Source organism: Amycolatopsis sp. NPDC104775, assembly GCF_055583325.1.
Genome location: NZ_JBVJOE010000010.1, coordinates 254,941 through 311,546, shown reverse-complemented (window position 1 = coordinate 311,546; position 56,606 = coordinate 254,941). Strand labels below are relative to the sequence as shown.

The 56,606-nt window shown below is 68.6% G+C and carries 52 protein-coding genes, 2 tRNA genes and 1 pseudogene (2 of these 55 only partly in view); 38 read left to right on the top strand and 17 right to left on the bottom strand.

Annotation, left to right across the window (positions count from 1 at the left end; translation table 11 throughout):
* The 11 genes in view from ACZ63D_RS35705 to ACZ63D_RS35655 are tightly spaced (at most 11 nt apart) and all read left to right on the top strand, a layout consistent with a single transcriptional unit that may run on beyond the window.
* Positions 1-298 carry the 3' portion of a hypothetical protein gene (locus ACZ63D_RS35705; RefSeq protein WP_465358737.1) on the top strand. It extends 359 nt beyond the left edge of the window, so only the last 298 of its 657 coding nucleotides appear in the window; its start codon lies beyond the left edge, outside the window; it ends in the stop codon at positions 296-298.
* A gap of 10 nt (positions 299-308) precedes the next feature.
* Positions 309-623 (top strand): LysM domain-containing protein, encoded by a 315-nt coding sequence (locus ACZ63D_RS35700; RefSeq protein ID WP_465358736.1) that lies wholly within the window; start codon positions 309-311, stop codon positions 621-623.
* The gene (locus ACZ63D_RS35695; RefSeq protein ID WP_465358735.1) at positions 616-1,737 is read left to right on the top strand and encodes a hypothetical protein; all 1,122 of its coding nucleotides are present in this window, start codon (positions 616-618) and stop codon (positions 1,735-1,737) included. Before ACZ63D_RS35700 ends, ACZ63D_RS35695 begins: the two co-directional genes overlap by 8 nt.
* On the top strand, positions 1,734-2,267 hold the full coding sequence (locus ACZ63D_RS35690; protein WP_465358734.1) for a phage baseplate assembly protein V: 534 nt from the start codon (positions 1,734-1,736) through the stop codon (positions 2,265-2,267). Before ACZ63D_RS35695 ends, ACZ63D_RS35690 begins: the two co-directional genes overlap by 4 nt.
* An 11-nt stretch (positions 2,268-2,278) precedes the next feature.
* Positions 2,279-2,605 carry a hypothetical protein gene (locus ACZ63D_RS35685; RefSeq protein ID WP_465358733.1) on the top strand — a complete coding sequence of 109 codons (327 nt, stop codon included), beginning with the start codon at positions 2,279-2,281 and terminating at the stop codon, positions 2,603-2,605.
* Between the two features lie 5 nt (positions 2,606-2,610).
* Entirely contained in the window at positions 2,611-2,970 is a 360-nt protein-coding gene (locus tag ACZ63D_RS35680) for a GPW/gp25 family protein (RefSeq protein ID WP_465358732.1), read from the top strand.
* Complete coding sequence (locus ACZ63D_RS35675; protein ID WP_465358731.1) at positions 2,967-5,717, top strand: putative baseplate assembly protein; 2,751 nt, start codon at positions 2,967-2,969, stop codon at positions 5,715-5,717. Before ACZ63D_RS35680 ends, ACZ63D_RS35675 begins: the two co-directional genes overlap by 4 nt.
* Positions 5,714-8,953: a putative baseplate assembly protein gene (locus tag ACZ63D_RS35670; protein WP_465358730.1), complete on the top strand. Its 3,240-nt coding sequence runs from the start codon at positions 5,714-5,716 to the stop codon at positions 8,951-8,953. Before ACZ63D_RS35675 ends, ACZ63D_RS35670 begins: the two co-directional genes overlap by 4 nt.
* Entirely contained in the window at positions 8,950-11,076 is a 2,127-nt protein-coding gene (locus ACZ63D_RS35665; RefSeq protein ID WP_465358729.1) for a hypothetical protein, read from the top strand. Before ACZ63D_RS35670 ends, ACZ63D_RS35665 begins: the two co-directional genes overlap by 4 nt.
* Positions 11,077-11,085: 9 nt before the next feature.
* Entirely contained in the window at positions 11,086-13,086 is a 2,001-nt protein-coding gene (locus ACZ63D_RS35660; protein ID WP_465358728.1) for a DUF6519 domain-containing protein, read from the top strand.
* Complete coding sequence (locus ACZ63D_RS35655; protein ID WP_465358727.1) at positions 13,073-13,993, top strand: glycoside hydrolase domain-containing protein; 921 nt, start codon at positions 13,073-13,075, stop codon at positions 13,991-13,993. Before ACZ63D_RS35660 ends, ACZ63D_RS35655 begins: the two co-directional genes overlap by 14 nt.
* Positions 13,994-13,999: 6 nt before the next feature.
* On the opposite strand, the gene ACZ63D_RS35650 is transcribed toward ACZ63D_RS35655, so the two are convergent.
* Positions 14,000-14,851, bottom strand: coding sequence for an oxidoreductase (locus tag ACZ63D_RS35650; protein WP_465358726.1), 852 nt, complete (start codon positions 14,849-14,851; stop codon positions 14,000-14,002).
* Between the two features lie 72 nt (positions 14,852-14,923).
* On the opposite strand from ACZ63D_RS35650, the gene ACZ63D_RS35645 reads away from it, so the two are divergent.
* Together ACZ63D_RS35645 and ACZ63D_RS35640 are read left to right on the top strand one after the other, a co-directional pair.
* On the top strand, positions 14,924-15,526 hold the full coding sequence (locus ACZ63D_RS35645; RefSeq protein WP_465358725.1) for a TetR/AcrR family transcriptional regulator: 603 nt from the start codon (positions 14,924-14,926) through the stop codon (positions 15,524-15,526).
* 171 nt (positions 15,527-15,697) lie between these two features.
* Positions 15,698-16,582, top strand: a complete 885-nt coding sequence (locus ACZ63D_RS35640) for a hypothetical protein (protein WP_465358724.1) — start codon at positions 15,698-15,700, stop codon at positions 16,580-16,582.
* Between the two features lie 52 nt (positions 16,583-16,634).
* Here ACZ63D_RS35640 and ACZ63D_RS35635 read toward each other — a convergent pair whose 3' ends face one another.
* The 6 genes from ACZ63D_RS35635 to ACZ63D_RS35610 all read right to left on the bottom strand — a co-directional run bounded on the left by ACZ63D_RS35635 (position 16,635) and on the right by ACZ63D_RS35610 (position 21,697).
* Positions 16,635-17,480 (bottom strand): carboxymuconolactone decarboxylase family protein, encoded by an 846-nt coding sequence (locus tag ACZ63D_RS35635; protein WP_465358723.1) that lies wholly within the window; start codon positions 17,478-17,480, stop codon positions 16,635-16,637.
* A complete protein-coding gene (locus tag ACZ63D_RS35630) occupies positions 17,480-18,685 on the bottom strand; it encodes an RNA polymerase sigma factor (protein WP_465358722.1) in 1,206 nt (401 codons plus the stop codon). Before ACZ63D_RS35630 ends, ACZ63D_RS35635 begins: the two co-directional genes overlap by 1 nt.
* Positions 18,682-19,044 (bottom strand): YciI family protein, encoded by a 363-nt coding sequence (locus ACZ63D_RS35625; RefSeq protein WP_465358721.1) that lies wholly within the window; start codon positions 19,042-19,044, stop codon positions 18,682-18,684. The genes ACZ63D_RS35630 and ACZ63D_RS35625 overlap by 4 nt, the downstream gene beginning before the upstream one ends.
* 140 nt (positions 19,045-19,184) lie before the next feature.
* Positions 19,185-20,003, bottom strand: coding sequence for a dioxygenase family protein (locus ACZ63D_RS35620; RefSeq protein WP_465358720.1), 819 nt, complete (start codon positions 20,001-20,003; stop codon positions 19,185-19,187).
* Positions 20,004-20,053: 50 nt separating this feature from the next.
* On the bottom strand, positions 20,054-20,989 hold the full coding sequence (locus ACZ63D_RS35615) for a helix-turn-helix transcriptional regulator (RefSeq protein ID WP_465358719.1): 936 nt from the start codon (positions 20,987-20,989) through the stop codon (positions 20,054-20,056).
* A 171-nt stretch (positions 20,990-21,160) separates the two neighbouring features.
* A complete protein-coding gene (locus ACZ63D_RS35610) occupies positions 21,161-21,697 on the bottom strand; it encodes a helix-turn-helix domain-containing protein (RefSeq protein ID WP_465358718.1) in 537 nt (178 codons plus the stop codon).
* A 307-nt stretch (positions 21,698-22,004) separates the two neighbouring features.
* On the opposite strand from ACZ63D_RS35610, the gene ACZ63D_RS35605 reads away from it, so the two are divergent.
* Positions 22,005-23,147, top strand: a complete 1,143-nt coding sequence (locus ACZ63D_RS35605) for a TetR/AcrR family transcriptional regulator (RefSeq protein ID WP_465358717.1) — start codon at positions 22,005-22,007, stop codon at positions 23,145-23,147.
* Here the strand turns inward: ACZ63D_RS35605 and ACZ63D_RS35600 are convergent.
* Together ACZ63D_RS35600 and ACZ63D_RS35595 are read right to left on the bottom strand one after the other, a co-directional pair.
* On the bottom strand, positions 23,144-24,355 hold the full coding sequence (locus ACZ63D_RS35600; RefSeq protein ID WP_465358766.1) for an oxygenase MpaB family protein: 1,212 nt from the start codon (positions 24,353-24,355) through the stop codon (positions 23,144-23,146). The two genes, ACZ63D_RS35605 and ACZ63D_RS35600, sit on opposite strands and share 4 nt — an antisense overlap.
* A gap of 163 nt (positions 24,356-24,518) precedes the next feature.
* Positions 24,519-24,968, bottom strand: coding sequence for an ArsI/CadI family heavy metal resistance metalloenzyme (locus ACZ63D_RS35595; RefSeq protein ID WP_465358716.1), 450 nt, complete (start codon positions 24,966-24,968; stop codon positions 24,519-24,521).
* An 80-nt stretch (positions 24,969-25,048) separates the two neighbouring features.
* Between ACZ63D_RS35595 and ACZ63D_RS35590 the strand changes: the two genes are divergently transcribed.
* The 4 genes and pseudogenes from ACZ63D_RS35590 to ACZ63D_RS35575 form a co-directional block, all read left to right on the top strand.
* On the top strand, positions 25,049-25,411 hold the full coding sequence (locus ACZ63D_RS35590; RefSeq protein WP_465358715.1) for a metalloregulator ArsR/SmtB family transcription factor: 363 nt from the start codon (positions 25,049-25,051) through the stop codon (positions 25,409-25,411).
* Entirely contained in the window at positions 25,408-26,475 is a 1,068-nt protein-coding gene (gene arsB / locus ACZ63D_RS35585) for an ACR3 family arsenite efflux transporter (RefSeq protein WP_465358714.1), read from the top strand. Before ACZ63D_RS35590 ends, arsB begins: the two co-directional genes overlap by 4 nt.
* Entirely contained in the window at positions 26,472-26,870 is a 399-nt protein-coding gene (locus tag ACZ63D_RS35580) for an arsenate reductase ArsC (RefSeq protein WP_465358713.1), read from the top strand. Before arsB ends, ACZ63D_RS35580 begins: the two co-directional genes overlap by 4 nt.
* An 85-nt stretch (positions 26,871-26,955) precedes the next feature.
* Positions 26,956-27,613, top strand: a pseudogene (locus ACZ63D_RS35575) (aminotransferase class I/II-fold pyridoxal phosphate-dependent enzyme); the annotation flags it as partial.
* Between the two features lie 60 nt (positions 27,614-27,673).
* Here ACZ63D_RS35575 and glnA read toward each other — a convergent pair.
* Entirely contained in the window at positions 27,674-29,098 is a 1,425-nt protein-coding gene (glnA, locus tag ACZ63D_RS35570) for a type I glutamate--ammonia ligase (RefSeq protein WP_009073253.1), read from the bottom strand.
* Between the two features lie 172 nt (positions 29,099-29,270).
* Between glnA and ACZ63D_RS35565 the strand changes: the two genes are divergently transcribed.
* Positions 29,271-29,756 (top strand): RDD family protein, encoded by a 486-nt coding sequence (locus ACZ63D_RS35565; RefSeq protein WP_465358712.1) that lies wholly within the window; start codon positions 29,271-29,273, stop codon positions 29,754-29,756.
* 148 nt (positions 29,757-29,904) lie between these two features.
* Here the strand turns inward: ACZ63D_RS35565 and ACZ63D_RS35560 are convergent, their stop codons facing one another.
* Entirely contained in the window at positions 29,905-30,633 is a 729-nt protein-coding gene (locus ACZ63D_RS35560) for a DUF4191 domain-containing protein (RefSeq protein ID WP_465358711.1), read from the bottom strand.
* Positions 30,634-30,697: 64 nt separating this feature from the next.
* On the opposite strand from ACZ63D_RS35560, the gene ACZ63D_RS35555 reads away from it, so the two are divergent.
* The 6 genes from ACZ63D_RS35555 to ACZ63D_RS35530 all read left to right on the top strand — a co-directional run bounded on the left by ACZ63D_RS35555 (position 30,698) and on the right by ACZ63D_RS35530 (position 36,924).
* Positions 30,698-32,797: an ATP-dependent DNA helicase UvrD2 gene (locus ACZ63D_RS35555; RefSeq protein ID WP_465358710.1), complete on the top strand. Its 2,100-nt coding sequence runs from the start codon at positions 30,698-30,700 to the stop codon at positions 32,795-32,797.
* A 208-nt stretch (positions 32,798-33,005) separates the two neighbouring features.
* The gene (locus ACZ63D_RS35550) at positions 33,006-33,284 is read left to right on the top strand and encodes a hypothetical protein (protein WP_465358709.1); all 279 of its coding nucleotides are present in this window, start codon (positions 33,006-33,008) and stop codon (positions 33,282-33,284) included.
* Between the two features lie 153 nt (positions 33,285-33,437).
* Positions 33,438-33,785: a WhiB family transcriptional regulator gene (locus tag ACZ63D_RS35545; RefSeq protein ID WP_067592977.1), complete on the top strand. Its 348-nt coding sequence runs from the start codon at positions 33,438-33,440 to the stop codon at positions 33,783-33,785.
* A 1,064-nt stretch (positions 33,786-34,849) separates the two neighbouring features.
* Complete coding sequence (locus tag ACZ63D_RS35540) at positions 34,850-35,743, top strand: class I SAM-dependent methyltransferase (protein WP_465358708.1); 894 nt, start codon at positions 34,850-34,852, stop codon at positions 35,741-35,743.
* On the top strand, positions 35,740-35,922 hold the full coding sequence (locus ACZ63D_RS35535) for a hypothetical protein (RefSeq protein WP_465358707.1): 183 nt from the start codon (positions 35,740-35,742) through the stop codon (positions 35,920-35,922). The genes ACZ63D_RS35540 and ACZ63D_RS35535 overlap by 4 nt, the downstream gene beginning before the upstream one ends.
* Positions 35,923-36,120: 198 nt before the next feature.
* Complete coding sequence (locus ACZ63D_RS35530) at positions 36,121-36,924, top strand: maleylpyruvate isomerase family mycothiol-dependent enzyme (RefSeq protein WP_465358706.1); 804 nt, start codon at positions 36,121-36,123, stop codon at positions 36,922-36,924.
* Between the two features lie 282 nt (positions 36,925-37,206).
* On the opposite strand, the gene ACZ63D_RS35525 is transcribed toward ACZ63D_RS35530, so the two are convergent.
* The 3 genes from ACZ63D_RS35525 to ACZ63D_RS35515 all read right to left on the bottom strand — a co-directional run bounded on the left by ACZ63D_RS35525 (position 37,207) and on the right by ACZ63D_RS35515 (position 40,726).
* The gene (locus ACZ63D_RS35525) at positions 37,207-38,001 is read right to left on the bottom strand and encodes a hypothetical protein (RefSeq protein WP_465358705.1); all 795 of its coding nucleotides are present in this window, start codon (positions 37,999-38,001) and stop codon (positions 37,207-37,209) included.
* Between the two features lie 234 nt (positions 38,002-38,235).
* Positions 38,236-39,537, bottom strand: a complete 1,302-nt coding sequence (locus tag ACZ63D_RS35520; RefSeq protein ID WP_465358765.1) for an ABC1 kinase family protein — start codon at positions 39,535-39,537, stop codon at positions 38,236-38,238.
* A gap of 103 nt (positions 39,538-39,640) precedes the next feature.
* Positions 39,641-40,726: a ThiF family adenylyltransferase gene (locus ACZ63D_RS35515; RefSeq protein ID WP_465358704.1), complete on the bottom strand. Its 1,086-nt coding sequence runs from the start codon at positions 40,724-40,726 to the stop codon at positions 39,641-39,643.
* Between the two features lie 216 nt (positions 40,727-40,942).
* Between ACZ63D_RS35515 and ACZ63D_RS35510 the strand changes: the two genes are divergently transcribed.
* A complete protein-coding gene (locus ACZ63D_RS35510) occupies positions 40,943-41,452 on the top strand; it encodes a M48 metallopeptidase family protein (RefSeq protein ID WP_465358703.1) in 510 nt (169 codons plus the stop codon).
* A gap of 722 nt (positions 41,453-42,174) precedes the next feature.
* On the opposite strand, the gene ACZ63D_RS35505 is transcribed toward ACZ63D_RS35510, so the two are convergent.
* On the bottom strand, positions 42,175-43,569 hold the full coding sequence (locus ACZ63D_RS35505; RefSeq protein WP_465358702.1) for a zinc-dependent metalloprotease: 1,395 nt from the start codon (positions 43,567-43,569) through the stop codon (positions 42,175-42,177).
* Between the two features lie 191 nt (positions 43,570-43,760).
* On the opposite strand from ACZ63D_RS35505, the gene ACZ63D_RS35500 reads away from it, so the two are divergent.
* Complete coding sequence (locus ACZ63D_RS35500; protein WP_465358764.1) at positions 43,761-44,780, top strand: YlbL family protein; 1,020 nt, start codon at positions 43,761-43,763, stop codon at positions 44,778-44,780.
* Between the two features lie 62 nt (positions 44,781-44,842).
* Here the strand turns inward: ACZ63D_RS35500 and ACZ63D_RS35495 are convergent, their stop codons facing one another.
* Complete coding sequence (locus ACZ63D_RS35495; protein WP_465358701.1) at positions 44,843-45,397, bottom strand: PPA1309 family protein; 555 nt, start codon at positions 45,395-45,397, stop codon at positions 44,843-44,845.
* Positions 45,398-45,546: 149 nt separating this feature from the next.
* On the opposite strand from ACZ63D_RS35495, the gene ACZ63D_RS35490 reads away from it, so the two are divergent.
* The 7 genes from ACZ63D_RS35490 to ftsX all read left to right on the top strand — a co-directional run bounded on the left by ACZ63D_RS35490 (position 45,547) and on the right by ftsX (position 52,882).
* Entirely contained in the window at positions 45,547-48,534 is a 2,988-nt protein-coding gene (locus tag ACZ63D_RS35490) for a UPF0182 family protein (protein WP_465358700.1), read from the top strand.
* Between the two features lie 67 nt (positions 48,535-48,601).
* Positions 48,602-48,675 (top strand) — tRNA-Met (locus tag ACZ63D_RS35485).
* A 501-nt stretch (positions 48,676-49,176) separates the two neighbouring features.
* A tRNA-Met gene (locus ACZ63D_RS35480) sits at positions 49,177-49,250 on the top strand.
* Between the two features lie 240 nt (positions 49,251-49,490).
* Positions 49,491-49,991, top strand: a complete 501-nt coding sequence (locus ACZ63D_RS35475) for a PadR family transcriptional regulator (RefSeq protein ID WP_116206874.1) — start codon at positions 49,491-49,493, stop codon at positions 49,989-49,991.
* A 63-nt stretch (positions 49,992-50,054) separates the two neighbouring features.
* Positions 50,055-51,158, top strand: a complete 1,104-nt coding sequence (prfB, locus tag ACZ63D_RS35470; RefSeq protein ID WP_465358699.1) for a peptide chain release factor 2 — start codon at positions 50,055-50,057, stop codon at positions 51,156-51,158.
* 89 nt (positions 51,159-51,247) lie between these two features.
* A complete protein-coding gene (ftsE, locus tag ACZ63D_RS35465) occupies positions 51,248-51,937 on the top strand; it encodes a cell division ATP-binding protein FtsE (protein WP_009073292.1) in 690 nt (229 codons plus the stop codon).
* 51 nt (positions 51,938-51,988) lie between these two features.
* Positions 51,989-52,882 (top strand): permease-like cell division protein FtsX, encoded by an 894-nt coding sequence (ftsX, locus tag ACZ63D_RS35460; RefSeq protein ID WP_465358698.1) that lies wholly within the window; start codon positions 51,989-51,991, stop codon positions 52,880-52,882.
* A gap of 58 nt (positions 52,883-52,940) precedes the next feature.
* On the opposite strand, the gene ACZ63D_RS35455 is transcribed toward ftsX, so the two are convergent.
* Positions 52,941-53,390 carry a MarR family winged helix-turn-helix transcriptional regulator gene (locus ACZ63D_RS35455; RefSeq protein WP_465358697.1) on the bottom strand — a complete coding sequence of 150 codons (450 nt, stop codon included), beginning with the start codon at positions 53,388-53,390 and terminating at the stop codon, positions 52,941-52,943.
* A 137-nt stretch (positions 53,391-53,527) separates the two neighbouring features.
* On the opposite strand from ACZ63D_RS35455, the gene ACZ63D_RS35450 reads away from it, so the two are divergent.
* The 4 genes in view from ACZ63D_RS35450 to ACZ63D_RS35435 are tightly spaced (at most 53 nt apart) and all read left to right on the top strand, a layout consistent with a single transcriptional unit that may run on beyond the window.
* Entirely contained in the window at positions 53,528-54,997 is a 1,470-nt protein-coding gene (locus ACZ63D_RS35450) for an MFS transporter (protein WP_465358696.1), read from the top strand.
* Positions 54,994-55,830 (top strand): oxidoreductase, encoded by an 837-nt coding sequence (locus ACZ63D_RS35445; protein WP_465358695.1) that lies wholly within the window; start codon positions 54,994-54,996, stop codon positions 55,828-55,830. The genes ACZ63D_RS35450 and ACZ63D_RS35445 overlap by 4 nt, the downstream gene beginning before the upstream one ends.
* A 53-nt stretch (positions 55,831-55,883) precedes the next feature.
* Positions 55,884-56,366 (top strand): SsrA-binding protein SmpB, encoded by a 483-nt coding sequence (gene smpB / locus ACZ63D_RS35440; protein ID WP_037818295.1) that lies wholly within the window; start codon positions 55,884-55,886, stop codon positions 56,364-56,366.
* A protein-coding gene (locus ACZ63D_RS35435) for an amidohydrolase family protein (RefSeq protein WP_465358694.1) crosses the window boundary here: on the top strand, positions 56,363-56,606 show its 5' end (the start). The gene runs 653 nt beyond the window's last position; only the first 244 of its 897 coding nucleotides appear in the window; its start codon is at positions 56,363-56,365; its stop codon lies off the right edge, out of view. The genes smpB and ACZ63D_RS35435 overlap by 4 nt, the downstream gene beginning before the upstream one ends.

The following is a 56,606-nucleotide window of genomic DNA, read 5'->3' as shown; positions in this document are numbered from 1 at the left end:
GCCGGTGGAGGCACCGCTGACGGTGCTCGTGCTCGGCCCGAAACGCGTGCTGCCCGTGCGGATCACCGATTTCAGCGTCACCGAGGAAGCGTTCGACGCCGCGCTCAATCCGATTCGGGCCAAGGTCAGCGTCACCGTGCGAGTGCTCACTGTGGACGATCTCGGCTACCCGCACCCCGGCGATCCGGGGGCGCGCGCCAAGGGCGGAACGCTGTATCTGACCTATCTCCAGCAGAAAGAACGATTCGCCGACGGGGTCAGCAATCCGGTGACCGACGTCGGCGTCCCGACCGTCTAGGAGGTGCTCGATGTTCTCCGCGACCAGTCGTTACTACGGCCTGCCCACCGCGGTCCGCGACCTGCCGGACGGTCGCGCGGTCCGCTTCGTCCGGCGGCGGTTGCTGCCGCAGCCCGAGCAGCTCGCGCAGATCGGCGAGCGCGTGGTCCACCCCCGCGACCGGCTGGACCGCATCGCCGGCGAGGTGTTCGGCGACGCCGAGCAGTACTGGCGGATCGCCGACGCGAACCGGGCGATGGACCCGGACGAGTTGACGGCGGAGCCGGGCAGGCGGCTGCGGATCACCCTGCCGCCCGGGATCCCGGCGGGAGGGACCGGTGGGTAAGAGCTTTCAGCTGCAGCTGATGATCGGCAGGACGCTCGCCGTGCCGGTGCCGCACGCACTGGTCGACGCGTTGCAGTCGGTGCAGGTCACCTCAGCCGCGGGTGAGCGCAGCGGATTCCAGCTGACGTTTGCGGTGAGCCGGAAATCGGTGCTCACCACGACGTTGCTGCCGTCCGGGCTGCTCGATCCGCCCGCGCGGGTCGTGCTCGCGGTGATCGTCGGCGGGTCGGCGGACGTCCTGATGGACGGCGTGATCACCCGGCACGAGATGAGCCCGGGCTCCGGTCCGGGCGAATCGCGGCTCACGGTAACCGGCGAGGACCTCACCGCGCTGATGGACCTCCGGTACGAGCAGGAGGTCTTTCCCGGGATGCCGCTGCACGTGCGGGTGCTGAAAATACTGGCGAAGTACGCGATGTACGGAATCGTGCCCGCGCCGGTGCCGGTGCTGCTGTGGGAGCCTGAGCTGCCGCAGGAGAAAGTCCCAGGGCAGTCCGGGAGCGATCTCAGTTATCTGCGGGATCTGGCGAAAGACGCGGGTTACTCGTTCTACCTGATCCCGGGTCCGGTGCCGGGCGCGAGCATCGGGTACTGGGGGCCGGAAGTCCGCGCCGGTGTCGTGCAGCCCGCGCTGACCGTCGATTCCGGGACGGCGACCAATGTGGAATCCCTGTCGTTCGGTTTCGACGGGATGTCCGGGAAGCAGTACACGATCCGGATCACCGAACCGCATACGAAAATCGGGTTCTCCATTCCGGTGCCGGACATCGCCTTGCTGCGGCCGCCGCTGGCCGCGCGTCCCGCGGTGGCCCTGCAGGAGGAACCGCTGCCGGACTTGGCTGGACGGTCCACGACGGAGATCCTGCTGCGCGGCCTCAGCAAAACCGCGAAGGCGGCGGATGCGGTGACCGGGCAGGGAAAGCTCGACGTGCTCCGGTACGGCCACGTGCTGAAATCCCGCGCGCTGGTCGGCGTGCGCGGAGCGGGGCTGGCCTACGACGGCCTCTATTACGTCAACCGCGTCACCCACGAGATCAAACGCGGCGAGTACAAGCAGAGTTTCGGCCTGACCAGGGACGGTTTCGTCCCCTTCTCCCAGCAGGTGAGCGCATGACCGAAGAAACGCGGTTCGACGGCACCTATCAGGGCGAGGTGGTGTCCAATGTAGACCCGCTCGGACTCGACCGGCTGCTCGTGCGAGTCGGAGACGTCCTGGGTGACAACGCCGTCTGGGCGCGGGCGAGCACCGCGGCACCGGGCATGAACGTGGTGCCGCTGATCGGTTCCGGCGTGTGGGTCGAGTTCCAGGGCGGAGACCTCGGCCGCGCGGTGTGGACGGGCTTCCGGCGCGACGTGCGGGAGGAGGGGCCGCCGATCGCGTCCAGCATTCTGCCGGGCGTGCCGCAGGTCGTGATCGGCACGCCGCTGACCCCGGTCGGGCTGCCGCCGCAGAACTACCTGCTGATCACCCAGCAACCCGGTCCGACCGGCGGCATCCAGCTGCAGATCATGGGGCCGTCCGGCCCGTACGTGAAGCTCAACGAGACCGGGATCGAACTGTCCTGCGGTCCCGGTCTCGCCTCCATCCGGCTCGCCGGGACGTCGGTGATCATCAACAACGGCACCTTCGTCGTTCCGAGCTAGGAGGTGTGGACATGCCGGGATTCCTGCTCCACAGCGGAATGACGATGACCTGCCCGCACGGCGGCGCGGTGACCGCCATCCCGAGCGGGCCGCCCGCGGCGCTGGTGAACGGAATGCCAGTGCTCACCACGAAAGACCAGTTGATCGTCGCCGGGTGCTCGTTGGTCCCGCCGTGCGCGACGGTGCAATGGACGAACATCTCGTCCCTGCTGGCGGGCGGGACTCCGGTGCTCACGCAGCTCCCTCCAGCCGGGCAAGGCGGCGGCACTTGTGTCGGCTCTCTCGCGCCGGGGCCGCCGATTGTGCTTGTGATGCAGCCGCTCGTGACGGGGAGGTGACCACAGTGGACATCGACTTCCCGTTCCATTTCGACGAACGAGGCCGGGTCGCCGAGACCGGTTACGCGAACCACGTGCTCGACCTGATCGAACAGCTGCTCTTCACTACGCCAGGAGAGCGGGTGATGCGCCCGGACTTCGGCTGCGGACTGCTGGATCTGGTGTTCGAACCGAACAGTCCGGAGCTGGCGGCGGCGGTGCAGGCGTCGGCAGAGGGTGCGTTGCATCGTTGGCTGGGCGACCTGATCACGGTGCAGCACTTGGAAGTCACCGCTGAGGAAAGCACCTTGCGGATCGAAATCGGCTACATCCTTCTCGCGACCGGAGAACGGCGCGAGGACGTCATCACGGGGAGGGCGGCATGATCGGCTGTGCGGACGAACGCCGCCGGGCGGACGTGCGCGTCGCGGGCCGCAACGGAATCGACTCGGTGAGCGTGAGCGACGACGGTCGCTCGCTGACCGTGGGGTTCTTCGGCAAAGCACCGGAAGACCTGGCACCGGCCAACTTCCGGATCGACGGCGGGCGGCGCGTGACCGGGATCGCCGTCGTGGCGGTCGAGCTGTGGGCCAGCGACGATCCCGACCTTGCCGACGCGGTGCGGTTGACGGTCGATCGTGCCGGGGATTTGTCCACCTACCGGTTGTCTATTGTGGAACGCGCGCCGATCGGCAAACCCGGGACAAGGCCGTATCCGGGCTTCGATCCCCGTTACTCCTTTGTGGACTTCACGTTCGGCAGCTGCGGAGACGTCGATTGCGCACCGGTGACGGAAAGCGCGCCCCCGGCCGAAGCCGCGGTGGAGATCGATTATCTCAGCAAGGATTACGCCAGCTTCCGGCAACTGCTGCTGGACCGGTTGAAGCTGACCATGCCGTCGTGGACCGAACGGCATGTCCCGGACCTCGGCGTCATGCTCACGGAACTGCTCGCCTACGAGGGCGACCGGCTGAGCTACCAGCAAGACGCGGTGGCCACCGAGGCGTACCTGGACACCGCGCGGCTGCGGGTTTCCGTGCGGCGGCACGCCCGGCTGGTCGATTACCCGATGCACGACGGATGTTCCGCCCGGGCTTGGGTGTGCATCGAAGCGGCCGAGCAGGTCACGCTCCCGAAGGGGACTTTCCGGTTCAGCACGGCGGGCCCCGCTTCGGATGGACCGGCGGAAGTCTTTGAGCCGGTCCACGACGAGCCGGTCGAACTGGTCCCCGCGCGCACTCGGATCAGCCTGTGGACCTGGGGCGACCATGACTGCTGCCTCCCCATCGGGGCCACCTCGGCCACGCTCGTGGACAGCGATCGGGCGCTGGGACTCGAACCTGGTGACGTGCTGCTCTTCGAGGAACTGGTCGGCGTGCAGTCCGGTCTTCCGGCCGACGCTGACCATACGCATCGGCAGGCGGTCCGGCTGACCTCGGTGACCGAGACGACGGACGAGCTGTATCAGCAGAAGCTGCTGGAAGTGATCTGGGCTCGCGAGGACGCGCTGACGTTTCCGTTGTGTGTCAATGCTCGCGGCGGACCGGACTGCGTCGATCTCGAGGTCGGGGTTGCCCGGGGGAACGTGGTGCTGGTCGAGCACGGCCAGCGGATCGCCCCGGAGAACCACTGCGTTCCCGACCCCGCGCCGGAGGAACCGCAGTGTCCGCGCGACTGCGGCTGCGGTTGCGGCGAGACCGAACCCGAGCCCGCTTACCCGCCGCTGCCAGTGATTGTGCAACCGCAGTTGCGGCACCAGCCGGTCACGCAGAGCGTTCCGTTCCCGGATCCCGCCGACATCGCGGCAGCGCAGGCACGATGGCTGGTCGGGTTGCCCGGCCGGATCCGTGCTCGGCTGACCAAGCTGTGGCGCGGTGAACTGTCCGAAGAGGACATTGAGTTCGTCACCGTGGTCTTCGGAGCCAAGCTGGTCAAGAAGCTCGGCCTCCGCGAACATCCTCGACGCGCCCTGCGGTATCTGCTGGCCTGTTTCGATGACTTGCTGGAAACCAAGCTGGCTCGGCTGAAAGACCTCGTCCGCCAGGCTCACGCCGGATACGTGCTCACCGCCGCGAACGAGGGCTGGGAGATCAGCCAGAGCTGGGGTGCGGAGGAGGGCCGGAAGCTCGACGAGCATCGTCCTGCGTTCCGTGGTCCGGCCAGTCTCGCCACGCGGCCGGATCCGCGCGCGGCGCTGCCCGCGGTTAAGGTCGTCGACCGAAATCGCGAGGTTTGGCTGCCCCAGCGGGATTTGCTCGACAGCGGACCGGCCGACCGGCACTTCGTCGGCGAGGTCATCGACACCGGCGCGACGGTGCTGAGGTTCGGCGACGGCCGCAACGGTGCGAAGTTTCCGCTGGGCGGCCAGCTCACCGCTTCGCTGCGGGTAGGCACTGGCCTGGCAGGGAACGTCGGCCGCGAAGCGATCAGCAGCGTCATTTTCGACCGCGTCGACGTTCCCGGCATCCAACGCGTGCGCAATCCGTTGCCTGCCACGGGCGGAGTCGACCCCGAGCCGGTGTCCGAGGTTCGGCTGCGTGCCCCGCAAGAGGTCCGCCGTCGTTTGCTGCGGGCCATCACCGCGGACGACTACGCCACGCTGGCCGGTGCGTCACCGAGCGTGCAACGGGCCGCGGGCGACCTGCGGTGGACGGGCAGCTGGTACGAAGCGCAGGTCGCGATCGATCCGCTCGGCCTGGAGGTCGCGCCGAATTGGCTGCTCGACGAAACCCGCGCCGGGCTGTACCGCTACCGCCGGATCGGCCATGACCTCTCGGTGTTCAGCGCGACGCTCGTTCCGCTGGACCTGACGGTGCGGGTCGAGGTGCTGCCCGACCACATCGCCGGACACGTGCGCACCGCCCTGCGGCGGGCGCTCGCCGAGTTCTTCCAGCCGGATCGGCTCACCTTCGGCACTCCGATCCGGGTGGGCCAGATCGTCGCGACCGTGGCGGCGGTACCCGGCGTGCGGCACGCCGAGGTGACCCGGCTGGAGCGGCTGTTCGGCCCGCCCGGCACCGCGCTCGCCACCGGCGCGCTCCCGATCGGAGCGCTCGAGGTGGCTCAGCTGGACGACGACCCGAGCCGGCCCGAGAACGGGCGGCTCACCCTCGACCTGGCAGGTGGACGATGAACTCCTGCGCGCGACCCGGCCCGATGACCCCGGCGACGACCTACCAGCGCCCCGGCCTGCCCGCGCTGACGCGCCGGATCGGTACCTACGCGGGGTTCCTCCAGTCGATGCTGGCGCGGCTGGCGAGCCGGGCGGCACTGGCGCCGCTCACCACCCGCGACCCGGACGACCCGGCGATAGCGCTGCTGGACTGCTGGGCCGTCGTCGGCGACGTGCTGACCTTCTACCAGGAGCGGATCGCCAACGAGGGCTACCTGCGGACCGCCACCGAACCCGAATCGCTCGGCCACCTCGGCACTCTCGTCGGCTACACGCCGCGACCCGCGTTGTCCGCGACCACTTTCCTGGCCTACACCTTGGATCCCGGCGCGCGGACGGTGATTCCCGCGGGCACGGCCGCGAAGAGCGTGCCCGCGCAGAACCAGCTGCCGCAGACGTTCGAGACCACGGCGGAACTCCAAGCCCGCGAAGAGTGGAACGCGCTCCAGGTCGCGACCGCCGAACCGGTGGACATCACCACCGACAGTGCCCCGATCGTCGGGCAGATCGGGATCCAGGGCACCACGGCGGCACTCAAACCGGGGGACCGGTTGCTGCTGCTGTTCGGCACGTTCCCGCCGAAAGTCCGGGTGGTCGCTGAAGCGACAGCGGATTTCCAGGCCAACCGGACGACCGCGAAGCTGGTCACCACGCTCAGCCTCGACGACCTGAACCAGGCGATAGCCAAACTCGTTTCGGCGATTGGCTCGGCGTTGTGGCGACCACCCGCGTCATCGTCCTGGGTTGACGACACGGTCACTGCTCTGACGACCACAAAGACCTATTTGGACAGTCTCGGCACTCCGGTCACGATGAGCTATGTCCTGGCCCGCACGGCCCACCAGCTCAGCACTGAACTCGCGGAACAAGCCGTGCTCGCCAGAGCGCACGCGAGCTGCGCGGTCCAGGAGTGGTTCCGCTCTTTCGTCGGGCCAGTTTCGGACGCGACAGACGTGCTGCTGCGGCTCTGTACCGCCGCGTTGCGCGAAAACGACCCGGAATTGCGCTATCTCAACAACTTCGCCAGTGGATTGTTCTGCACGGCACCGCAATACCGTTTCCAGGACTGCGGATCCACGGCCGGTACCGAATGCGACCGGGCCGTGGCGCTGGTCGGGCTCACTCCGGTGCTGCCATGGCTGCGGCGCGAACCGTCCCGGCCGCCCCGCAAGGCGATGGACCTTCCGTCCACAATAGATCAATTGTTCCACGCCGGTTCCGACGTGCACCCGAAGCTGCTCATCGAAGCCGACCCGCGGCTGGGCCCGAATCTGCACCACGCGTGGGCGAACGAACAGATCGCGCCCCCGCCGGAGCTGTCCGGCGTGCAGGTGATGCGGACCCGGGCCGTCGCGATAGCTCGTCCGGCCGGTGCGTTCGCGGACGCCGCGTACACCACGTCGATCTGGCTGGACGCGGTGTACGACGGCATTACCCGAGACAGCTGGGTCGTGGTGGAATCGGCGGACGGCCAGCGGTCCGTCGCGCAGGTGACGTCGGTGGAACTGGAGACCGTCAAGGTCACCGTTCCGAACCAGACCGCGCCGGTCGGGACCAAACAGGTCACCAAGATCACGGTGGACCAGGTCGTCTCGCCGGTCCCGGCGGAGGGCACGGTCGTCTGGGCGCGCGGCGAGGCGCTCACCGCGGTCGGCGACCCGATCACCAAAGAAGTGCAGGGCAACGAGATCGAACTGGCGCGAGTCTACGACGGGCTCCGGCCCGGCCGGTGGCTGGTGGTGTCCGGCGAACGCACCGACGTGCCGCACACCAGCGGCGTCCAGGCCGCCGAGGTGACGATGGTGGCCGGTATCCGGCAGCGAGTCGAACCTGGTCGGCACGGCAGCCGGGTCCGCACCTTCCTGTCGCTGGCCACCGCGCTGTCGTACCGGTATCGCCGGGACACGGTGACCGTCTACGGCAACGTCGTGGAGGCCGACCAAGGCGAGACCCGCACCGAGGTGCTCGGCAGCGGCAATCCGGGCGTGCCGAACCAGCTGTTCCCGCTGCGTCAGGTCAATGCGGACAACCCGCTCACGTTCCGGCCGTCCGCCACCGCCTCCGGCGCGGAGAGCACGCTCGCCGCTCGCGTGTCCGGCGTGCGCTGGCACGAAACCGAGGGGCTGGTCTGGTCCGGGCCGACGGGCCACGACTACGAGGTGTCCGTCGGAGCGAGTGGCACCCGGACGCTCCGGTTCGGCGACGGCGTTCATGGCGCGCGCATCCCCGCTGGCACGGAGAACGTGACGGCGGTGTACCGGATCGGCGCGGGCCACGACGGGAATGTCGCGGCCGGGCAGATCAACCAGGCCACCGGCCGACCGCCGGGCGTGCGCGCGGTGACCAACCCGCTGCCGTCCGGCGGGGGAGCGGACGGGGACGGACCGGCGGACGTCCGGGCGTCGATCCCGCTGCGGATGCTCGCGCTCGACCGGTTGGTGTCGGTCCGCGACTACGAGGACTTCACCCGGGCCCGAGCGGGGATCGGGAAAGCCAAGGCAGTCAAGCTTTCCGACGGCGGACGGCGGGTCGTGCACGTGACAGTCGCGGCGACCGGGGACGCGCGGATCGACGCGTCGTCCGGCTCGGTGGTCGCGCTGGAGGCGGCGTTGGCGAGCTTCGGCGACCGCGGCGTCGAGGTGCGGGTCGCGGTGCGGGAACGGGTGCTGCTCGTGCTGCACGCCGGGATCAAGGTGGCGCCGGACTACACCTGGGAGCTGGTGGAACCCGCGGTGCGCGCCGCACTGCTGGACGAGTTTTCCTTCGCCCGGCGGGAACTCGGCGAGCCGGCGTTCCTCAGCGAAGCGTTCGCGGCGATCCAGGCCGTGCCAGGCGTCGATTACGCCGCGATCAACGTGTTCGACGGCATCGACGGCGACGTCACGCCGATCGAGCTGGCCACGGTCGCGGACCGGCTCACCGAGGCGAAGCCGTGCGTCGGAGCGTCCGGGGCGCATTTCGAGGAAGTCTTCGATGAAGTGAGCTTCGTGGACGGCTTCGGCCCGGACACCTTGACGACGATCGCGCTCCGGCACGGGTTGACCGTGGACGAACTGGTGCGGCTGAACCCAGGTCTCGACTCGACGGAGCTTCAGAAGGGGCAGAAGTTGACCGTGTATCGCGGTATCCGGCCTGCTCGGCTCGCGGTGCTTCCGGCCGGGGTGCCGGAGGCGTTGACGTTGGTGAGGATCCCATGACCCGAAATCCGGACCGGCTCTACGAGCTGATGCCGTCGGTCTACCGGCGGCGCGACGAGGAAAACGCGGGACCGCTGAAAGCTCTGTTGGGCGTAATCACCGAACAGGCCGACCTGATCGGTGCCGGCTTGGACGCGCTGTACGCGGACTGGTTCATCGAGACCTGCCAGGACTGGGTCGCGCCCTACCTCGGCGATCTCGTCGGGTACCGGATCCTTCCGGGCGCGGATGAGACGCTCGCGACGGGCTCGGCGGCGGCCCGGCGGCTGCTGTCCGCTCTCGCGCCTCGCCGGGATGTCGCGCACACCGTCGGCAACCGGCGGCGCAAAGGCACCTTGGCATTGCTGGAACAACTCGCCGAGGACGTTGCGGAGTGGCCGTCGCGAGCAGTCGAATTCCGGCAGCTGCTGGCGGTTTCGCAGGCTGTCCGGCTGCACGGCCGTGACCCGCGGGCAGACCGGCGGAGGCTGACCAGGGGCCAGCTGGCCGACCTTCACGAAGCCGACGCACTCGACCGGCTCGACGGGCCGTTCGACGAACTCGCGCATTCGATCGACGTCCGGCGGATCACGTCCCATCGCGGAATCGGACGCTACGGCATCCCGGAGATCGGCTTGTACGTGTGGCGGCTCAAACCGTATTCGATCACGAACGGGCCCGCGTATTGCGAGGACCGGGCCCGCACCCGGTTCACGTTCAATATTTTGGGCAACGACACTCCGCTCATCGTCTCTCCGGTGCGGGAACCCTCGCCAAACCACATCGCCGACGAGACGAACGTGCCGGTTTTTATTCGACGGCAGGCTTTCGCCGAGCGTCCGGCTGTCTACTATGGACCAGGCAAGAGTCTCTGCGTTTACCTCAGTGGTGGAAAGCCCGTGCCGTTGGGTGACATCGTTCCCGCGGATCTGTCCGGCTGGCGCTACCGGCCCGCGCACGGGAAGGTCGCACTCGACCCAGTGCTCGGCCGGATCGCCTTCCCCGCGCGGCAGGCCCCGGAGTCGGGAGTGTGGGTCGACTACCACTACGGGTTTTCCGACGATCTCGGTGCCGGCGAATACCCGCGCGCGACGGAATCGCCGGAACACGTCTACCGGGTCGGCCCCGGATACCACGAACTCGTCATGGAAGCCGTCGAGGAATGGCAGCGGGACAAGGAAACCGACCCGTCCGCACGCGAGGCGGTCATCGAATTCACCGACAACGAGGCGTATCAGGAACAGATCAAGCTGACGGTCGACCGCGGAGATTGCCTCACCCTGCGGGCAGCGAACGGAAAACGTCCGGTACTGCGCCTGCTCGACTGGAACAGCAACCGCCCGGACGCGCTGCGGATCATCGGGACCGACCGCGGCGCGAAAGACGATCCTCTGCCGAAGGTCGTCTTCGACGGACTGCTGATCACCGGGCGCAGCGTGCAGGTGCACGGCCCGGTCGGGCAGTTCGCCCTGCGGCACTGCACTTTAGTGCCCGGCTGGTCACTCGACGCGCAGTGCTGTCCGGAACACGAGGAAGAGGCGAGCGTCGAACTCACCGACACTCCCGCCTGCCTTCGCGTGGAGCACAGCATTATCGGCACGATCCTCGTCACCGCGGACGAAGTGCACCGCGAACCCAACCAGATCCGGCTCGTCGACAGCGTTCTCGATGCCGCCGGGCCTGGCCTCGCCGCATTGTCCGGTCCGGATGACGGCTGCGCGCACGCGGTGGTCAACGCGAGCCGGTGCACGGTGTTCGGCTCCGTTTTCGCGCACGCCGCCGGGTTGCTCGAAAACTCCATAATGGACGGACGGGTGCGGATCGCCCGGCGGCAGGACGGCTGCGTGCGGTTCTGCTGGCTGCCGGAGAGTTCGCGCACCCCGCCCCGATTCCATTGCGAGCCAGAGCATTCCGGCGATCCGGCCCGCGTCGTTCCCCGCTTCACCTCGGTCCGCTACGGCACCCCGGGGTACGCACAGCTCGCGCGGCCGGGGCCGGAGGAAATCAGCCGCGGCGCGGAGGACGGTTCGGAGATGGGGGTCTTCCACGACCTGTTCCAGCCCCAGCGCGAGGACAGTCTCCGGCTGCGGCTCGCCGAGTACACCCCGGCCGGCACGGACGCCGGCATCCTGTTCGCCACTTAGGAGACCGCCATGCAAGCCGACTTCTCGCGCCGCACCTTCGATTCGCGGAAGCACTTCTCCGCGGTGCTGGCGCAGCAGGGCCGGGTCCAGCTCGACGCGGACGCGAACGAGCAGGCCGCGATCCTGCTGCACCAGCTGCGGACCACGGTGGCCGACCTGCTCGGCCCGTCCGCCGCGCCGGCCGGCGCGCGCGGGTTCCGCCTCGACCCCGACCTGGACCAGGCGAAAATCACCGACCTGCGGATCTCGGCGGGCCGGCTGTACGTCGACGGGCTGCTGGTCGGGAACGACTCGCCCACGAGCTACTGGACCCAGCCCGAGGGCTACCTCGACGAGGAGAAGGACACGCTGCCCGAGACCGGGCCGTTCGTGGTGTACCTGCGGGTGTGGGAACGGCTGATCACCGTGCTGCAGGACCCGGCGATCCGCGAGGTCGCGCTCGGCGATCCCGGTCCGGACACCGCGGCGCGGGCCAAGGTCGTCTGGCAGGTGGCCTGGTGCGCGGGAAAAAGCGTCGAGGACTTCGAGTCCTTCCAGCGATCGCTGAACCCGGAACCCGGTCTCCTTGCCGCTAAGGCGAAACACCCGGGCGACACCGATGCTTGCCATCTGCCGCCCGAGGCGCGGTTCCGCGGCCAAGAGAACCAGCTGTACCGCGTCGAGGTGCACACCGGCGGACGCGCGTGGACGGATTCCGTGCCGACCAAGGGATTTCGGTCGACGTTGCACGGGGCGACCTTCAAGTGGTCGCGGGAGAACGCGTCGGTGGTGTTCCCGATCGTCTCGGTGTCCGGGGCCACGGTGACGCTCGGCACGCTGGGCCGGGACAGCAAACTGGACCTGGACGTCGGCGACTGGGTCGAACTGCTCGACGACGCGGCCGCCACCCGCGCCGCGGACGACCTCCCGGCCGAGGACCGGCCCGGATCCGCGCCGGCGCTGCGGAAAGTCGTCGCGATCGATCCGGCGGACCGGCTGGTCACGCTGGACGACGAACTGGACGAACGCTGCGGCCCCGGTTCCGATCCGGACCTGCACCCGTTCCTGCGCCGCTGGGACCACCTCGCCCCGGGCGACAGCGCGGACGGCGCGGTGCCGCTGGTCGAGAACACGTGGATCGACCTGGAGGACGGCGTCCAGGTGCGATTCGAGGCCCCGCCGAGGACGTCGGCGGACGTGGCGCCCGGGCGGGGCGGCACTTACCGGCGCGGGGACTACTGGCAGATCCCGGCCCGCACGGTCACCGGGGATGTCGAATGGCCGCGCGACGACGACGGTCCGCGTCCGGTCCCGCCGCACGGGGTCGAGTACCACTACGCGGTGCTGGGCGTGCTCGACGCGAACGGCACGGTGACTCATCCGCCGGACACCTTCGAACCGCTCTTCCGGACGGGGCCAGATCCCGTCGCGCCCGAACCCGCGCCTCCGGCAGACCCGCCGAAGAAAGAGATCGAGGCTCCGCCGGTCGTCCATCCGGCCGATTCGGTGGTGTTCGAGGCGGAGAAATCAGCCGGTCTGGCGGCAGCACAGCCGAAAGAAGGCCCGGCTCGCGCGGGCGCGGGCGGGAACGGTTCAGCCGTGTCCGCCTCAGCCGCGACGCTGACGCACCCAGCCGAAACCTCGTCTCCGATCCCGAAACCGGTCGAGCCGGAAACCACTGTCACGTCGTCAACCGAGCCGCCCCCACCCTCGACCGATCCGGAGAAACCAGCCATGCCGCAATCGACCACGCAACTCAGCGACCACCTCACCTCCTGGCTGCGCACCGTCGTCCCCGGCCTGTGGTCGGCGCTCGTCGCGTGGCTCGTCTCGCTCGGCCTGCCCGCTTCGGTGACCGACGCGATGGCCGGACTCGGCAACCAGATCATCGTCCCGGTCGTCCTGGCCATCGTTTACGCGTTGCTGCGGCAGCTCGAACCGCAGATGCCGCCGTGGCTTGCGCGGGTGCTGCTCGGGTCGAACCGGCCGCCGAGCTACGCCGAAACCGAGGCGGACCATGCGCTGGGCTGACTATTCCAAAGGCCAGCTGAGCCCGTCCTCGCTCAAGGCCGCCGGTTTCGACGGCGTGATCCGCTACGCCGGACTGGGCCGCGGCACGAAACGGCTCACCGGGGCCGAATACCGGAACCTCGTCCGCGGCGGGATCACCGTCGCGCTGGTCGTCGAGCTGGGCACCGACGACGCGTGGGGCAGCCGCAACGATGACGACTTCGCCCGCGGGGTCGCGTTCGGGCAGGCAGGCCTCGCGGACGCACGCGCGATGGGCGTCCCGGACTCGGCGCTGATCGCCTGCGCCGCCGACAGCCACGCGGCGGCCTACCAGCTCGACGATGTCGTGCGCTTCGCCCGCGGGTTCACCAGTGTGGTCGGCCAGAGCCGGGCCGGGTTCTACGGATTCTCCGAGACGCTGCGCGCGGTGCACGACGCCGGGATCGTGTCGTGGTACTGGCGCTGCGGTTCGCAGCCCACGGCCGCCGAGCGCACCTGGACCCATTTGTGGCAGCGCAACGACGGCACGGTCGACGTCGACCGGATCACGTGCGACATCGACGAGCAATACATCCCGCTTCCCGGCGGCGGCACCGGGCCCGCCCCCGGCAATGACGAGGAGACTCTGATGCTGATTCCCGCAGCCCCGAACGGCGACCACTTCTACATCCCGCTCGCCGGCCGTCCGCCGTATCTGTACCTGTTCTGCGGGTACGGCGACACCATCGAGATCAAGCAGATGGACTTCGTGCGGGCGAGCAAATCCGGCAACGAGGGCGACTACGTGCCCGGCGCGCAGATCCGGAACTTCACGTTCCTCGCCGACCGGCCCGGCCCGCTGGACCTGCGCAGCGTGGCCGCGGCCGGCGCGGTCGGCATCTCGATCTGGTACCAGGCGAAGCACTCCTTCACCGCGTACGTCGGCTGAGCCGGCTCAACCGGGCAGCTGCGCCCCGTCCGGGAAGTCAGTGGACCGGCTCAGCTCCGCCCATTCCTCGATCTCCTTGTCGACCGCCGCGCGGCCGTGGGCGATGAGACGGAGGGCGTCGGAGCCGAGGACCAGATGCGCGGGCGGGTTCGGAACGTCGAGGATGTGCAGCACGGCCTCCGCCGCCTTGCGCGGGTCGCCGAGCTGGTTGCCGCTGGCGGCGAGGCGGTGGTCGCGGATCGGGTTCATCACCTGGTCGTAGTCCGGGATGGACCGCTCGGTGCGGACCATCGACCGGCCCGCCCAGTCGGTGCGGAAGGAACCCGGCGCGATCGCGGTGACGTGCACGCCGAACGGGGCGACCTCTTTGCCGACCGTTTCGAGAATGCCTTCGACGGCGTACTTGCTGCCTTGGTAGAAGGACGTGCCCGGCACGGTGATCAGCCCGGCCATCGAGGTGACGCCGAGGATGTGCCCGCGTCGCCGCTGCCGCAGGTAGGGCAGTACCGCTTTTACTGTCGCGACGACGCCGTACACGTTCACCTCGAACTGCGCGCGCAGTTCGGCCATCGTCGATTCTTCGAAGACGCCTTCGTGGCCGTACCCGGCATTGGCGATGGCGACGTCGATCGGACCTACCTCGGCCTCGATCTCGTCGACGGTTCGGAACACCGCGTCGTCATCGGTGACGTCGAGGACGCGCGCGAGGGATTTGCCCGGCTGAAGCTGTTCGAACGCCTCGGCGTCCGCCTGCTTGCGGACGGTGCCGACGACGGTGTGGCCCGCTCTCAGCGCGGCTTCGGCGAACGCGCGGCCAAGGCCGGAGCTGGCGCCGGTGATCAGGAAGAGCTTGGTCATGCCATGGACTCTACATCGTGTTGAGAAAAATCGACACAGTGTCAAAAATAATCGGCGTGATAGAACGGGCGAGTGGAAGAGCGAGACACCCGTACCCGCCGCCGGACGACTCCGACCAAGGGCGACCTGCGCGAACGCGCGATTCTCGACGCGGCGGAGCGGCAACTGGACTCGACGGGCGGGGCTTGCATGACCGTCGCGACGATCGCGCAGGAAGCCGGGATCACCCGGGGTGCGCTCTACTTCTACTTCGGGTCCAAGAACGAGGTGCTCGCCGCTCTGGTCGAGCGGACGGTGACCAAGCTGCGCACCGAGGTCGACGCGGTGGACGCGGCCGCCGCGGTACCCGGCGACGCGGTTCGGCAGGGGATCGAGCGGACTGCCCGGATGTGGCGCGACCACGGAACGGTGATGCGCACGGCGGTCGACCTGTCGCCCTCGGTTCCGGCGATCGACCAGGCGTGGCGCTCGGCGGTGGTCGCGCTCGCCGACACCATGAGCGGGGTCGCGGAGCGCGCCGGACTGCCGTCTGGAACCGCTCGGGAGGTCGCCGCGGCGTTGGTCTGGATGACCGAACGCGTCTTCTACCAGGCGTTTGTCGCGGACACCTCGCTGGACGACGCGGCGGCGACACTGACTCGGGTGTGGCTGTCGGCGCTCGGCCTCTCGAGCTAGCCCGCTGCGGTCGCCTCGGGGGTTGCGAGGCGGGCCGAGGTCGTGCCCGTGCGGACCCGGCGGGGACGACATTGGGGCAACTATCGCTCCCCGCGGAACTTCGGAGCAACGTCATTCCCGGCCTCGCGTCTTGAGGGTTAAAGATTCGCCAAAAGACACGGGGAGCATGAAATGGGATTCACCGCGATGAAGTCGATGAAGCTGGTCATGGTCGGCGGGGCGGTCGCCGCGACCGCGTTGCTTTCCGCGTGCAGCGGAACCAATGTCGACGGAAACGGTTCCGCGGCGAAGAGCATTTCCGACGCGGCCGCGGTCAAGCAGAACCCGCAGGGCGGTTCGGCCGGTGCGGCGGGCACCGCGGCCACGTCGGACGGGGATGTCAACTGCAGCAAACTCGGCGGGCAGGTCGGTCCGGCGGGCGGCAAGCAAATGGATCTGATCGCGGTGCAAAGCGCGAATGGCAGCATTCCTGGCTGTGTCGAAGCATTCAATGTCATGACGAAGTACTACGAATTGGCGCCGTCCCAGGGCGAAGGTCCCGGGCACCGCGTTCTCGGCATTGAAGGGCATTGGGACTGCGCTTTGGGCGCGGAAGAGGAATTCACCCAGGGCGTGGTGAACTGCGGCAAGGACGGCGGCGCCGAGTTCATGATCAAGACCGCGCCGGCCGCGGGCAAGGGCCAGCAGCCCGCCGCCCCGACGCGCCGCTTCCCGAACACGACCCAGACCGTGCAGTTCACCGGATTCGACCGTTCGGTCAACATGGCCCAGTTCCAGCTGGTCACCTGGAAGAAGGGCGGTCCGGACGACGGCCAGTTCGTGCCGAGCGACGCCAAGACCTACCGCCTGCCGGTGAGCAAGACCGCCCAGGTGTTCGGCGCGGCCGAACTGTGCCCGGGCGGCGACGTCGCCCTCGACCCGCAGGGCCGCGGCACGAACCCGTGCACCGAGCAGGCCCTGATGGAGGCGCTGACCGGCCCGAACCCGCTGCACGCCGAGATCCACGTCGACCGGAACGACACCATCGACGTCGTCAAGGAGCTGTACCGCCCCTGAGCGGAGAGCAAAAACCGGCGGCCGGGCAGCACGCCCTGGCCGCCGGTTCGCGTTACGAGCCGAGTTTCTGTTGTCCCGCGTCGTAACTGCGCAACGCCGCGCCCACGGCCGCGGCGACGGTGATCTCGTAAACCTCGTCCTCCTGGTACTTCGTGGTCAACGCGGCGAAATCGGCGTCAGTGAGCCGGTAGGACGCGTCGCGCACCTTCGTCGCGAACGGCTGCAACAGCTCGGGCAAGCCGTCTCCACTCGCCGCCGCTTCGCGAAGCGCCTGATCGGTCATCGCGGGCGCGGTGAACACCGAGTACCGCATGTTCTCGACCGGATCATCGTGCTTCCCATCCGGGCCACCCGCGAGCAGGAAGCCGGGGAACCGGTACCCGAATTTGTGCAACGCACGGGTCCCGCTTTCCAGCTGGCCTTCGCGAAGCACGAAACCGAACGCGTTCGCGAGCCGGTTCACGATGTTCCACACCAGATTCACCCGTAGCGCTTCACGAATCGCCTCCGGCGGAAGATCCGGCAGCACGAGCTGATCCGGGTTCAGCGTGACCGTCTCCAGGAACGCCCGAACGGTACGCACCTCGGGTCGCGCCTGCTCGGGCCGCGCCGGATCGATCTCGCCTTGTCCGGCGATCCGGGTCAGTTCGGCGTGCGAGTCGATGCAGAACGGACATTCGTGCAGCATCGCCGTTGACATGGCGAGGAATTCGCGCTCCCCGGCGGTCCAGTACGACGGGCCGCGCATCGCCGGAGCGGTGAGCTCCAGAAGCGGCCGGGTGAGAAAACCGGGACGATACAGCAGCATCTTCACGATGTCCGGCGGCTGCTTCGACGTCATCGACAGGAACAGCTTGGCCCGCAACCGATGTCCGTTGTCGAGAATGGACAGTCTCATCAGGACTCCAAGGTGGCTAGGCGGCCAGCGAGAAACCGCCGGTCAGCTGGATTGACAGCGAGTTCGAGGGCGCGCCGGTACGCGGCCATGGCGTCAGCGGTACGGCCGAGACGGCGCAACAGATCGGCACGCGCGGCGTGCATCAGGTGATACCGGTCAAGCCCGGAGATGCCGTCGATGAGCGCCAGCCCTTCTTCCGGGCTGGTGGCCATGGCGACCGCGACGGCCTGGTTCAACGCGACCACTGGCGACGGATTCGTTTCGTACAACCGGTCGTACAGTCCGGCGATCGCTGCCCAGTCAGTGTCCGTCGCGGAGCGTGCCTGAGCGTGCTGGAGCGCAATGGCGGCCTGCAGCTGATACGGCCCCGGCGTCTCGAAGCGCAGTGCGCGGCCGAGCAGGCCAATCGCTTCGACTATTTCGCTGCGGTCCCACCGGCTTCGGTCCTGGTTTTCGAGCAGCACGACATCACCGTCCGGGGTGTAGCGAGCGGCGGTGCGCGAATCGTGTACTAGCAGCAGCGAAACCAGGCCGAGCGCTTCCGGCTCGTCAGGCATGAGCGTCGCGACCAGCTTCGCCAGCCGGATCGCTTCCCGTTGCAGCTCTTGGTGTTCCGGCGCGGTGTAGCCTTGGGTGAAGATCAAGTACAGCACCGCCAAAACTCCGGAGAGCCGCTCGGGCAGCAGATGGCCGGCCGGGACGGCGAGGCTGATCCCGGCGTCGCGGATCTTGCGTTTGGCCCGCACCAGCCGCTGCGCCAGCGTCGCCTCGCTGACCAGGAACGTCCGCGCGATCTGTGCCGCGGTCAGCCCGGCCACCGCCTGCAGCGTCAACGCGACGCGCGCCTCCTCGGCGAGCGCGGGGTGACAGCAGGTGAAGACGAGGCTAAGCCGCTCGTCGCCGATCGCGAGCAGGCTGTCCTCGGACGCCTCCACGACGGCCTCCGGCTGTTCCCCGAGCTCAGCGAGCTTCTCCTGGCCGCGGCGAGCGCGCCGGAGCCGGTCGATCGCGCGGTTGCGGGCGGCGGTCAGCAGCCACGCCACGGGGTCGTCCGGCGGCTCGCCGCCCCAGGTGCGCAGGGCGAGCGCGCAAGCGTCCTGCAGCGCGTCCTCGGCCAGCTCGAAGTCGCCGAGGACGCGGACCAGCGCCGCGAGCATCCGCGCCCGGTGCTTGCGGTAGGTCTCGGCCAGCGACGGCGGGGTCATGCCTGGTGAGACAGTCCGGGCACCGCGGCGACCGGGCGCACCTCGATGGTCCCGACCTCGGCCATCGGGCACAGCGCGGCGAGTTCGAGTGCTTCGTCGAGATCGCGGCAGTCGAGCACGTAGACGCCGCCGAGATGCTCGTGCGTCTCCAGGAACGGCCCGTCGGTGATCAGCGTCTTCCCCTCGCGGACGCTGACCGTGGTCGCGGTGTGCTCGCCCCGCAGCGGATGGCCGGACACGAACACCCCGCGCCGCCGGCATTCGTCGGCGAAGGCGTTCACCCTGGCCAGCGCTTCCGGGAAGGCTGGATCACCCGGTTCGGGACGGTCGCAGTCGTAAATCGCCAGTAAGTACAGCATGTGTCCTCCGAGGGCCGGTCCGGCGTCGTCGTAATGGAAGACGAATGCCTCGACGGTAACTCGACAGCGCGAGCCGGGCTTCTCGGAAAAACGGAGAACGGCGGGCCTGGGGGAGCCCGCCGTTCTCCTTCAGGAGGGGATCAGCCCTTCCGCCACAACGCTGGCGCGTTGGGGGGTTCCCAGCCCTGCTGCGCGGTGTGGCCTTGCAGGCACACGTAGCCGACCCCGTTGAAGGTGACGCGGGTGCCGGCGGGGTACGCCTTGCCCGCGGCCCAGGACGTCCCGCCGGGCTGGCCGGTCGGTCCCGTCGACGGCCCGCCGGTGGGTGTCTGCTGGACGTTGAGCACGAAGTCGAACGCGGCCTCCTTGGCGTTGTTCGGGGCGTCGCGGACCGTCATGAGCAGCCGCGAGTCGAAGATCGTGTCGGTGTTGTTGCGCGGCTCGCCCGGGAAGTACAGCTGGGTCGTCAGGATCGGCTCCCCGGGAGCCTGCACCTTGACGTGGATGTGCCGCGTCCGGCCGGGGTAGAGGCCGGGCACGATCGTGGTCAGCTTGAATTCGCCGAGGTCGTTCGTGTACTGGTGGCCGCGGAAGTTGAAGCCGTCGTTGTCGTAGGCTCCGTTGACGTCCGCCTGCCAGAAGTCCAGCAGCGCGCGGCTGATCGGCTGGCAGGACAGTCCGAAGACGTACCCGCTCACGGTGAGCCGCTGGCCCGGGGTGTTGTCGTCGACGAGCACGCTGCGCTCGGGCGAGTCCGGCTTGAAGTACGGACCCTCGGTCTGGTCGATCGTCGGTTCGTCGCCGTCGTGGCAGTACGGGGTCGGCTCGACCTTCTGTCCGCCCGCGAAATTCGTGCGGGCCAGCGCGGGACCGCCGACGAGTGCGACTGGTGCGGCGACTCCGGCGGCCAGCGCGGCCTTCAGCACTGCCTTGCGGCTGAACTTCCTGTCTTCGTCCATGCCTGCTCCTCGGTGGGGGCTCGGGATTCCCCTCGACGGTAGGGAGAAGATCAGCCCGCAGCGATGGACGGAGTCCTGCAGTCGTGGTGAATCTTCGGGGCGGTGTCGCCGGTGCGGCGGAATCCGCCGGGGCTCAAGCCGGTCTCGCGCCGAAAAAACCGGCAAAAGTAGGCTGGATCGGCGAATCCGACGCGGCTCGCGACCTGCCGCACGGACAGATTCGTGCGCAGCAGGAACCTTTTCGCCTCCTGGGTCCGCGCCTCGCGCACCAATTCCGCCGCGGTGCGCCCGGTCGCCGCCTTGACGGCCTCGGTGAGGTAGCCGGGAGTGACGCCGAGCCGTTCGGCGTGCGCGCGCACCGACCACAGTCCCAGCTCGGATTTTTCGGCCTGCTGCGCGAATTCCGCCGCTACCGCGCGGGCGCGGGCCGGGGCGGGTGCCGACGGGATGCCGGGCAGCCGCCCGGCGCGCACGATCAGCACGTGCAGCAGCGCGCGCAGCACGGATTCGGCGTCCTCGCCGCCGCGGCGGAACTCCTCCTCGAGTTCGGCGATCAGCCGCGCGGTCCGGTCGTGCTCGGCCCGGTCCAGCCGCAGCCACGGCCGTTCGCGCAGCCTGCGCAGGGTTTCGCGGTCGGCGGGGTGGTCGAAGAGGAAGTCGTCGGTGAACAGCACGACCGACCCGGCCAGTTCGCTCGCCTCCCAGTGGTGCACCTGGCCCGGGGTGACGACCCCGAGGTGCGGCGGGCTCAGCTCCCACCGCGTCAGGTCGACCACGTGCGCGCCGGTCCCTCCGGTGACGAGCACGATTTCGTAGAAAGTGTGCCGGTGCGGGAATTCCGCCCGCGACAACGGGCCGACCGCGTCGAAAGAGCCGACCGCGAACGGCACCGCGTCGGGTGCGGGCACCTCAAGCCGGTGCAGCGGAAGTTCCCCGGTTTTGACCGGTCGGCAGCACATTCCCGGGGGCACCGTCGTCCCACGCATCTGTCCGTCCTTTTCGCCGGTTTCGGAACGAAAAGTCTAGACCAATTTCGCGGCGGATACCTCCGACGGAAGTATCAGTACCGTGCCGGATGGTTACTGATCCGGCCACAGTCACGGCCTATGGCTTCGCCGCGACGGTCACGTGCCGCTTGGGGCCTTCTTTTGGCCGGATCAGTAACTCGGCGGAGTGACGCTCACGAGGAAGCGGGCGGCGGTCCGGCCGTCGTTGCGGAAGCGGTGCGGGATCGTCGAATCGAAGTGGCAGCTGTCGCCGGTCTTGAGCACGTGCGTCTGCTCGCCGACCTGGACGGTCAGCCGTCCGGCGATCACCACCACGCATTCCTCGGACGGATGCGAGCGCAGTTCGTCGGACGAGACGCCGCCGGGTTCGAGCACGCCTTCGAGCACTTCGAGCTTGGCGCCGCCCGGCGACGCGCGGGTGTAGGTGATCGCGTGGTGCGGCGAGGAGATCCGGTACCGGTCCTCGTGCCGGATCACCGCGACGGTTTCCTCGTCCGGCTCCTGGAACAGGCTGAACAGCGGAATGTCGAGCACCTCGGCGATCCGCCGCATGGTTTCCAGGCTGGGGTCGGTGACGCCCCGCTCGACCTGGCTGATCAAGCCGGTCGACACCCCCGCCTGGTCGGCGAGCTGGCGCACGGTCAGCCCGCGCAGGGTGCGGAACTCGCGGATCCTCGTCACGGTCACCTGATCATTATCCTCAACCGGTGCTCCGGCGCAGGTCACCGGCCTCGCCGGGTCCCGGTGAACGGTTCTCGCGCACGGATTCGGCAATCAGCGGCTCAACAGTTTTCGTTGCTGCGCGCGACAAAAAGTACGAAAACGGTGGTGCTGCCCTGCTCCCGTCCCGGCCCCGAATCGCCAGCTGACCCACCCGGCCACCCCGTCCGGCGATGAACTGCTCTGTCTCCCCAGCCCGCGTGAAGACGCGCTCGTCTCGTGATTGACTGGCCCGCATGGCCGTGTTTCCGCATCCGGGTGCTCGGGGTCCGCAGTGACCTCCGAACCGGCCGCGGCGACCCGTCCGCGCAATCGCAAGCAGCTCATCGTCGAAGCGGCGGGCCGGGCCTTCAGCGAACGCGGGTACCACGCGGCGTCCATGGAGGAGATCGCCGCCGCCGTCGGGATCACCGCCGCGGCGCTGTACCGGCATTTCCCGAACAAGTACGCCCTGTTCACCGAATGTGCGAACGTGATGGCAGACCGGCTGGTCGCGGCCTTGGACACGGTGCCGCCGGACGCGTCCGCCGCGGACGTCCTCCGCCCGCTGGCCCGCGTCACGGTCGCGCACCGCGAGTCCGGCGGCCTGTACCGCTGGGAGGCCCGCTACCTCGATCGAGCGGACCGTCGCGTCCTGAGCGGGAAATTCGCCCAGGTCGTCGCACGCGTGACCGAGGTAGTGCGGCCGTCACCGGACGTGGACCTCCGCGCGGTGGCCGCACTCGGCGCGATCGGCTCGATCACCATGCACCGCACGTCGATCGCCCAGCACCGCGCCGAAAATCTGCTGACCGAATCCGCCCTGCGCGTCGCCACCGCGACGTCCACCCCGACCGCGCCCGCGGTCTCGTTGCCCGCTCAGCCCGTCCCGCGAACCCGCCGCGCGCAGATCCTCGCCGCCGCCGTGCCGTTGTTCGAACGCGACGGATTCGCCACCGTCACGAACGCCCGCATCGCCGAAGCGGTGGGCTTGGTGCCGTCCGCGCTCTACCGGCATTTCCCCAACAAAGCCGAAATCCTGGCAGCCGCTTGCCTGCAGGCCGCCGGGCTCCTGTCGCAAGCTGTTGAACAAAATCTCCACGGCACCACCGGCGCAGCGGCTTTGCCCGTACTGGCCGCGACTTACGTGGCCTACAGCTTCGAACACACCGCGCTGACCAACGTCGCCGCCGCGGAGCTAGGCGGCCTGCCCGCGGCGTTGCAACGCCCGCTGAACCTCGCCCAACGCGAGCACATCGCCGTATGGGAACAACAACTCCGCCTGGCCCGCCCGGACTTGGACGCGCACCAAGCCCGCGTGCTGGTGCACGCGGGCTTCGGCGCGGTAGTCGAAACCGGCCGACGGCTGCGGTGGGAGGACACCCCCGGCCACCGCGCCGCCGTCACCGCTTTCCTGCTGAGCGCACTGGGACTTTAAGCACCCGGCCGATTCGCCGTGGGGAGCGTGATCGGCGTCTGCGTCGGCGAGGTCCCATTGTTGAGGTACAGCATCGAAATGCCGCGCACGAACTGGTCGAAGAGATAAAAACTGCCCGGCATGATCTTCGTCGCCCCTTCGCGGAACGCTACATAGGCGGGCCATTCAAGTCGAACCAGCGCCGCCTGCGCGTAATCGCGGGGGAGCCCGAGCCAATCGCCCATCTGGTCGTTGAGAAGGTAGCGGACCAGTTCGTTGACGAACCCGGAATCGAGCCCGAGCGTTGGCTGCTCGATGTAGCCGAGCAACGTTTTCGCCAGGCTGACCCCTTCCTCGGTCGGCCCGAGCACCGGCCACAACATCTGCTGTGCCTGCGCTTCCGCGTCCGCCCAGGTCTTCGGAATGAACTGCTCCTGCACGCCGAGCAGATACAGCGCGACCTGCCAGGCATGCAAGTCCGCTTCCTGCTCCGCGCTCGACAGCGCGATGTGCCATTTGAGCATGTTGCTGCGCGCGAACGTCGCGACGGAATGGAACGTCCGCAGAATGTCGCCATTGCTGATCGGCTTGGGCTGATCCGCGCCCGCCTGGTATTTTGCCGACGTCGGCAGCAAATTCCGGACCACCGCGTGCACCAGCCGCGTCTTGTTGGCCGTGACGACGAAATGCCCGTCCGGCGCCCAAGCTTTGGAGTTGTGCAGGTCGTAGCCGAAAGTGAACGTCTTGGCCGCCCGCTGCTTCATGTCCGCGCCGCCGGCCGACCAGTAAACCGCCCGCGCCTCCCGCGGAATGACGGTGCTCATGATTCCGCTGCCGAGCGTCTCGGAGACGAACAGATAACTGCTTAACCGGGTATAAAGCTTCTCCGACGCGGCCAGCTTGACCGGATCCGCCCACGCCGGCAGCCGGTTGACCTGCTGCAGATACGCCACCAGATAATCCGGCATGCCAGCGGGCAACGGCGCGTTGTTGTCAATCCAGCTTTCCCAGGCCGTATTGACCGCGGGCACCTTGCCCTCGGCCAGCAACGCCTTGGCGACCGCGTCCGCGGTGTCGTCCCACACCTGGAACGGATCGGCCCCCGTGCCGCTGCCGGCGATGGACCCCGCGCCCGACCACGCCCACGCGGTGCCGGTGGTGCCCGCCATGCCCGCGATGCCCAACGCCGCGCCGAGGGTCAGCACCTTCCTTCTGCTGAGATTCTCCATGTACTTGTCTGCCTCTCTGGTAGGCGTCGTTGCCATCCCATCACCGGCCAGGGGCTGCTCACGGCCCCGTGTCGACAGTCTCGGAAGAAGTGATTTCTCATTAACATAACGGTGCTGGTCGGCTGGTGGCAAGAGGTGTCGCCGCTCCGGATCAACAGTGCGGTCAGGCGCAACAGCCCTCCGGCTTGGCGGTCTCCTCGGACGTGCAGCACGTCGCGAGCGCGGCACTGTCGGAGCCATACGTCGGCGCATCCGCCTTGACGGTGTAAACCTCCCAAGGCTCCCGTCCGGGACCGTGCACCCACACCTTGTCCTGCACGGCGTAGCAGCAGGTGGTGTTGTCCTCGGTCAGCGTCTCCAGCCCCTCGCCGGTGAGCCGCTTGCTGGCCGCACTGACGTCCTCCGTCGACTCAACTTCGACGCCGAGGTGATCCAGGACGGTCTCCTGGCCAGGCTCGCCTTCCAGCAGGACGAGCTTGAGCGCGGGCTCCGCGACCGCGAAGTTCGCGTACCCCGGCCGAAGCTTGGCTGGTTCGACGCCGAACAGCTTTGAGTAGAAGTCGATCGAACCAGCCAGGTCCCCGACCCGCAGGGCGAGCTGAACGCGAGACATCCGTCCTCCTTGAATAGATACTTGTCGAAGCAGAGTCTACCTAGATTGCTGTCTATCTAGAGGTCTGTCAAGATAGACGTATGTCGAAGCAAATCCTGCTGGCGGCGATCAGCGCGTGCTGCACCCCGCTGACGCGCGAACCGCTGGACGAGGACCAGGCCGCGGAGCTGGCGAAGCTGTTCAAGGCGATGGCGGACCCAGTGCGCCTGCGTTTGCTGTCGCTGATCGCGTCCCACGCCGGAGGCGAGGCGTGCGTATGCGACCTGACCGACGCGTTCGACTTGACCGGCCCGACGATCTCCCATCATCTGAAGGTGCTGCGCGAATCCGGCCTGATCACCGGGGAGCGGCGCGGCACCTGGGTCTACTACCGCGTCCACCCCGAGGTCCTGGCCCGCCTCTCCGCGGTGCTGGTCCCGGGCGACGCGGAGACACTCGCGTGACCGCGCCTGAAACCGGAGTGGTCGGCAAGCTGTCCACTTTGGACCGTTTCCTGCCGGTGTGGATCGCCGCCGCGATGGTGCTCGGACTGCTGGCCGGCCGGTGGATTCCGGGCCTCGCCGGGGTGTTGAACGCGGTTTCCGTAGCCGGAATCTCGCTGCCGATCGCGCTCGGACTGCTCGTGATGATGTATCCGGTGCTGGCGAAAGTCCGCTACGACCGGCTCGGCGACGTGACCGCCGACCGGCGGCTGCTGTGGCCGTCGCTGGTGCTGAACTGGCTGGTCGGACCCGCGCTGATGTTCGCGCTCGCCTGGCTGCTGCTGCCCGACCTGCCGGAATACCGGACCGGGCTGATCATCGTCGGCCTCGCCCGCTGCATCGCGATGGTGATCATCTGGAACGACCTGGCCTGCGGCGACCGGGAAGCCGCCGCCGTGTTGGTCGCGCTGAACTCGGTGTTCCAGGTTGTCATGTTCGGCGTCCTCGGCTGGTTCTACCTCGCCGTGCTGCCCGGCTGGCTCGGCCTGCCGCAAGCCGGCCTGACTGTTTCCGTGTGGCAAATAGCCAAGAGCGTGCTGATTTTCCTCGGCATCCCGCTGCTCGCCGGCTACCTGTCTCGTCGCCTCGGCGAACGCGCGAAGGGCCGCACTTGGTACGAATCCCGGTTCCTGCCGAAGGTCGGTCCGATCGCGCTGTACGGGTTGCTGTTCACCATCGTGATCCTGTTCGCGTTGCAGGGCGACCAGGTCACCAGTCGTCCGCTCGACGTCGCCCGGATCGCGCTGCCGCTCCTGGTCTACTTCGGACTCATGTGGGCGGGTTCCTACGCGCTCGGCAAGGCGGTCGGCCTGTCCTACGAACGAACCACGACGCTGGCATTCACCGCGGCGGGCAACAACTTCGAACTCGCCATCGCCGTCGCGATCGCCACCTTCGGAGCCGCGAGCGGGCAAGCGCTCGCCGGAGTAGTCGGACCGCTCATCGAAGTCCCGGTCCTCGTCGCCCTGGTTTACGTGTCTCTCGCGCTTCGCCGCCGATTCGCCGCCGCGGAGGTTTCGTCATGAGCGTCCCCGAAGTGCTCTTCGTCTGCGTCCACAATGCCGGGCGCTCGCAGATGGCAGCCGGTCTTCTGCACCATCACGCGCGCGGCAAGGTCACCGTCCGCTCGGCCGGGTCCGCGCCAGCCGACACCGTCAACCCCGCGGTCGTCGCGGTCATGGCCGAACTCGGCATCGACCTGTCTCGCGAGTTCCCCAAACCTTTGACCACCGAGGGCGTCCAATCGGCCGACGTCGTCATCACCATGGGCTGCGGCGACGCCTGCCCCGTGTTCCCCGGCAAGCGCTACCTCGACTGGCAGCTCGACGACCCGGCGGGTCTCCCGGCCGAGCAGGTCCGCCCCATCCGCGACGAGATCGACCGGCGGGTGCGGGAGCTGCTCGACGAACTGCTCCATTGAGCCTGCCGTGCTGGACGTGCCTTGGCGGAGCACTCACCGAAGAATCGGCCCTACCCCAGGAATGCGGGTGACCTCATCCGCGTCCGCAGCACCCACTCGCCGCCGCCTCATCGTGACCGGCGGCGTCTTCTCAATGGGCGGCTATCTCGCGCCACTGCGGCAAATCTGCGACCTAGCCGACCGCTACGACGCCCTGGTCATGGTCGACGACTCGCACGCCGTCGGAATCCTCGGCCCGACCGGAGCCGGAACCGCCGAACTGCTCGGCGTGCGGGCACGAGTCGACATCGTCACCGGCACCCTCGGCAAAGCACTAGGCGGTGCCTCCGGCGGCTTTGTCAGCGCTCACACCGAAATCGTGAACCTGCTGCGGCAGAGCTCCCGTCCCTACCTGTTTTCCAACGCTCTCCGTGGCAGGCACTCTCGCCGCTCTGGACCTCGCAACCGATCCCACCCGACGCGAGGCGCTTCACCGCAACACCGCGGAATTCCGCTCTCGGATGGAACGCGCGGGTTTTCACCTCCTGCCCGGCGAACATCCCATCGTGCCAGTCATGTTCGGCGACGCAGGCGACGCTGTGCGAGTCGCCGAACGAATGCTGCGGTCGGGCGTGTACGTGACGGCGTTCAGCTACCCCGTGGTCCCGCTGGGAGAGGCGCGCATCCGGGTGCAGCTCTCGGCGGAACATTGCCGCGAAGACCTCGACCACTGCATCGAGGCCTTCATCGCGGCGCGCGGCTGACCAACGCGAAATGGCCCGCCAGCAAATGCTGACGGGCCATTCACGCAGTGCGGGTTCAGATCACACGTCGTAGTACAGCGAGAACTCGTACGGGTGCGGACGAAGCCGCAGCGGGTCGATTTCGTTCTCCCGCTTGTACTGGATCCACGTCTCGATCACGTCGGGCGTGAAGACGCCGCCCTCGAGCAGGTAGTCGTGGTCCTGTTCCAGGGTGTCCAGCACGGTGCCGAGGTCGCCCGGGACGAGCTTGACGTTCTTGGCCTCCTCGGGCGGCAGCTCGTAGAGGTCCTTGTCGATCGGCTCCGGCGGCTCGATCTTGTTCTTGATGCCGTCGAGCCCGGCCATCATCATCGCGGAGAACGCGAGGTACGGGTTGCCCGACGAGTCCGGGCAGCGGAACTCGGCGCGCTTGGCCTTCGCGTTGTTGCCGGTGATCGGGATGCGCACGCAGGCGGAGCGGTTGCGCTGCGAGTACACCAGGCTGACCGGGGCCTCGAAGCCCGGGACCAGGCGGTGGTAGGAGTTCACCGTCGGGTTGGTGAAGGCCAGCAGGCTCGGCGCGTGCTTGAGCAGGCCGCCGATGTAGTGCCGCGCCGTGTCGGACAGGCCCGCGTAGCCGGACTCGTCGTGGAACAGCGGCTGGCCGTCCTTCCACAGCGACTGGTGGCAGTGCATGCCCGAGCCGTTGTCGCCGGCGAGCGGCTTCGGCATGAACGTCGCGGTCTTGCCCGCGGCGAACACGGTGTTCTTCACGATGTACTTGAACAGCTGCAGGTCGTCGGCAGCGTGCAGCAGCGTGTTGAACTTGTAGTTGATCTCCGTCTGGCCGGCGGTGCCCACCTCGTGGTGCGCGCGCTCGATCTCGAAGCCGGAGTTCGTCAGCTGGCGGACGATGTCGTCGCGCAGGTCGGCGAAGTGGTCGACCGGCGGGACGGGGAAGTAGCCGCCCTTGAACCGGGTCTTGTAGCCCTGGTTGCCGCCCTCGGTGTCGGCTCCGGTGTTCCACCAGCCCTCGATCGAGTCGATTTCGTGGAACGACAGGTGCTCGGCGTCCTCGAAGCGGACCGAGTCGAAGATGTAGAACTCCGCCTCGGGGCCGAAGTACACGTTGTCGGCGACGCCGTACTCGGAGATGTACTGCTCGGCCTTGCGCGCGATGTTGCGCGGGTCGCGGCTGTAGGCCTCGCGGGTGAACGGGTCGTGCACGAAGAAGTTCAGCGAGAGCGTCTTCGCCTTGCGGAACGGGTCGATCCGCGCCGTCTCGGGGTCCGGCAGCAGCAGCATGTCGGACTCGTGGATCGACTGGAAGCCGCGCACCGAGGAGCCGTCGAAGGCGAGACCCTCTTCGTACGCCTCCAGGTCGAACGCCTTCGCGGGCACCGTGAAGTGCTGCATGACGCCCGGCAGGTCGCAGAACCTGACGTCGATGGACTCCACCTTCTCATCTGCGATGAGGCGCTGAATGTCGTCTGGAGTAGTGGGCACCCTCGGTGACTCCTTCTCGTTCGTTACCGGCGGCTGTACTCTCTTCGGCTCACGCTAAGAGGGCGGTGTTGCCCGACCGTCACCCGAATGTTTCGCCGGTGTTAACGGGCCGCCGCTACTGCCCAGTCGACCAGGCCGGACGTGGTCCGCGCCACCGGCATACCCTGGACGGGTGGCGAGATGGACGGGTGAATGGCTGCCGGGCACGGGCGACGGTCCGACCGCGGCTCCGCGCGAGGCTCCGAAGTGGCGCGGCGAGTCGCTGGGCCTGCCCGAATCCGGCGTGGGCGCGGTGGCCGGCGGCGGCCCGCGCTTCCTCGCGCTCGTGCTCGACCTCGTGCTCGCCTCCCTGATCACGGCCCTGTTCGTGCGCTACGACCTGCAGAACGCCGCCGCGATGCAGACGTTCAACCTCTGGGCGGGCGCGGTCTGGGCGATCATCACCGCCATCCCGGTCGCGTTCTTCGGCTTCACCCCCGGCATGGCGGCCGTGGGCGTCCGGGTGGCCCGCCTGGACGGGGCCGCGATGGTCGGCGCGTGGCGCGCGCTGGTGCGGATGGTGCTCACCACGCTGCTGCTCCCGCCGCTGGTGCGCAACGCCGACGGCCGCAACTGGCTCGATCGCGTCACCAACACCGTCGTCATCCGGATGCGCTGACGCTGGTCCGAAGGCCGGACGGCCGCGCCTGAGCAGCCAATGCCTGGAAGTTGAAGTCCGTGGAGCCCTTCATGGACCGCAACCCGCTGGCCCCCGGACGCGAAGAACCCCCGGTCGCGGTGACCGGGGGTTCTTCGCTGATTAAACGTCAGCGACGGCGGATGGTGCGCTGCACGTTCCGCATCTTCGCGCCAGCGGGCATCGGCCCCTTCGGCATCGCCGCGCCGCGCGAGCCGAGGGCGGCCAGCTTCGCTTCGAGGGCGTCGACCTGGGCCGGCTTGAGGTTCCGCGGCAGCTTCGCCAGGTGCGACTGCAGGTTCTTGAGCGGGACCTGCTTGTCCTCGTGGCCGATCGTCACGTCGTAGATCGGGGTGTCGCCGACCAGCCGGGACACGCGCTTCTTCTCCTGCGCGAGCAGGCTCTTCACCCGGTGCGGGGCGCCTTCGGCCACGAGGATCACGCCGGGGTGGCCGAGCACGCGGTGGACGGCGTCGAGCTGGGTCGTCGCGGCGACGGTCGGCGTGACCTTCCACTTGCCGCGCATGTTCTCCAGCGCCCAGGCGCCCGCGCCGGGCTGGCCGTCGGCCTTTCCGTAGACCGTGCGCTGCACGCGCCGGCCGAAGATGATCACGGCGAGCAGGATGCCGAGCACGATGCCCAGCGGCAGCAGCGTCCATTGGATGCCGAAAATGAGCCCGATGCCGAACAGCACACCGGCGACCACCACGATCGAACCGACCATCCAGGGGATGAGCATCGGGTCTTCGCGGCGCTGCATCTTGAACGCCTCGAACAGCTGCCCGCGCCGGGCCTTGCTCGCCGCGCGCTTTTCCCGCTTGGCCTGCTTGGCCGCTTCCTTGTCCTGCTTGCCCGCCATATGACCAGGATACGGCCGCGTGCCCGGCCGGGAATCCGTCGGCCCCCTCTGCGAGGATCGCGGGGTGGCCATCGCATCGTCTCCCCAGAGCCGGCAGAGCCGCGCGAGCCTGCTCGACGGGCTTGATCCCGAGCAGCGCGCTGCGGCGGCGGCCCCCCGCGGCCCGGTGTGCGTCCTCGCCGGCGCGGGCACCGGAAAGACCCGGACGATCACGCACCGCATCGCCCACCTGGTCCGATCGGGCCACGTCGCGGCCGGGCAGGTGCTGGCCGTCACCTTCACGACGCGCGCGGCGGGGGAGATGCGCACCCGGCTGCGCGGCCTCGGGGTCGACGCGGCGCAGGCGCTGACGTTCCACGCCGCAGCCCGCCGCCAGCTCCGCTACTTCTGGCCGCGGGTCGTCGGCGACCGGCCGTGGGACCTGATCGACAACAAGTTCCGGCTCGTCGCCCAGGCCGCGCAGCGCGTCCGGCTGAGCACCGAGACCGAGGTGCTGCGCGACCTGGCGAGCGAGATCGAGTGGAGCAAGGCGTCGCTCGTGTCGCCGGACGACTACCCGACGGTCGCCGCTCGGATGCAGCGCGACACCCCCGCGCCGGTCGCGCAGGTCGCCGAGGTCTACCGCTGGTACGAGGAGTTGAAGACGAACGCGCAGGTCCTCGACTTCGACGACCTGCTCTTGCAGACGACCGCGGTGCTGGAGAAGCACGAGGCGGTCGCGGCCGAGTTCCGCGACCGTTACCGCTGCTTCGTGGTCGACGAGTACCAGGACGTCACGCCGTTGCAGCAGCGGTTGCTCGACGCGTGGCTCGGCGGCCGCGACGACCTCACCGTCGTCGGCGACGCCAACCAGACCATCTACTCCTTCGGCGGCGCCTCGCCGAAGTCGCTGCTGGAGTTCACGCGGCGCTTCCCGGAGGCGACCGTCGTGCGCCTCGAACGCGACTACCGGTCCACGCCGCAGGTCGTCGCTCTCGCGAACCGCGTGATCGGCGCCGCGCGCGGACGTCCGGCCGGGTCGCGGCTGAAACTCATCGGGCAGCGTCCGGACGGTCCAGAGCCGCGGTTCGCCGAGTACGAGGACGAGGCCGCCGAGGCCAGCGCGGTCGCGCGGCGGGTCCGAGAGCTGCTCGACGCGGACGTGCCAGCGAGCGAGATCGCGGTGCTGTTCCGGGTGAACGCGCAGTCGGAGGCGTATGAGCAGGCGCTCACCGAAGCCGGGATCCCGTACCTGGTCCGCGGCGGAGAGCGGTTCTTCCAGCGCACCGAGGTGCGGCAGGCGATGGCGGCGCTGCGCACGGCGTCGATGGAGCCCACCTCTTTGGAGCTGGTCACCGCCGTGCGCTCGGTGCTCGCGCGGGTCGGTCTCACCGAGCAGCCGCCGTCCGGTGGAGCGGCGAAGGAGCGGTGGGACGCGCTGCTCGCGATCGTGGAACTGGCCGAGGAGCTGGCGGCGTCGGTCGAAGACGCGGACCTGCCGCGGTTCGTCGCGGAGCTCGAACAGCGCGCGGCGGCGCAGCATCCGCCGACGGTCGAAGGCGTTACGCTCGCGTCGCTGCACGCGGCGAAGGGGCTCGAGTGGGACGCGGTGTTCCTCGTCGGGCTGTCCGAAGGAACCATGCCGATCCTGCACGCGGACGGCGACGACGCCGCGATCGAAGAGGAACGACGGCTGTTCTACGTCGGCGTCACGCGGGCCCGGGAGCACCTGTCGCTGTCGTGGTCGCTTTCGCGCGGGCCGGGCAGGGGACGCAACCGGCGGCGCTCGCGGTTTCTGTACGGCCTGATCCCGGAGGACCACCCGGCGGCGCGCATCGCACGTTCGCAGCAGACCGCGAAGCCCGGCTCGAACGTCGCCCGCTGCCGGCTGTGCGGCGGTCCGCTGGTGCAGACCATGGAGGTCAAGCTGGGGCGGTGCGGGAAATGCCCGTCCACAGTGGATGAAGAGCTGCTGGAGAAGCTGAAGACGTGGCGCGGGGAGCGTTCGCGGGAGCTGAAGGTCCCGGCGTTCGTCGTGTTCACCGACGCGACGCTGATGGCGATCGCCGAGCAACGCCCGATCGACGACGGCGCGCTGGTGTCGATCTCCGGGATCGGGGCGACGAAGCTGGAACGATTCGGCGCGGAAGTGCTCGACGTGGTCCGCTCGTCGATGCGATCTTGACCGCGTCTTCGCGGTGATCGATGCGGCGAACCTGCAGCTCGGAGGCGATCTTCAGCTTTTCGGCAGAGATTTCGGAAAATAAGTTGCCCCGGTTGCGCCGGGGCGCATAACCTGCGTAGGCACCCGGGCGAGAGCCCGGTCTGGGGATGAACACGACGGTCGCCGCCTCGAGCGGCGCAGTCCGACAGAGAAAGGCGGTGCCGGTGAAATGATCAGCAATCTGAAACTCGCGTTCCCTGGCACCGGTCTGTCTCTCTGCATGACCGTTGACGCCCCGCGCCAGGGCACCGGTGTGTCCACGTTCGCGCACATCGACGGAACTCGTCGTCACGTTGACGGTTTGCGTCGCATCGAGCGCAACGGGACCCCGGCCGGCATCACTCTCGCGAGCGCCGCCGTCGTTGCCGCGTACCCGCAGGTTGATGTCGATCTGCCGACCATCAAGCAGTTCCGTGTTCCGTTGTCGATACGGGAGCGAAGTTCCTGACCTGACGTCAGGACTCAAGGCTCACGAAGGCCGCGGAACCGGTAACCGGATCCGCGGCCTTCGTGTTTTTGTGGCTGCACAACACAAAGGAACAAGTTGTCCAGTTCGATCGCCCACCGCCACACCACCACCGCACCGCAAAGGAGCACGGAAATGTCATCCGCCATCGCCCTCGCCGAGGGCCCCTTAGCCGAAGGGTTCGACATCGGCGACCTGCTCGACGGGGTCGCCGAGCCGGAACTCCCCTGCCGCTCGCGCGACGCGGACCTCTGGTTCGCCGAATCGCCCGCGGAACTCGAGCGGGCCAAGGCGTTCTGCGCCGGCTGCCCGGTCCGCGAGGCCTGCCTCGCGGGAGCACTCGCCCGGCGTGAGCCGTGGGGTGTCTGGGGAGGCGAGATCTTCGAGCGCGGTGCGGTGATCGCGCGCAAGCGGCCCCGTGGCCGTCCGCGCAAGAACGCCGCCCTCGAACCCGCCGCCGCAGCCCGGAGTGCCGCCGCATGACCGTCAACCTCATCACCACGCGCGATTTCGAGGCCCACACGCCGAAACCGGTCCGTGTCCAGCCGAAACCCAAGCAGAACAAGTCTCAGGAGACCACGAAGATGTTGCTTCACGAAGAACTGTCCCGAGCGCGAATACGCGACCTGATAACCGAACAGGAAACCCAACGCCCGTGGCGCCAGGCGCGAGCCGCGCGCCGCTGGTCGCGGGTAGCCCGCTGGGCGACCAGCCGAGCGGAGCGACACCAACCACCCAATTAATGCGGTTCGGTCTGGTCAGGCAGGTCCGGCTTTCGGCTGGTTCTCGCCTGACGGGCCGCTTCGTCCGGGAGCCGGTGCTCGCCGCCAGGATTGCCTCCAGTCCTGGCTGGCGGACATCGGCTGCTCGGCGTTGATTCTCGCCGATTTTGGCTGCCTGTCTCGGTTTTCGCGCTGCCCTTGCTCGGGTTGGCAGCGTGGAACCGGTCAGGTTCGGTCGCCTGATCACCCGGCCGTGAGATGGGTGATCAGGCTTCGGCCGGAATGCTTCGCTCGGCTCATCGGCTCAGTCCTCCAACGGGTGCGGGCGGCCATCAGCCTGGAGGGCTGCCCAGTTCGGGGGCCAACTGCCCATGAGCGCTGAACGGTGCGGGCGGTCGTTCGGCTTGGGTGGCCATCGAGCCTGGGCAGTTGCCCGGCTCGGGCAGCCATCGGCGCTGGCCGCCCTCTGGCTTAACCGGCCATCCGGCACGGGTGGTTCTTCGGCACGGGCGGCCCTCCGGCTAACCGGCACCGGTGGTCGTTCGGCTCCGGTGGTCATCCGGCGTAGCGGCTGATCGGCGAAGGCAGCCGACCAGTCTGGGCACTCGCGCATGAATCGTCCGGCTTGATCGGCGTGGCGAGAAACCGGCGTCGGGTTCGTGGGCACCAACCACCGCGCGGTGCCTGCCCCTGGGGGAGGGCAGGCGTCCGCAGCCGGGGTCCCGGCGGGATCACGGCTTCGCCGGAACGGGCCTGGAAGATCTGTCGGGGGATCGTCCAGGCTCGTTCTCGTCCGGAAAGCACGGGCGGGTGTTCAATGACCCCGTGTCCGGACATACGCACGACCACATCGACTGGGCTGACCGGCTGGCTCTTCTCCGCGCAGCCGACACCCTCGACGCTCCCGCCCACGCCGCCATCGCCGCGCGCCTGGCCGCAGAACTTCCGGCCAATCCGACGGTGATCGACCTTGGGTGCGGAGCTGGCGGGATGAGCACCCACTTCGCCCGAGCCCTGGGTGCCCGCAACGGCGGCACCATCGTCCTGGTCGACGCAACACCTGAACTGCTCGACGAGGCCCAACGCGCGGTACGCGCCGCCACCGGTACGGGAGGTGGAGGGGCCGCGCCGGCAGTTGAGGTGTGTGCGGTCGTCGCCGACCTCGCCGACGGTTCCCTTCCTGACTTGCTGCCTGTCGCGGATCTCGTGTGGGCGTCGCGCGTCGTGCATCACCTTCCGGATCAGCAGGCCGCGATTGGAACGCTTACCGCGGTGGTGCGGGCTGGCGGAGTGGTCGCGCTCGCTGAGGGTGGATTGCCTTTCTCTTGCCTCCCTTGGGATCTCGGACTTGGTCGGCCCGGCTTAGCGGACCGGTTGCAGGCCGCGCAGGCTGAGTGGTTCGTCGGGATGCGCGAGGGCATCGACGGCGCCGTGCCCATGCCTTACGGCTGGCCAGTCGCGCTCGAACGTGCCGGGCTCGTTGAGGTCAGCTCGTTCAGCGCGCTGGTGGATCACCCCGCGCCGGGCCCGGACGGGCTCACCGACTACGTCCACCACCACCTTTCCCGTCTCGCGACGCACGGTGCCGACCATCTCTCGGACGAGGACCGCGCGACGCTGGCGTCCCTGCTCGACCCGGGCAGCTCCCATTACCTCGGCAAACGCCGCGACCTCTTTCTGCTCGGCGCGCGCACTGTGCACCACGGGCGGCGACCGTGACGGCACCCAACCCCACGTGTTCGTGGTGTGGCCGAGCACGCGCCGCGGAAACGGATCCGCTCGCGACCCTGGCGTGGGTGAGCACCAAGGAAAACGGTGAGCAGCGCTGGCTCTGCCCGGACTGTGCGCGCACCCATGTCCGGGACATCGAGGGCAAGCTGCCCGACGAGTACTGGTAACCGGCCAGCTCGCGCGGCTGCGGCTGCTCTTCGGGGCTGCGGTCGCGGTTCCAAAGGATGGCGCGGGGCATGGTCAGCCGGGAGAGCCAAAGAAATTCGTGAGGCGGTTGTCGATCGCCGCCGCCGTCGTTCGACGCGTAGTCGAAGGCGCCCGCAAGGGGCGGGTGCCGCACACTGATTTCGGCAAAGGACCATCCCATGACTGAACTCAACGCAGACCGCACCCGGCGCGCGATCGTCGACCACACTCGGCGGCTGGCGGAAGCAGCGGTCGCGGCCGGGCCTGATGCGGCCGTGCCGACGGCCCCGAAGTGGACCGTCGCTGATCTGGTCGCGCACGTCGGCCAGACCCAGCACTGGGTCGCGGAGATCATCGAGCGGCGGATCACTGACCCCACCCAGCTGCCCACCGAGATGGCTGTGCCGCCTGCCGACTCTCGCGAGTGGCGGGCCTGGCTGTCGGAGTCCGCGGAGCGGGTCGCTCGCGCGTGCTCTGACGACGCGCTGGACGCGCCGGTCTTCAACGCCTCGGGCGACGCACGGTCCGGGACGCAGTTCTGGATGTCCAGCATGCTCAACGAGGCGGTCGTCCACGGTTTTGACGCCGCCAAGGCCGCCAACCGGCTGGCCGACATCGACGCCGACGTCGCGGCCGCGCTCATCACCAACCACCTCACGATGCTCACCTCGCCCACTTGGGAGATGCAGCGGCCCGCGTCCGCGCACGCCCTTCGGGGCACTGGGCAGACGTTGCAGTGGCTGGCCACTGACCTCGACGGCGGCGTGGGCGCGTGGTTCGTCGAACGGCGGCCGGAGGGGGCGGCGTGGCAGTCCGCAGCCCGTGCGGCCGACGTGACGGTGACCGGTCCGGCGCAATCGCTGCTGCTGCTCTTGACCCGACGGCTCCCTCTCGACAACCGCGAGACCGCGGGCGTCAGCCTCGACGGCGACACTGACCTCGCCCAGCACTGGCTGGCCAACACCGCCCACGCCAGCGACTGACCCCAACCGCGGCCACGCCTACGAGGGTTCATTGCGGATAGAGGGGCAGACAGGCGCGGCCGGAGAGGCGGAGCGCGGTGGATTTCGTCGTCGCAACCGACCGCACGCCGCCAACCAAGCTCGATCAGCCCACGTCTTCGTCGGCTCCCTAGGCACCTGCTTCTCATGAGAGCGAGACCGTTCTTCGGCTGCGGTCACAACCCGCGGATACGTGTAGTTCAAGCGCCTCCGCACGCGTGGAGGATGCATGCCGGTGCCGGGAGGCTGGGCGAAGGGTTCGGTTCATGCGGCATTTCCTGTCTTGTAGACGGCGCGCACTTTCGGCCGGGGCGTGCGCGCCGCGTGGCGGTAGGCGTTGAGAAGCTCCGCGCTCATCTCCTCCGGTTCTTCCCGGAGTTGGTGTGGGGTGCACCGAAACAACACGGTGCCGGTCGCGGCCAGAGCTAGGTGGCTGAAGTCTTCGGGACCCGCTGCGGTGCGGTAGCGCCAGGCGAGACCGATCTCGTCCCACCAAGCGTCCGCGGTACCTAGCCTGCGACCGCGGCGATCGCAGACCGCGACATTCCATTGCGGGGTGGGCAGCGGAGTTCGCTGGAGGACCCGGAGTGCTTGTCCGTGCGCGAAGGTTTCTTGGTCGTCGAGGTTGCGCAGGACTGTCCGTACGGCCGCGGAGCCGCGCTGGTTTCCGGTGTTCAGTTCGGTCGTCAGCTCGGCCCGGTCCGCCAGGCCCCAATACAGCGGCAGCGAGACCAGTCTGGCGATCTCGTCCGGATCGTTTTCCCGCCGGGCGAGGTCGAGGGCGGCGCGGGCAGCGCTCGCGTAGGGCAGGCCGTCGATCTGGATGGCTTTGGGCATCCGCGCGGTGCGGTAGGTGATGACGCTGGGCTCGTGGGACGGCCTTCGGTTGTGTGGCACCAGAAGATGGATCTCCGGAGTCCGCGGATGGCTGATTCCGTGCGCGCACAACGCATCCGTGCCCGTGATGACGGTTCCGCGGCCGTACCGGGCAACGGCTGCGTGCAGGAGTTCTTCTCGGCTCGGAGGTTTGTCGTGCACGAGATACACGCCGGAGTACACCTGCCGCCACGGTCCGCCCGGACCGGAGAGCTGTGCGGCTCTTCGGTCTGAAATTCCCGCGACGCGCAGGTGTCGCCGGTGGAGCACACCATGGGAAACGAGATCACCGAAAGCGATCGAGTCAGTGCTTGTTGTAGTCGCCATACATCGAGAATGACGCCTTGATCAACTGCGCGGAACCACCCGGCGCAATCTGTGGACAACTCCGGATTGTCGTCCTCCGTTGTGGATAACTCAGGCGGCGAATCCGGGCTGCCAGCGTTCCACGATGCCGCGGGCCGGGATCTCGGCGTCGAGCTGGCAGAGGATGCCCGTCGAGCCTGCCGTAACCCGGTGGATCATCAGGTACTCCGGCGGCAGGTTCAGCGAGCGGCCGACGTGGAAGTCGTTGCTGCGCGAGTCGCCGACGCGACCCGCCTGGCGTTGCATCCAGCGACGCGTGAAGTGGAACGTCGGCTCGGCCAGCGGTTCGGTGAACGGTGCGAGATAGGCCAGCACCTCGTCCGCTTCCAGCGACGAATCTGGCCGCACGAACCGGTTCTCGCGCAACAGCCGCATCAGCTCGTCGGAGTGGCCGTCCAGCGCGAGACGCGTGATTTCGCCCAGGTGCCGCGGAATTCCGTGCGGCAGTTTCGCGACGCCGCCGAAGTCGATTACGCACAGCCTGCCGTCGCCGGTGAGCATGAAGTTGCCGGGGTGCGGGTCGGAGTGCAGCAGATGCGCCCGCGTCGGCGACGAGTAGTGGAACTCCGCGAGCAGTCGTCCGGCGAGGTTTCGGGTGGCCGCGTCGCCGTCCTCGATGATCTTGGCCAGCGGGGTGCCGGTGGCCCACTCGCTGACCACGACCTTCGGCGCGCTCGCCACGACGCGCGGTATCAGGAACTCGGGATCGCCCTCGAACGCCTTCGCGAACGCGCGCTGGTTGTCGGCTTCGGCGAGGTAGTCGAGTTCCTCGTCCATGCGCTCGGCCAGTTCGGTGAGCAGCGGTTTCACGTCGGTGCCGGGAATGAACGCCTGGAACAGCCTGCTGAAACGCTGCAACTGGCGAAGGTCGCTGCGCAGCGCCTCGTCCGCGCCCGGGTACTGGACCTTGACCGCGACCTCGCGACCGTCGTGCCAGGTCGCGCGGTGCACCTGGCCGATGCTCGCCGCGGCGGCCGGCTCGTCGTCGAAGTGCGCGAACCGGCCGACCCACGACCGGCCCAGCTGCTCGGCGAGCACGCGATGGGTCTGCCGGGCAGGCATCGGCGGCGCGGCCGACTGCAGCTTCGTGAGCGCTTCCCGGTACGGCTGCGCCATATCGTCCGGTACCGCGGCTTCGAACACGCTCAGCGCCTGGCCGAACTTCATCGCTCCGCCCTTGAGCGTGCCCAGCACCTCGAACAGCTGCTCAGCGGCCTTGGCCGAGAGCGTCGCGCTCACCTGCTCAGCGCTCTGCCCCGCCAACCGCTTGCCCCAGCCGCCCACGGCTCGCCCGGCGATGCCGAGGGGAAGGCTCGCCAGCTTCGCGGTACGGGCCGCGCCGCGGCGCGGCATGGCGGAATCGCGGTCTCCGGTGCGGTCGCGAAAGTCGGTCACTCTGCGATTCTGCCTTGGCGAGCACGACGGTCGCAGCCTGCTGACGCCACCTAGGTGTGTCCTACGTCTCTTGCAGTACCTCCTGGGAGGCTTCCTCCGCCGGTGAGGGGCCTTCTTCGACAGGAACCGGCGCTCCGCAGCCACAGTCCGGATGTGGCTCCCAAATCCGGCGATGCAGCTTTCCGTCGAAGTTGTCGATCTCGAGCGTGGCGTTCCAAGCCGGGGGCGGGGTTTCACTCGGCGACAGCAGCCGCATCGCCTGCGCGACGGCGAGCGAAGCGCACGCCTGCACCGCACCGAGATCAGCCCGCGGAATCCGGCCTACCAGCTGTGTCGCGATCCTTGGCCACGACAGATCGGAGTCGGTCCGATGCAGATCGCAGCAGCGGAGGCAGGCGCTGCGGCCAGGCACCACCAGCGGCCCGACGATGCCCGTGCCCTCGCACACGCGGACCGGCAGGTGCGAGGTGGCCGAGTCGACCAGTTCAGCCACTTCTTCCGGCGGCGGGACAAGGGTGTCGGTGAGCAGCACGAGGTCGGGGAGGCGGCGCTGGTTCCGGGCGGTGGTGACGTCGGGCGCGACCCGGGCGACGACGTTCCGGATCGCGCGCTGCCTGGGCTGGCCCAGCTCAGCGGGCGTGAAGCCGGAACCGAGATCGGCCTCGGTGACCGTGCCGGACGCACGGATGTCGAGGTGCCCTATTCCGGACGTCGCGAGCAGCGCGGCGACCGCGACGGCGATCCGCCCGCTGCCGTGGACCGCGATGAGGCTCTGCCAGCGACGGTCGGTGAGCGCTGGCTGGTAGTGCCGGGCCCGCAGCGACCACAAGCCCGTTTCGACCCGTTTCATGGTCTTCTTCGCCGCTTCGGTGACCAAACCGAGCGCGGCCAGCTGTTTCAGCAGGAGATGGAACTGGTCCCGGTGTTCGCCTACAGCGAGCAGGACGTCCTCGAGCGCGCGCCGTCCGTCGAGCCTGCGGACGCTGTCGACGATCGCCGCGGGCAGGCCGTTGGCGATGATGCCGTAGCGAGGGTCGAGGCCGAACTGGATCTCGTCGCCGTCGCGTTCGAGCACGTGGATGCCCGGAAGCAACGTCGGATACGCCGGCAGGAGCACGTCCGGCGGCGGAACACTGGACAGGGTCATGCGGCCAGCTTGGCAGCTCCGCAACTCCACTCATGGGTGAGAAGCTGAGTTGTCCACAGGGAAATCTTGTTGTGGACAAGTCGCGGCTGTGACCTTTCGGCGCTCCAAGTTGTCGGTGCTGAGCCTTACCGTTGTCGGGTGGTCGAAGCACGGATGCCCTCACTGAGAGGCAGGGGCGAGAAGGCCCCGTCGGACACTTCTCAACACAAGGTCGAGGTGCGGCGCAGCCAGCGCAGGCACCGGACGGTCACCGCGTACTGGAACGACGACACCCTGATCGTCCAGATCCCGGCGCGGATGACGCTCGAGGAAGAGAATCACTGGGTCGCGGAGATGGAGCGCAGGCTGCTGCGCTCGAAGGGACGGAAGGCAGCGCCGCCCAAGACGTCGGACGAGGCGTTGCTGAGCCGTTGCGCGCTGCTCGGGGGGAAGTACCTGGACGGGAAGGCGTTGCCGGCCAGCGTGCGGTGGGTGCCGCCGATGCGGACGAGATGGGCGTCGTGCACGCCGGTGGACGCGACTATCCGGGTGAGCGAACGGCTGCAGCGGGTGCCGCAATGGGTGCTGGACTACGTGCTGGTCCATGAGCTGGCGCACCTGCGGGAGCCGGGGCACGACGCGGCGTTCTGGAGGCTGGTCAACCGGTATCCGAAGACGGAACGGGCGATCGGGTATCTGGAGGGGCTGTCGGCGGCGGCTGGGTGGGGGATTTCGGAAGAGGACTGAGCGGGGAGCCGGGCTGGCCGGGGCGGCGGTGGGGTCTTGGGGAGCGCCGGTGGTTGGGCTCTGGGCAGGGCTGGGCGAGTGCTCGGACGAGCGTCGTGGTGGCCGGTGAGGATGTGGGGGAGTGGTGGCTGGCCCTGCCGAGCGCGCGGCTGGCCGCAGCGGGTGAGGGGATGTGGCGAAGGGCTGTTGCTCATTGGGGAACGAGGGCAGGCGGTCTGCGGAGGAAGTTCGAGAGCGCCGGAGCTGGCTGGGATGGCGTGCGCGGCGGTGGAGGACCGAGCGGGTCGGTCGTGGTCTGGGAGGGGACGTGCGCGGCGGCGGGTCGGTCGTGGTCTTGGAGGGGGCGCGGGAAGCGGCGGGTCGGCCGTGGTTCTGGGAGGGGCGCGCGGGGGCGGCCGCTGGCCGATCGTGGCCGGGAGAGGACGCGGGAGGCGGCGGGTCGGTCGTGGCCTGGGAGAGGGCGGGAGGCGGAGGCTGGTCGATCGTGGCCTGGGAGAGGACGTGGGAGGCGGCGGCTGGTCGATCGTGCCTAGCAGGGGACGTGGAAGCCAGAGGCGGATCGATGGCGTGCGGGACCGGCAAGGCGAAAGCCTGAGCACCAGCGCCGAGCGGAGTGCGAGCAGCGCAAACGCCGCGCGGACCGTCTCAACCAGGTGAGACGGTCCGCGCGGCGGAACTGAATGGGCAGCCAGGTCGTGAGGCGACCGAGCTCAGGAACGGGCTCAGGAAGGCGAGTCCCCCTCGTCCTTCTTCCCCTCGTCCTTCGGGGTTTCGCTGCCCTCGGCCTCCGACTTGGCCTCTCGGGCCTCTCGTTCGGCCTTTTCCGTGCGTTCCAGCTCCGCCATCGGGTCCAGGTCGGCGTCGAGAGCTGCCGGTTCGGACAGGCGGTCGGCGAAGTCCAGGGGCTCGTCCAGGTCCTCCGCGGTCGGCATGAGGTCGGGGTGGGACCAGAGGCCGTCGCGTTTTTCCAGGCCGTGGCGGTCGCCTACCAGCTTCCACAGGGACGACGCGGCGCGCATGCGGCGCGGGCGCAGTTCGAGACCCACCAGGGTCGCGAAGGTCTGCTCGGCGGGGCCGCCGGTCGCGCGGCGCCGGCGCAGCGTTTCGCGCAGGGCCTCGGCACCGGGGAGACGGTCGCCGATGGCCTCGGCCACCACGACGTCCACCCAGCCTTCGACCAGGGCCAGCAGGGTTTCCAGGCGCTTCAAGGCGGCCTGCTGCTCGGGCGTGGTCTGCGGTTCCAGCAGGCCGGACGACATCGCTTCCTCGATGCTCGCCGGGTTCGCCGGGTCGATGCTTCCGGCCAGCGACTCCAGCGCGGAGGTGTCGACGGTGATCCCGCGGGCGAACTCCTCGACCGTCGCCAGCAGCCGCTGGCGCAGCCACGGCACGTGCGCGAACAGCCGCTGGTGGGCGGCCTCGCGCGCGGCCAGGAAGACCAGCACCTCGCTGGCGGGCAGCTCCAGGCCCTCGGTGAACTTCTCGATGTTCGCGGGCAGCAGTGCCGACGTCGTGGCCGGGCCCAGCGGCAAGCCGACCTCGGTCGACGTGAGCACTTCCTGCGCGAGCTGCGCCAGCGCGTTGCCGAGCTGGGAACCGAAGGCCATGCCGCCCATCTGGCCCATCATCGACAGCAGCGGGCCGGCCGCCTGCTTGGCTTCCTCGGGCAGCGCCTGCATCCACGCCCCGGACACCTGCTGCGCCACCGGATCGCACAGCCGCTGCCAGGTCGGCAGCGTCTTCTCGACCCAGGTGCGCGCCGACCACGACACGGTGGTGCTCGCGCCCGCGGGGAGGATCGTCGCCGCGTCGAGCCACAGTTCCGCCAGGTGCGCGGCGTCGCGCACGGCGGTGGCGGAATCGCCGCTTTCGGAGGTGAAGCCGAGCTTGGCGTCGTCCCGTCCGCTCAAGTTCTGGAGTGCGATCTGCTTCGCCAGGTCGTAGTTGACCGGCCCGCTCGACGAGCCCGCCTGGCTGAGCATCTGGCCCAGCTGGCTCAGCATCTGCCCGAGCTGGTTGAACGCCTCGGCTCCGCCGGGCTGGCCCGGGTTCGAGGGGTCGTTGTCGCCTCGCTTGTCGGGATCGGGCGGTCCGAAGCCGAACGGGGGATTGCTCATAGCTCCACCGTACGCGGGTAGGACCCGGCTCAGCGCGTCAACCGTGGCCTTCACCGGGAAGCGAACACAGTCACCGTACGCTGTCGCTCGTGACAAAACCGGACGAGGACACCGCGAACCAGTCCCGCCGCGCCGAGGCGTCGCGCGCGCCGGCCCGCAGCGACCGGCGGATGACCCGCCGCGGATGGACGATGCTGGTCAGCGGCGTGCTGTTCCTGGTGTTCGTCGTGGCCGGGTTCCTGGTCCAGGTGCCGTATGTCGCGATCAGCCCCGGGCCCACCTACGACACCCTCGGCCGCGACGCCGCGGGCAACCCGGTGATCCAGGTCAAAGGCCAGCAGACCTACGGCACCAGCGGCGAGCTGCGGATGACCACCGTCTCGCTCAACGACGGCATCAACCTCTTCACCGCGCTCGGCCTCTGGGCCAGCGGCCGCTACGCGCTCGCGCCGCGCGAGGAGTACTACAAGCCGGGCGAGACTAACGAGCAGGTCAAGCAGGAGAACATCCAGCAGCTGCAGAACTCCCAGAGCAACGCCCAGGTCGCCGCGCTGCGCCACCTCGGCTACCCGGTGCAGGTCGTGGCGAAGCAGATCGTCTCCGGCAGCCCGGCCGACCACATCCTCGCCCCCGGCGACAAGCTCATCGCGGTCAACGGCAAACAGGTGCGCGAGGCGGGCGAGGTCGCCGCCTCGATCGCCAACACCAAACCGGGCGACACAGTCCAAGTCACCTTCCAGCACCTCGGCCAGCCGGAACGCACCGTGCCGGTCACGCTCGCCCAGCGCGACGACCGCACCCAGGGCTTCCTCGGGCTGACCGCCGTCGACCGCGCGGTCGCGCCGTTCTCCGTCGACATCTCGCTGCAGGACGTCGGCGGCCCGTCGGCCGGGCTGATGTTCACCCTCGCGATCATCGACCGGCTCACCCCGCCCGGGAAACCGGGCAGCGACCTCGCGGGCGGCAGGCACATCGCGGGCACCGGCGAGATCAGCGAGACCGGCCAGGTCGGGCCGATCGGCGGGATCTCGTTCAAGGTCGTCGGCGCGAAGGAAGCGGGCGCGACCGACTTCCTCGTCCCCGAGCACAACTGCGCCGAGGCCGCATCGGCCGCGCCGGAGGGGCTCAACCTGATCAAGGTGTCCAACCTCGACGACGCGCTCAAGCAGCTGGACAACCTCAAAGCCGGGCGTCCGACGACGCACTGCTGACCAGCGACGAAGAAGGGGCCCGTTGAGAAATCAACGGGCCCCTTTCCAGGTCGGGGGAAAGATCAGGGCTGCAAGGTCGTCTTCAACGCTTCCACCAGGTTCGGCGCGAGATCCGGGCTCTCCACCAGCTCGTCGACCGCGGTCTCGTCCTCGTTGCCCGGCTGGACGCCGCGCAGCCGCATCACGCAGGCCGCGTCGCCTTCGCGCAGGACCGCGGCCACCAGCCGGGCCTCGGTGCGCCGCGGGTGATCCGCGGCGGCGCGGCGGAGGCTTTCGGCGTCCGCCTCGGCGATTCCTTCGAGTTCCGCCTCCACGTCCGGGGGCAGCACGATGATCTCCTGCGCCAGCGCGCAGCCGACCACGATGTCCGGCCACGCGATCCGGCCGAGCGATTCGGCGAGATCGCCGTCGGGAAGCGCCTCCTGGGCCACCGGGGTCAACGGGTTCGCGCGGTCGAGCTGACCGGCCAGCTCGGGCTGTTCGTCCAGCAGCGCCGCGGTCGGCACCAGTGCGAACAACTGCGGCGGCTGGTTCCAGCCCGCGGCGGCGACGAACTCTTCGACTTCCCGGGCCAGCCCGGCGACAGGGTGGGCGGCAGACGGCTCACTCGGTGGCATGGCGACCATCGTGTCAGGCGTGCCCGCGACGCGCCGCGCGTGCCCGGTTTGGGCGGTCCCGGGAACTCGCGGCACCATCCGTAGAGTTAGAGGTCACGGGGGACACCGCCGTCCCCGGAGAACGTGTTCACGAAGACAGGAGCATTGCCGTGGCGACTCGGCCCCCGGTGAGCCTGAAGCTGTCCCGGCGCAGCCGGATCCTTCTCATCATCGCCGCGGTGATCGTGCTGGCCCTGCTGGCCGGCGTCCGGTTGCTCGACACCTACGTGGACTGGCTGTGGTTCGGCGAACTGCAGGCGCGTTCGGTGTTCACCACCGAGCTGGTCACCCGGATCGTGCTCTTCCTCGCGGTGGGGCTGCTGGTCGGCGGGGCGCTCGCGGTCAGCCTGCTGATCGCCTACCGCACGCGCCCGGTGTTCGTGCCGGTGTCCGGCCGCGACGATCCGCTGTCGCGCTACCGCTCGGTGATCGTCAGCCGGATCCGGCTGTTCGGCATCGGCATCCCGGTGCTCACCGGCGTCATCTCCGGCGCGTCGGCGACCGGCGACTGGCAGACGATCCAGCTGTTCCTCAACGGCACCTCGTTCGGGCAGAAAGATCCCGAGTTCGGCATCGACCTCGGCTTCTACGCCTTCTCCCTGCCGTTCGTGAACTGGCTGCTCGGCTGGCTGTTCGTCACCATCGTCATCTCGTTCTTCGGCGCCCTGATCGCGCACTACATCTTCGGCGGCATCCGGCTCGCCGGCCGCGGCGGCCAGCTGGCCGGCCCGACCCGCGCGCAGCTCGCCATCACCGTCGGGCTTTTCGTGCTGCTGAAAGCGGTCGAGTACTTCTTCGACCGGTACAACCTGCTGCTGTCCGACCGGAACATGCCGCTGTTCAACGGCGCCACCTACACCGACCTCAACGCGGTGCTCCCGGCGAAGCTGATCCTGCTGTGCATTTCGGTGATCTGCGCGATCGCCTTCTTCGCCGGCGCGTTCCTGCGGAATCTGCAGCTGCCGGCGATTTCGCTGGTGCTGCTGATCCTCTCCGGCGTTCTGGTCGGCGTCGCCTGGCCGGCGATTCTCGACCAGTTCTCGGTCAAGCCGAACGCCAACGAGAAGGAAGCGACGTCGATTCAGCGCAACATGGACGCGACGCGCGCGGCGTACGGCCTCACCAACGTGAAGTACGAGCAGTACCCGGGCAAGACCGAAACCACCGCGGACGCGGTGAAGGCCGACACCGGCACGGTGTCCAACATCCGGCTGCTCGACCCGAACATCCTCAGCGACACCTTCACCCAGCGCGTCGGCCGCGAGAACTTCTACGGCTTCCCGTCCAAACTGGACATCGACCGGTACACCATCGGCGGCTCCACGCAGGACTACATCGTGGCCGCCAAGGAAATGAAGACCGACGGGCTCACCGGCAACCAGAACAACTGGATCAACAAGCACATGGTCTACACGCACGGCAACGGCTTCGTGGCCGCGCCGGCGAACACGATCGACCGTGCGGTGAAGGATTCCAACTCCGACGGCGGCTACCCGATCGCCACCACGAGCGACACCAGCAACCCCACCGGCGCGGGCTCGGTCAACGGCCAGCCGGGGATCAAGGTCGATCAGCCGCGGATCTACTACGGCGAGCTGACCAACCAGTCCGACTACGCGATCGTCGGCGGCACCCCGGGCAAGGCTCCCGGCGAATACGACACCGACGCCCAGCGCGGCTACCTCTACCAGGGCAAGGGCGGCGTCTCGCTCGACAACTGGTTCAACCGGCTGATGTTCGCCGCCGAATACCGCGAACCGAAGATCCTCTTCTCCGACGCCATCGGCGACGGCTCGAAGATCATGTACAACCGCGAACCGCGCGACCGCGTCGCGAAGGTCGCCCCGTGGCTCACCCTCGACGGCGACCCGTACCCCGCGGTGGTCAACGGCCGCATCCAGTGGATCGTCGACGGCTACACCACGCTCGACAACTACCCGTACGCCCAGCAGACGCAGCTCGGCGAGGCGACCAACGACTCGCTCAACGGCGTCACCAAACAGGCGAACAACACGATCAACTACATCCGCAACTCGGTGAAGGCGACCGTCGACGCGTTCGACGGCACCGTCACGCTGTACTCGATCGACGACAACGAACCGGTCCTCAAGGCGTGGGAGAACGTCTTCCCCGGCATCGTGAAGCCCAGCTCGGAGATTTCGCCGGAACTGCGCTCGCACTTCCGCTACCCCGAGGACCTGTTCAAGATCCAGCGCGAACTCCTCGCCCGCTACCACGTGGACAGCCCGCAGGAGTTCTACGCACAGCAGGCGTTCTGGAGCGTCCCGCAGGACCCGACCGAGGACGGCAGCTCCACCACGGCCGGCTCGAACGTCGCCAACCAGCCCGGGTACTACGTCCTCGCCAACGCGGCGGGCGAAGGCAGGCCGACGTTCCAGCTGACCAGCGCGCTCACCGGTCTGCAACGGCAATACCTGTCCGCCTGGATGTCCATCTCGTCCGATCCGCAGGACTACGGGACCATCCGCGTCCTGCGACTGCCCCCGGCCAGCGGAGCGAACCAGGTCGACGGACCCGTCCAGGTGCAAAACCGGTTCCAGAGCGACCCCCGCGTCGCCCAAGACCGGACCCTGCTCAACAACCCCAACGTCATCCCCATCTACGGCAACCTGATCACGCTGCCGGTGGCGGACGGATTCCTCTACGTCGAACCGGTCTACATCCGGCAGCGAAACCAGCTGAGCTATCCGCAGCTGGCGCGCGTGCTCGTCTCCTACGGAGCCAAGATCGGCTTCGCGTCCACCCTCAACGAAGCCCTCGACCAGGTCTTCGGCAAGGGCACCGGCGCGGCGGCCACCACGCCGAAGGAAGGCGACCCCGGCACCACCACGACCCCGCCGACGTCCAGCACCACCCCGCCGCCTCCCAGCACAGGGGGCAGCAACCCGGCCATGGACAAGGCAGTGGGCGACATCCAGGCCGCGCTCGCCAAACTCAAAGCGGCACAGCAATCCGGCAACTTCGCCGACCAGGGCGCCGCACTGCAAGCGCTCGACGCAGCCACCAAGGAATACAACGCCGCCAAACCCACCACTCCGCCGCCGTCCAACGGGCCGACTTCACAGCCCGGCGGGTGACCTCGGTTACCTAATAGGCACCTGCTTTGCGCCCCGGGGAAACCAGGGCGTAAGGTAGGTCCTACGACGCGGGGTGGAGCAGCTCGGTAGCTCGCTGGGCTCATAACCCAGAGGTCGCAGGTTCAAATCCTGTCCCCGCTACAGAGATGGGAGACCCGTCTTCGCACAAAGCGCGAAGGCGGGTCTCTTTCGTGTGTGCCCTGGGGGTCGAACCCCCAGACCCCCGCCAGGGGGCTAGCCCCCTGGACCCCCGTTTGGGGCGCGTTGGGTGTGGGGCTCTTGGTTGCACTCTGGGCGCGTTTGCCTGTGCTCGCGGAGCGAGCTTGGCATGGGCGGCGGAAGTCGTTGGGTGGTGAGGGTGGGGCCACGGCTTTCGTATTGCGTGGGGGTGTGGTGGGGGAATATTCCAGTGTGCCAAGGGTTTTTGACTCTCTAAATGGGACTGGGGAGAGGTCTGGACCTCTCAGAAGTGGGTGGGTGTTCGAAGTTGCTCTGGGGGCAAAAGTCCGCGAGTGGGCCGTGGTGTGGGGGAGGGGTGTAGCGGGAGGCGGGGGTGGGTGGGGTGTTTTTGCTGGTGAAGGGGGTTTTTGGGGGGTGGTGTGTTGGGGGGAAATGGGGGGTGTAGGGTTGTTTTTACAACGACGCGGGGTGGAGCAGCTCGGTAGCTCGCTGGGCTCATAACCCAGAGGTCGCAGGTTCAAATCCTGTCCCCGCTACTTGGATACAAAGCCGGGGCTCGTGCGGATGCACGGGCCCCGGCTTTTTTGTGCGCCATTTGGCCGTCGCTCGGGTGGTGGTTGCGGTGCGGTGATCGTTTCGGCGGTGGTTGCGCAGAGTGGCAGAGTCTATTGTGGACATACCTGCGGACTGGGCTGTTAGAGGGGTTGCCGCTGGCCACAATGGACTGATTCGTGACCACTGTGGACACAGCGGCGGATAAGTGGGACCGTAGAGGGGTGTCCGAATTGAATGCAACCGCCGCCGCTCTGCTCGGTCTGCTCCACGACGGCCCCGCCACCGGCGGGCAGCTCGTCTCGGGCGCCGACGAGCGCTTCGGCGCCTTCTTCAGTGTCACCCGCAGCCAGGTCTACCGCGAGCTCCCGGCGCTCTCGAAAGAGGGTCTCGTCCGGCTCGGCAAGCAGGGGCCCCGTTCGAGCCAGCAATACGTGCTCACCGCGGCAGGCAAGAAGGCCTTCAAGACGTGGCTCACGTCCGAGGCCGGACCCGACCACCTGCGCAGCCCGCTCATCCTGCGGCTCGTGCACGCCGGCTCCCTGACGGCCAAGCAGCGCACCGCCCTGCTCGACAGCGCCCGCACCACCTACCAGGCGCAGCTCGAAGAGGCCAAGAACGCCACCAAGACCGCCGACGGCCCCTACGCCAAGGCAGTCGCCGAGTTCGCCCAGGCGCAGGCCAAGGCCGCGTTGAAGCTGCTCGACTCGATCCCGCAGGCCTGAGCGCCGCCCGGCCCCACGACCGGTTCGCAACCGGTCGTGGGTTTTGCCGTAACCTTGTCCGACGTGAGCGATGAGTTCGATGCGGCACTGAAGGACCTGACCGGCAAGCTGACGCAGATCGAGTCGGTGATGGACCTCGAAGCGCTGCGCGCGCAGGTCGCCGAACTCGAGGAACAGGCGTCCAGCCCGACCCTCTGGGACAACCCGGACGAAGCCCAGAAGGTCACCAGCCAGCTGTCCCACCGGCAGGCCGAACTGCGCCGCGTCTCCGAACTGCGCCAGCGCCTCGACGACCTCGGCGTCCTCTACGAGCTCGCCGCCGACGAAGGCGACTCCGGCAGCATGACCGAGGCCGAGGGCGACCTGACCGACCTCGCCAAGGACATCGACGCGCTCGAAGTCCGCACCCTGCTCTCCGGCGAATACGACGACCGCAACGCCGTCGTCAACATCCGCTCCGAAGCGGGCGGCGTCGACGCGGCCGACTTCGCCGAAATGCTGCTCCGCATGTACCTGCGCTGGGCCGAGCGGCACGGCTACCCGACAGACGTCTTCGACATCTCCTACGCCGAAGAAGCGGGCATCAAATCCGCCACCTTCAAGGTGACCGCCCCCTACGTCTACGGCACCCTCTCGGTCGAACAAGGCACCCACCGCCTCGTGCGGATCTCGCCGTTCGACAACCAGAGCCGCCGGCAGACGTCCTTCGCGCACGTCGAGGTCCTGCCCGAGGTCGAGGAAGTCGACCACGTCGACATCCCGGAAAAGGACATCCGCGTCGACGTGTACCGCTCCTCCGGCCCCGGTGGGCAGAGCGTCAACACGACCGACTCCGCGGTCCGCCTCACCCACATCCCGACCGGCATCGTCGTCTCGTGCCAGAACGAGAAATCGCAGCTGCAGAACAAGGCGGCCGCGATGAAGGTCCTCCAGGCGCGCCTCCTGCAGCGCAAAAAGGAGGAGGAACGGGCGGAAATGGACGCGCTCAAGGACGGCGGCTCCAGCTGGGGCAACCAGATGCGCTCCTACGTGCTGCACCCGTACCAGATGGTGAAGGACCTGCGCACCGAATTCGAGGTCGGCAACCCCAGCGCGGTCCTCGACGGCGACATCGACGGCTTCCTGGAGGCCGGGATCCGCTGGCGCAAGCAGACGAACGCGATCTGAGCGCCCCGAGCAGCGCCGGGACGAGGCGCGGGTCACCCAAGGCACCGGCAACCCGGGCTTAACGGGGCTCATGGGTAGTATGCCGAACCGTGATCCGGCTCGAAGAGGTTTCCAAGGTCTACAAGACCTCGACCCGTCCCGCCCTCGAACGGGTGTCGGTCGAGATCGACAAGGGTGAGTTCGTCTTCCTCATCGGCCCGTCCGGTTCCGGGAAGTCGACGTTCCTGCGGCTGCTGCTGCGCGAGGAAGTCCCCTCCAAGGGACGGGTCATGGTGTCGAACTTCGACGTCGCCAAACTCGCCCGGCGCCGGGTCCCCCGCCTGCGCCAGACCATCGGCTGCGTGTTCCAGGACTTCCGGCTGCTGGCCAACAAAACCGTCGCGGAAAACGTCGCGTTCGCCCTCGAGGTGATCGGGAAACCGCGGCCGACGATCCGCAAGGTCGTGCCCGAGGTGCTCGAACTCGTCGGCCTCGACGGCAAAGCCGACCGGCTGCCCAACGAGCTCTCCGGCGGCGAGCAGCAGCGCGTCGCGATCGCCCGCGCGTTCGTGAACCGCCCGCTCGTGCTGCTCGCCGACGAGCCCACCGGGAACCTCGACCCGGACACCAGCCAGGACATCATGCTGCTGCTGGAGCGGATCAACCGCACCGGCACCACCGTGCTGATGGCCACGCACGACCATTCCATCGTGGACTCGATGCGGCGGCGGGTCGTCGAGCTGCAGCTCGGTCGCGTGATCCGCGACGACGCCCGGGGCGTCTACGGCATCGGCCGCTGACGCCCACCGCCCCCGCCCTTTCCCGCCCCGAACCAAGGAATCACGAGAGCGATGCGTGCCAGTTTCGTCTTCAGCGAGGTCGTCACCGGTTTGCGCCGGAACGTCACGATGACCATCGCGATGATCCTCACCACCGCGGTCTCGCTCGCCATGCTCGGCGGCGGTCTGCTCGCCGTGCGCACGATCGACAAGATGAAGGCGAACTTCCTCGCCGAAGTCGAAGTTTCGGTCACGCTGGTCGACGACGTGAGCGCGAACGACAAGAACTGCACGCAGGCGCTCTGCAACGGGCTCCGCCAGTCGCTGCAGAACAACCCCGGCGTCGAATCGGTCGTCTACGAAAACCGCGACCAGGCCTACGACCGGTTCAAGAAGATCTTCTCGAGCCAGCCCGAACTGCTCGAGCTGACCGGGCCCGAGGCACTGCCCGCGTCGCTGCAGGTCAAGCTGAAGGACCCGGACCGCTCCGACGCGATCATCAAGCAGTACACCGGCCAGCCCGGCGTCAAAAAGGTCGACGACCAGAAGAAATTCCTCGACCGCGTGTTCAACGTCTTCAACGGTGTCCGGAACATCGCGTTCGTGATGGCGCTTATCATGGCCGTCGCCGCGCTCCTGCTGATCGCCAACACCATCCAGGTTTCGGCGTTCACGAGGCGGACGGAAGTCGGCATCATGCGCCTGGTGGGCGCGACGCGCTGGTATACCCAGCTGCCGTTCCTCCTGGAGGCGGTGGTCGCCGGCACGGTCGGCGCCGTGCTCGGGGTGGTGTTCCTGCTTCTGACGAAGCTGTCCTTCCTCGACACGGTCTTCACCGGCGAAGTGTTCCCGCAGATCACCACGCTCGAGGTGCTGTTCCCGGTCGCGCCGATCCTGCTGGCGGTGTCGATCGTGATCTCGGCGATCACCGGGTACGTCACGCTGCGGCTGTACGTGCGCCACTAACCGTATTCTTCGCACCCGAACCGCCCGGCGAACGTTTTCGCCGGGCGGTTCGTGCGTTTCAGCTGCTTTCGTCCAGCACGGTGACCGCGCGCCGCAGCAGCCCGCGCAGCAGCTCTTCCTCTTCCGGTTCGAACTCCGCGGACAACCGCGCCTCGACGGCGAGCGCGGCTTCGTTGGCCTTGCGGAAGATCGCCTGCCCGGAGCGTGTCAGGCGGGCGATGAGCACCTGCGCGTGCACCTCCGACTGGGTGCGCTCGACCAGGTTCTTCGATTCCAAAGTGGACAGCAGGGACGTCATGCTCTGCGGCGTCACCCAGCACACCCGGGCCAGCTGCGCGCCGGAGAGCGGAGCGACCGACAACGCGTGCATCGCCGCGTACTGCGGAACCGACAGCCCGAACGGTTTGAGGGCGCGGGCTTTCGCCGCCATCAAGGCCACTTCGGCGCGCTTGAGGTGATTGCCGAGCCGCGGGTCCAGCTTCTCCGCGATCCGCTCTTCAACGCCCAACGCGACCTCCTTGCCGACCCCCAAACTATCAGGCTTCGAACATCGCCTCGGTCCCTGCGACTTGACATCAGGGTTTGAGTGCTGCTTCGATCATTGTTGTCTATCAGGGTTCGAATGGTTTGGGTGAAGGGGCGTTCATGGGGGTCATCGCCGTGCCGCGGCGTACCAGACCAGGGCTCACGCTGTTCGCGGTATGCGCGGCGATCGTGCTGGTCCCGGTCACGGCGACCGGTGCGTCGCTCGCGCTGCGTGGCATCAGCGGCAGCCTCGCCGCCAGCCTCGCGTCCGCGCAGTGGGTGGTGAACGCGTTCTTCCTGACGTTCGCCAGCTTCATGGCGATCAGCGGTTCGCTGGCCGATCTCAGCGGACGGCGGCGGATGTTCGCCGCCGGTATCGGGCTGTTCTGCGCCGCGATGCTGGCCGCGGCGTGCGCACCGTCGATCGGAGTGCTGATCGCCGCCAGGGCGGTCGCCGGGATCGGGGCGGCCTGCGTGATCACCGGCGGCAGCGCGCTGCTCGCGCACGCCTTCGAGGGAGCCGCGCGCACGCGGGCGTTCGGCATGTTCGGCACGGCGATCGGGCTGGGCCTGGCGTTCGGTCCGCTGGCCGCCGGGGTGCTGGTGACGTCCCTTGGCGGCTGGCGGATGTTCTTCGGCGTCGCCGCGGTGGTTCTGCTGCCGTTGCTGGGGGTGGTGCCGAAGCTCGCCGAATCGAAGGACGCGCATCCGGCCGGTCCGGACTGGCCCGGTGCGTTCACCTTCACCCTCGGGTTGTCGCTGTTCGTGCTCGCGCTGGTGGAAGGCCCCGAACTCGGCTGGGACAGCCCGCTCGTGCTGGCCTCCTTCGCCGGGTTCGCGGTCCTGCTCGCCGGGTTCGTGGCGATCGAACGTCGCACGGAACACCCGATGATCGACGTGTCGCTGTTCGCGCGGCCGCGGTTCCTGGCGATTTGCGCGATGCCGGTCCTGCTGGCCTTCGGTTTCGTGGCGCTGCTGATCGTGCTTCCGGCGTACTTCATGGCGGTGGACGGAATGAGCGCGCTGGCCGCCGGACTGGTGCTGGTGCTGCTCACCGGGCCGACGCTGGTCGTGCCGGTGGTGGTCAGTTCGATCGCGCACCGCGTGTCGCAACGGCTGCTGCTGGTGGCGACCTTGGTGCTCGTCGCGGCCGGGGCGGCCTGGCTGACCGTGGCGCGTCCAGGCGCGGAGACCGGGGAGATCGCCGGGCCGTTGCTGTGCATCGGGGCCGGGTTCGGCGTTTCGCTGGCGATTCTCGACGGGGCCGCGGTGTCGTCGGTGGAACCGGCGCGAGCCGGGATGGCGGCGGGGGTGTTCAACACGATGCGGCTGGGCGGGGAATCGGTGTCGATCGCCGTTCTGGGCTCGCTGCTAGCCGCGGTGACCCAGTCCCGCCTCGGTTCCGGGCTGGGTGCGGACCGGGCGGGTGAGATCACCGCGAAGCTGCTGCAAGGGGAAATGACTGGCGGTGGGGACGCGGCTGCGGCGTATACGAGTGCGCTGCACGCCGGGCTTTGGGCCATCGCCGCGGTATCGACGCTCGGCGCGATCGCGGTCGGGCTGCTTGCCAGGGAAGGGGAAACGGAATGAGTGCACGGGTTTGGCTGATCACGGGGGCTTCGTCGGGTTTCGGCCGGGAACTGGCGGTCGCCGCGCTGGCCGCTGGGGATACTGTCGCGGCGGCGGTACGGCGGCCGGAATCTGTCGCTGACCTGGTCGCGAGCGCGCCGGACCGGGTTTCGGCCGTAGTCCTCGACATGACTGACGAGGCGCGGATCGAGGGCGCGGTCGCCGAGGTGCTCGACCGGCACGGCCGGATCGACGTGCTGGTCAACAACGCGGGCCGGGGCCTCATCGGGGCGGCCGAGGAAATCACCGCCGCCGAACTGCGGGGCTTGATGGACCTGAACTTCTTCGGCCCGGTCGCGTTGACCAAGGCCGTGCTGCCGCACCTGCGGAAGCGAAGCAGCGGCGCGATCGTGCAGATGAGCAGTCAGGCCGGGCGGTTCGCGTTCGGTGGCGTCAGTGCGTACGCCTCGACCAAGTTCGCGCTCGAAGGCTGGTCGGAGGCGCTGGCGGAGGAACTCGCGCCGTGGGGCGTCCACGTGCTGATCGTCGAGCCGGGCGCGTTCCGCACGGCGTTCAACGAGCCGGGAGTGCTGCTGTTCACCGAAGAGAGCGAGGCGTACCGCGAGCAGCTCGGGCCGATCCGCTCTCAGCTGGCTGAGGTGGCCGGCCGGCAACCAGGCGACCCGGTTAAGGCCGCCGAAGCGATCCTCGCCGCGCTGGCCGCCGAGCGTCCTCCGCTGCGGCTCGCGCTGGGCACGGACGCGGCGGACAACGTCGCGGCCAGCTACGAACGCGGGCAGGCCGAACTCGCGGCGTGGGAAAAGGTCGCCAGGAGCACTGACTTCGCTGGGTGACCGGCCGTAAACCGGCGTGCTTGATCACCTGGGCGGCACGTAAACTGGCCGGTATGCCCAAGGAACGTGGACAGAAGGTCATCGCGTCGAACCGCAAGGCTCGGCACGACTACTCCATCCTGGACACCTATGAGGCCGGGATGGTGCTGCAGGGCACGGAGGTCAAAAGCCTCCGGGCCGGCAAGGCCTCCCTTGTGGACGCGTTCGCGACGGTGGACGACGGCGAGGTGTGGCTGCGCAACGTCCACATCCCCGAATACACCCAGGGCACCTGGACCAACCACATGCCGCGGCGCACGCGGAAGCTGCTGCTGCACCGGCGCGAGATCGAACGGCTCATCGGCAAGACCAAGGAAAGCGGTCTGTCGCTCGTGCCGCTGTCGATGTACTTCAAGGACGGCAAGGTCAAGGTCGAGATCGCGCTGGCCAAGGGCAAGAAGGCCTACGACAAGCGGCAGTCGCTGGCCAAACGCGACGCGCAGAAGGACATCAGCCGCGCGATGGGGCGGGCGTTGAAGGGCCGGTTCACGGAGTGAGCGCGGGCCCGGCCACCGACGCCGACGTCCCGGGCTGGATCGCCGGGCTCGGCCTCGACGGGATCGTCGACCTGCACGTCCACTTCCTGCCGAAGCCCGTGCTGGACAAGGTGTGGGCCTATTTCGACCGCGCCGAGCAGCATTACGGCACGCCGTGGCCGATCCAGTACCGCACACCGGAGGCGGAGCGGATCGAAACCCTGCGCGCGCTGGGCGTGAAAGCGTTCGCGCCGCTGGTGT

Bases quoted from the DNA above. Each gene is read 5' to 3' on its own strand.
- ACZ63D_RS35495 (WP_465358701.1), bottom strand. From the start codon at position 45,397: ATGCCACCGAGTGAGCCGTCTGCCGCCCACCCTGTCGCCGGGCTGGCC.
- ACZ63D_RS35660 (WP_465358728.1), top strand. From the start codon at position 11,086: ATGCAAGCCGACTTCTCGCGCCGCACCTTCGATTCGCGGAAGCACTTC.
- ACZ63D_RS35500 (WP_465358764.1), top strand. From the start codon at position 43,761: ATGCTGGTCAGCGGCGTGCTGTTCCTGGTGTTCGTCGTGGCCGGGTTC.
- ACZ63D_RS35545 (WP_067592977.1), top strand. From the start codon at position 33,438: ATGTCATCCGCCATCGCCCTCGCCGAGGGCCCCTTAGCCGAAGGGTTC.
- ACZ63D_RS35520 (WP_465358765.1), bottom strand. From the start codon at position 39,537: ATGCCGCGCCGCGGCGCGGCCCGTACCGCGAAGCTGGCGAGCCTTCCC.
- ACZ63D_RS35580 (WP_465358713.1), top strand. From the start codon at position 26,472: ATGAGCGTCCCCGAAGTGCTCTTCGTCTGCGTCCACAATGCCGGGCGC.
- ACZ63D_RS35685 (WP_465358733.1), top strand. From the start codon at position 2,279: ATGCCGGGATTCCTGCTCCACAGCGGAATGACGATGACCTGCCCGCAC.
- ACZ63D_RS35505 (WP_465358702.1), bottom strand. From the start codon at position 43,569: ATGAGCAATCCCCCGTTCGGCTTCGGACCGCCCGATCCCGACAAGCGA.
- ACZ63D_RS35530 (WP_465358706.1), top strand. From the start codon at position 36,121: ATGACTGAACTCAACGCAGACCGCACCCGGCGCGCGATCGTCGACCAC.
- ACZ63D_RS35640 (WP_465358724.1), top strand. From the start codon at position 15,698: ATGGGATTCACCGCGATGAAGTCGATGAAGCTGGTCATGGTCGGCGGG.
- ACZ63D_RS35595 (WP_465358716.1), bottom strand. From the start codon at position 24,968: ATGTCTCGCGTTCAGCTCGCCCTGCGGGTCGGGGACCTGGCTGGTTCG.
- ACZ63D_RS35670 (WP_465358730.1), top strand. From the start codon at position 5,714: ATGAACTCCTGCGCGCGACCCGGCCCGATGACCCCGGCGACGACCTAC.
- ACZ63D_RS35450 (WP_465358696.1), top strand. From the start codon at position 53,528: ATGGGGGTCATCGCCGTGCCGCGGCGTACCAGACCAGGGCTCACGCTG.
- ACZ63D_RS35665 (WP_465358729.1), top strand. From the start codon at position 8,950: ATGACCCGAAATCCGGACCGGCTCTACGAGCTGATGCCGTCGGTCTAC.
- ACZ63D_RS35560 (WP_465358711.1), bottom strand. From the start codon at position 30,633: ATGGCGGGCAAGCAGGACAAGGAAGCGGCCAAGCAGGCCAAGCGGGAA.
- ACZ63D_RS35630 (WP_465358722.1), bottom strand. From the start codon at position 18,685: ATGACCCCGCCGTCGCTGGCCGAGACCTACCGCAAGCACCGGGCGCGG.
- ACZ63D_RS35655 (WP_465358727.1), top strand. From the start codon at position 13,073: ATGCGCTGGGCTGACTATTCCAAAGGCCAGCTGAGCCCGTCCTCGCTC.
- ACZ63D_RS35700 (WP_465358736.1), top strand. From the start codon at position 309: ATGTTCTCCGCGACCAGTCGTTACTACGGCCTGCCCACCGCGGTCCGC.
- ACZ63D_RS35615 (WP_465358719.1), bottom strand. From the start codon at position 20,989: ATGCGTGGGACGACGGTGCCCCCGGGAATGTGCTGCCGACCGGTCAAA.
- ACZ63D_RS35550 (WP_465358709.1), top strand. From the start codon at position 33,006: ATGATCAGCAATCTGAAACTCGCGTTCCCTGGCACCGGTCTGTCTCTC.
- ACZ63D_RS35625 (WP_465358721.1), bottom strand. From the start codon at position 19,044: ATGCTGTACTTACTGGCGATTTACGACTGCGACCGTCCCGAACCGGGT.
- ftsX (WP_465358698.1), top strand. From the start codon at position 51,989: ATGCGTGCCAGTTTCGTCTTCAGCGAGGTCGTCACCGGTTTGCGCCGG.
- ACZ63D_RS35515 (WP_465358704.1), bottom strand. From the start codon at position 40,726: ATGACCCTGTCCAGTGTTCCGCCGCCGGACGTGCTCCTGCCGGCGTAT.
- ACZ63D_RS35690 (WP_465358734.1), top strand. From the start codon at position 1,734: ATGACCGAAGAAACGCGGTTCGACGGCACCTATCAGGGCGAGGTGGTG.
- ACZ63D_RS35635 (WP_465358723.1), bottom strand. From the start codon at position 17,480: ATGAGACTGTCCATTCTCGACAACGGACATCGGTTGCGGGCCAAGCTG.
- ACZ63D_RS35600 (WP_465358766.1), bottom strand. From the start codon at position 24,355: ATGGAGAATCTCAGCAGAAGGAAGGTGCTGACCCTCGGCGCGGCGTTG.
- ACZ63D_RS35620 (WP_465358720.1), bottom strand. From the start codon at position 20,003: ATGGACGAAGACAGGAAGTTCAGCCGCAAGGCAGTGCTGAAGGCCGCG.
- ACZ63D_RS35445 (WP_465358695.1), top strand. From the start codon at position 54,994: ATGAGTGCACGGGTTTGGCTGATCACGGGGGCTTCGTCGGGTTTCGGC.
- ACZ63D_RS35650 (WP_465358726.1), bottom strand. From the start codon at position 14,851: ATGACCAAGCTCTTCCTGATCACCGGCGCCAGCTCCGGCCTTGGCCGC.
- smpB (WP_037818295.1), top strand. From the start codon at position 55,884: ATGCCCAAGGAACGTGGACAGAAGGTCATCGCGTCGAACCGCAAGGCT.
- ACZ63D_RS35675 (WP_465358731.1), top strand. From the start codon at position 2,967: ATGATCGGCTGTGCGGACGAACGCCGCCGGGCGGACGTGCGCGTCGCG.
- ACZ63D_RS35590 (WP_465358715.1), top strand. From the start codon at position 25,049: ATGTCGAAGCAAATCCTGCTGGCGGCGATCAGCGCGTGCTGCACCCCG.